Source organism: Photobacterium sp. GB-50, assembly GCF_003026755.1.
In the GTDB taxonomy this organism is placed as follows: Bacteria; Pseudomonadota; Gammaproteobacteria; order Enterobacterales; family Vibrionaceae; genus Photobacterium.
The window spans coordinates 1-57671 of record NZ_PYNX01000021.1; the positions used below are offsets into that span (position 1 = coordinate 1).

The window sequence follows — 57671 nt, forward strand, 5'->3', positions numbered from 1 at the left end:
ACTTTTAAATTGTGGTCAGTGAAGAGCTGAGTCTATATAGAGAAGGAATCTCCGACCCTCTGGTCCGCTATTTCCAAAAACAGGATGCTTACCAAGCTACGTCATTCACCGACTGTAAATAATGGTTATATTAAACCACTACTTTTAAAATAGTGGTCGGTGAAGAGGGATTCGAACCCCCGACCCTCTGGTCCCAAACCAGATGCGCTACCAAACTGCGCTATTCACCGACAAATTCAACAACGCTCTGCGTCGTCGAGGTCGCTTATAATACTCGCCAAATTGATTTTAGCAACCCCTATACGGTATTTTTTTTTGTAACGAATTTTTTTGCTCATCAAGCAACCAAATTTGTGCATTCTCGGTAACTTAAGTGCTCTCAAACGCACAAATAACCACAACAATGAAACAGCCTTTTTACTCCTGTTCTAGATCATAACAACAGGCAATACACATGGCTTAAATAACCACCATCATATCTAAATGTTAGGGCTATAATATGGACATTTGATTAGAGCGTTTATTTGGAAATAGTATAGGACTTGCTTCTATACTTGTTATTTTTTCATTTTCTTACCTTTCACCATCAACTAGGCAAGATTTTATTACACTTGTATAATCAATAGCATCGGTTACTTAAAGTGAAAGTCCTATGCCAGATAATAATGAATTAGACCTTTTTAAAGAAATGATGGCCGATGTTGCGCCAATCAAACAAGATACTGTGACCATTTCACAAAAATATCAGGTATCAGAGTCTCAACTAGCTCGTCGAATTGCAGCTCAAAGTCTCGCTGAAAGTGATTCTGAATACTTATCATTAGATAATGCCAAAATGGTAAAACCTGATGATATGATTGAATTTAAACGAGATGGTGTACAAGAAGCTGTATTTAGAAAAATGCGTCAAGGTAAGTACGATATTCACGGCCGTTTAGATCTTCATAAAAAGTCATTACAACAAGCCCGTGATGAAATATTAGCATTTCTAAAGCAATCACAACGTTTAGATATTCGCACCGTTATGATAGTTCATGGCAAAGGTGAGCGTGCTAATCCACCAGCATTAATGAAAAGCTATGTCACAACATGGCTAGAGCAAATATCTGATGTGCTTTGCTTTCACTCGGCGCAACGGCAACATGGTGGCACTGGTGCGCTATATGTCATGCTAAAGAAAAGTCCTGAGAAAAAAGCTGAAACACGTGAACGACATCTAAATCGTCGCAGTGAATAATTCAAAGACCATAAAGAGCGGTTTTGCCGCTCTTTTCTTTTAGACTTTACAATCATACTAGCCAGAGTACACGACAAGCCAGTCCAATAAGCACTACACCAGATAGACGATCAATCAATACAGCGCGGGATCTTAACGTTTGTAATACTCGAGGGTATGACAAGACACAAGCAACTAAGGTATACCATAATCCATCGACTAATAGTGGTGTCGCCACAATAACAATTTTACTTCCAGTTTCTGTACCCAACGCAACAAACTGACTAAATAGAGCCAAAAAATATAACGCTAATTTAGGGTTTAATAATGAGATCATTAAACCATCTCTTGCCGCATGAAGAAGGGAAGAAGGCTTTCCTGCTGCGAGTTTTTCTGCAACGCCGCCTTTAGAACGCAACGCATTAACGCCTAAATAGGCTAAGTAGCCAGCTCCTGCATAGCTAATCAGATTAAAGACTGTTGGTGATTGTTTTAAAACAACCGCAAGCCCTAATAATGTTAATAATGCGTATAAACCTACCCCACAAGCATGAGACCAAGCCGTTACTAAGCCATGTTTACGCCCACCGGTTAAGCTATGCTTAGCAACAACAGCAAGACTCGGTCCTGGTGACATCGCCCCTAAAATACAAATTAATAATAATGATAGCCAAATACTGATGGTCATGATGTTCTCCTTACATTGGTAGAAAAAATACCAAGTAAGCGTTATAAGAAGAAATCAAAAGAAATCATTACGGTCATGATAAAAAATCATTACCTTTCGGTGTCGTAAAAACACATCATTGTTCGTTAATGATTTATTGCCCCATTGAATACAAAGAGTTCTTCATTAACGTTAGCACATGCTCTCGCAACCATTGATGGGATAATTCGTTGTTATATTTAGGGTGCCATAGCAGCCAATACTGATTCAGCACACTTGGAAATGGTAATGGCTTATAAACAATATTATAGAAATCTTGCATCGTAACAGCTATATGTTCTGGAATAACAAGAAACATTTCTGTACGAGATACAATACTTAAAGCAGATCCGAAAAATGGCACTGTTGTTTGAATATGTCGCCGATAACCTAAAGTACGTAACTCCACATCAACGAAACTGTCTTTATCTCCACCACCGTTAACAGAAATATGATTGTAGGCAACAAAGTCTTGTACCGTTAAATCTAACTTTGTATTTGCTAATGGATGCGTTGTACTCATCACGCACACTGCACGATCAGATCCAATCTGTATCCCAGATAATCCGGTAGGTATCTTTGGTGCCATAGTCGAGACTAATTGAATATCAAGATCGGCTAATTGATCAGTATAACTTGGTGACCATAGCTGATAGCTCACATCAAGCAAAGGCGCGTGCAATGTTAATAACTCGACGATATCAGGAAAGATATATTGCGCGACATAATCAGAAGATGACAAGACTATTTTCCCGCGCCAGTGATGCGGCGAGAACTGTTCTGGTTCAAATACCAAATCGCAATCGGTAAGCAATGACGTAATTTTATCTTGTAGTGAAAGTGCGCGAGGGGTCGGTAATAACCGGTTTCCCTCACGCACAAACAAAGGATCAGAAAAAATTTCACGTAATTGTGTCAGTTGCCGACTTACTGCAGACTGCGTAATGTGTAAACGCTCAGCCGTACGTGTTACATGGCACTCATCCAATAAGACATGTAATGTTCGAAGTAAGTTTAAATTAGGTACTGACACACTCTTTGCTCTCTATCCTTGGTATTAGTCTTCCTTGCCAATCGGGGCAAATTTACCGCCAGTCAAACTAACTAAATCTTTTGCCGCAAGTTCTATTTCTAAGCCGCGACGACCTGCACTAACACAAATAGTATCAAACGTTTCTGCGCTGCTATCAACAAAGGTTGGCAGCCGTTTTTTTTGTCCTAACGGGCTAATACCCCCCACTATGTACCCTGTTACTTTTTCCGCAAGCTTTGGATCGGCCATTTCAGCCTTCTTACTGCCCGCAGCTTTAGCTGCTGCTTTTAAATCTAACATGCCAGATACAGGAACGACGGCAACCGCTAAATTTTTAGGATCGCCATTTAATGCAAATAATAAGGTTTTAAATACGCGATTAGGATCTAGCCCTAAGACTTCTGCCGCTTCATGACCAAAATTATTATTGGCTGGATCATGTTCATATTGATGCACTTGATACGAAATTTTTTGTTTCTTTGCTAATTGAATCGCTGGAGTCATTATTTTTCACTCTATTTTTCATTCAAACAGCTGTGGTTAATTCCCCCTATTGCTCAAAAGCAACTAAAGAAATTAAGAACATCTGTTTACCTGTAATGATTATATCGTGAGTTGACAGTTTTCGGCTATATCCATCAAAAGAAGGATTTTAAATACAAAAAAGCGCATCGAATAAAAATATAAGATGCGCTTTCGAGCAATTAATATTGCTTATTTATAAACAATTTCATCTTTCGGCGCGAATTTGTTTACATCAATGGGTGAATTCGTTTCCAAGTATTGCTTTAATACTTCCGCGTCAACAAACCCCGTATTTACATGACCTGCATGATCATTGATCTTCGGATAGCCGTCACCACCAGCTGCGTTGTAGCTTGGTACAGTGAAACGGTAAGTCTTTTTCAGATCTAACGGCTTACCAGCTAACTTAACATCACTTACTTTGCCATTTTCAACCGTCATTGAAATACCGTAGAACTGCGCATAAGCACCAGAATCTATCGGCTTAGTGGCAACAATGTTCAGATAATCTAAAACTTCTTTACCTGACATATCGGTGTACGTCACGATATTGCCAAAAGGTTGAACGGTGAGTACATCTTTATAAGTAATATCGCCGCCTTCAATTGAGTCACGAACACCACCAGAGTTCATTACAGCAAAGTCCGCTTTAGCACGTTGCATGTGTGACGCAGCAATAAGACGACCTAAGTTTGTTTGTTCAAATCGAACCACATTACGATCGCCTTCTAGCTTGCCATTCGACTTGGCAATCTTAACGTTTAACTGCTCTTGTCCATGCTCTTGGTAAGGCTTAAGGAAGTTATACACTTCTTGGTTTTTTACAATTTCATCTTGAATAAAGACACGCTTGCTTGAGCCATCATCTAGCTTAACTTTTTTCTTCAAGTTAACAGGGATCAAATCGTAACTAACCAGTGAAAGCTCACCGTTCTGAAATTCAAAGTCAGCACGACCTACATACTTACCCCACTCGTGGGCTTGGACAATCCATGTACCATTTTGCTGATCAGGTACACACTCGTCACCCGGTTTAAAATCTTTCTTCGCAACATTTGGGCCTTCCATACAGACAGGCTCTTGCGAGTGACCACCGACGATCATATCAAGATCACCATCATCTAAATAACGTGCAAGCGCAACATCACCCGGAGCATTAATACCACGATGACCATCTTCATAGTGACCCATATGCGTTGCCGCAATGATCACATCAGGCTTTTCTGTTTTTTCTAGCTCAGCAATCACTTTTTTGGCTTCTGATTTTGGATCGCGAAACTCTACATTGCCGATAAATTCAGGATTACCAATTTTAGCCGTATCTTCTGTCGTCAAACCAATGACGGCAATCTTGATACCCTGTTTTTCAAAAATTTGGTAAGGCTGAAATAAGCGCTCACCTGTTGTCTTATCGTAAATATTAGCCGACAACATTGGGAAATTCGCCCACTCTTCTTGCTTACGTAGTACATCTAATGGGTTATCAAATTCATGATTTCCTAATGCCATTGCATCATAGCCAAGCAGATTCATTCCTTTAAAATCAGGTTCTGCATCTTGTAGATCTGATTCAGGAACACCCGTGTTAATGTCACCGCCAGAAAGTAATAAGCTAGTACCACCTTGTTCTTCTACTTCTGCGCGGATTTCATCAATCAATGTCTTGCGGGCAGCCATACCGTACTCACCATTCTGGTTATGCCAGAAACGACCATGGTTATCGTTGGTATGAAGAATCGTGATTCTATAAGTTGTATCAGCATCCCATGCTGATGAGGCTTTTTCCGCTGTCGTTGCACAACCTGAAAGAACGGCAACGAGAGCGGCGCTTAATGCTGTTTTAGCAAATAGGCGTTGCTTCATGGTATCCACCTTAACTGTATTTTTAATGGCGACTTCAAACGAAGATAATATTCGTAAAACTGGAAAAATTAATTAGTCACATTTTCACCACAAAAAAATGTCGGTAAAAGTGAAACAATGTGACCAATATCGCCAGTGTAACGAAATAAATACGTATGAATTTTCCATTTTAAATTTTTGTTAACAGGATCACTTTTCGTCTTTTAAAACTCTTGTTTATGTCACACCCAAGCACAAAAAAGCCCAGTAAATACTGGGCTTTTTTCAAACAGTTATGCTCAACACTACTTTATAGTGATAGATATCACATTATACTTTCGCCAATTTTCGACTAGGGTGTTTCAACATAATCGCAACAATGGCAGAAAGAGCTAAGAAGAAACAGTAATAAGAGTGCGCAACAACATCTAATGGTGATAACTCAAAAACAGAACCAAGGAGTAACGCTTGCGCTCCGTATGGTAAAACACCTTGAATTACACACGAGAAAATATCGAGTAAACTCGCGGAACGACGTGGTGTAACCCCATTTTCATCAGCCAGTTCACGTGCAACACCGCCTGATACAATAATCGCAACAGTATTATTTGCCGTACATAAGTTAGTCAAGCTCACAAGACTAGCAATACCAAACTCACTCGCCCGTAAATTTTCAGATGACTGATGTTTTTTGCTAAATACATTAATCACACGACTGATACTTTGAGTTAAGAAAGCGAGTCCACCTTGTTGGCGCATTAATTCACTAATACCACCAATCAACATAGAGAGCAGGAAGATTTCCTGCATATTGCTAAAACCACCATAAATATCTTTGCCAAAACTGGTAAAACTATAATCAGCAGCAGATGTTAGACCGACACCACCAGCCAGTAAAATACCGACAGATAGAACAACAAACACATTAACCCCAGAGACTGCGAGCACCAAGATAGTGATATAAGGAATGACTTTTAACCACTCAATAGGTGCTGTTTCAGGCAATTGTGTAACCGAGCTATTAAACGCAAATAATAAAATAGCGGCAATTGCAGCAGGTAAGGCGATTTTAATGTTTTCACGGAATTTATCTTTCATCTGACAGCCTTGTGATCGCGTTGCTGCGATTGTGGTATCAGAAATAATTGAAAGATTATCACCAAACATTGCCCCACTAAGAACCACACCAGCAGTTAATGCGACATCCATACCAGACGCATGCGCAATGCCTAATGCGACGGGGGCTACTGCAGCAATTGTCCCCATCGATGTTCCCATTGCGGTGGCAATAAAAGCAGAGATCACAAAGATACCGGGTAAGATCATGCTTGCTGGAATAAGTGATAAGCCAAGGTTAACCGTTGCATCCACCCCACCCGACGCTTTAGCAACAGAAGCAAAAGCACCAGCCAATAGGTAAATCATACACATTGCAATAATATCGCTATGACCCACACCACGGATAAATTGCTCTATCGCTTTATTTAGTTTTTCTTTACTTAGTAAAATCGCAACAACAACAGCAGGCAAAGCTGCGACAGGTGAAGGTAATTGATAAAAAGCAAAATCAACCCCTTGCATCGTAAGGTAAGTACCTACACCAATGAATAAAGCTAAAAAAATACCCAAGGGTAAGAGTGCTAATGCAGAAGGTGAAATGGTTTGATTTTTTTTATCTATATTTGGCATGGCGACGACTAAAGTTCTATTTATACATTCATTCCAAGACTAAAGGGATGCGCTCACAGTGTCAACATCTAGACGTCTAAACATCCAAAAGATATGTAACTAAATTACATATTCAGTCAAGTTCAGTTTATTTCTTGTGTTTTATGACAAGAAAAACGCTTATTTTGTAGTAAAAGCACAAAAAATGGAACGGTCATCACTCAATTCAGTAACACTAATAACAATTCCATTATTTAAGGTGCATCAATGATAAACAACCGCTAAAATCTGCTAACATTTACTGGATTTTAGGGATATATAATGCAGTTAACATTAAAACAAAAACTTATTGTCGCGAGTTTATCGGCAGTTTTAGTGATGGCGACTGCACTCACTTGGCTCTCTGCTAATCAAATTGATACTCAAGCTAAACGTGATCTTTACGCTCGAGCAAGTAGCCTAACCGAGGCTGTTAGCAGCAGTGTGGGTGACTGGGTAAATATTCGTACCAATATTATTGACTCAGTAACAATTAACAATCCTGACATTGCTACGATCCCCTCTTTAAAGCAAGCCCGTTTAGCGGGTCAATTTGAAGATATTTACTTCGGCAGCACCGCAGGTATCGCCACTAGCTCTTTTGCTGAACGTGATTTATCTCAGGTAGATCCACGTACCCGTCCTTGGTACCAACAAGCACAAAAAGCGAATGAAACCATCATATCGTCACCGTATATGGACACCTTAACTAAAGCTAAAATGGTGACCATCGCCAAACCTGTTTATGATAATTCCACTTTTATCGGTGTTATCGGCGCTGATATATTGATCACCCAATTAATCGACGACATCGTCAATTTGAATGTTGGTCAAAATGCATTTGCTATGTTGATCAATAAAAAAGACGCCACATTTATCGCTCACCCCGATCAGCAGCTATTGCTACAACCTATTTCACGTTATAGCAACGCGCTTTCTATTAATTATATTGAGCAGCAAATTCATAATAATGCACTGACTAACCTGACCATTAACGATCAGCCTAAACTACTTTATTTTGCTAACATCCCTCATACTGACTGGATATTAGCACTCAACATGGATAAAAAAACCGAGGAAGCCAGCCATAAAGCATTGCTTTATAAGCTCCTTCTTACCGCTGCGGTTATTGCACTGTTAGTCATTACTACAGTGGCATGGTTAGTTAACTTCTTGTTCCGCGATTTAGATCGCGTATCAAACGCGCTGGCAGAAATCGCCAGTGGTGAAGGCGATCTAACTCAACGTATTGAGCCAAAGAGCAATGATGAAGTGGGCCAACTCGCCAATAACTTCAACCAGTTTGTTGGCAACATGCATCAAATGGTGGCACGTTTAAACCATGTATCTCAATCTCTCAGTCAACAGTCACATTTAACGGCAACCCAAGCAGAAGAACGTAGTACCCGTATCCAGCATCAACAAGATGAAATCAATATGGTCGCAACTGCTATTAACGAAATGGCAGCGGCAACCAAAGAAATTGCCTCTAACGCTGAGAATACAGCACGAACAGCAGAAGAAACTGTGATGGCATCTAATCATGGTGCTACTCAGGTCAATCAAAGCCAACAATCTATTTCTAGTTTGGCGCAAGAAGTTGAAACGGCAACGACAGTGATTAGCGATCTTAATAGTCATGCCCAAAGTATCAATACGATTCTTTCAACTATCCAAGGCATTGCAGAGCAAACTAACTTGCTGGCATTAAACGCCGCGATTGAAGCTGCACGTGCTGGCGAACAAGGTCGTGGATTTGCGGTTGTTGCAGATGAAGTACGAGTATTAAGTCAACGTACCCATGCCTCGACCCAAGAAATTCAGCAAATGATTGAAACGCTACAACAAACCACAGGGCAAGCGGTTGGGATAATGGAAGATAGTCGTCACCTATCTGAAACCAGTGTTGATGATGCAAGCTCTGCTTCTGCTAGTTTGGCGCAAATTACCAATGCTGTTAATAACATCAATGATATGGCAACCCAAATAGCCTCTGCTGCCGAAGAGCAATCATCAGTGACATCAGAGATCACGCGCAATACCGAAGGGATCCGTGATGTTTCAAACGAGTTGGCTGTTGAAGCTAATGAAGCCGCAAAACAAGCCGCTGAATTATCAGAGCTCTCTTATGAACTGCAGCAAGAAATCAACCGCTTTAAATTATAAAGCCTGATACTGCTAAATAAACAAAAAGGCTTGCGTATAACGCAAGCCTTTATTTTAGAAACCAATTTAAACCAGCTATCAAGTAAATGTTTACACTAAGCTAAAAATAATCGCCGCGACTGCTAAACATCCCATCAATAAAATAAACCAAGTACTGATTTTACCTCGGTACATTTTCAGACTTTCAATTCGATATACCGCAAGCATTGGCATAATAAAAAGTATCATCGCAATCACAGGGCCTGATAACGCTTCCATCATCCCTAAAATACTTGGGTTCATAACAGCAGCAAACCAAATAGAGAAGAACATGATCACTACCCCAACCTTGTCGATGGTTTTTAATGGCAGTGATGTTTGTTTCGCTACAATGCCATTGAAGCTTTCACGTGCGCCCATAAAGTGCCCTAAAAACGATGACGTAATTGCAATAAAAGCAATTAAAGGGCCTAGCAACATAATAAAGTGACTGTCTTTAACGTTCGCTAAATAAGATAACACTGACACGTTATCCATTTTTGCATGCTGTAACTGCTCAGGGGATAAACTTAGCACGCAAGAGAACACAAAGAACAAAACAAAAGTAATCAACATCATTGAGGTACGCTTTAAGATTGTTTCTGATTTTCGATGTGCATGATCGCCATACTGACGACGTTGAGCATTCACAAAGCCAGAAACGACAGGCGTATAACTAAAAGCAAAAACAACAACTGGTATTGATAACCATAACGATGAGCTAAATTCAGTAATACTTTGAGAGAAGTTAAGATTAGGTACATGCCAGCTTGGGATCAGGTAAATAGAAATGCCCGCCAGAATAAATGCCAGTGGGTAGACAATCACTTCAAACGCTTTAAGCATCGCTTTTTCACCCGCAAGCATCACAGTGATCATCAAGAAGACTAATCCGCCTGATAACAACACCCGTGACGGCGCTTGCCAACCTAATTGATGGACAATAAAACTATCAACGGTATTGGTTAGGCCGACACCATAAATGAGTAAAATCGGAAAGATAGAAAGAAAATACAGGGCTGAAATTAAGCGTCCGTAACGGGAACCAAAATGCTCTTCAACTACATCGGTAAAATCAGCGTCAGAAGATGATGATGATAAAACAAAACGCGCTAATCCACGATGAGCCCAAAATGTCATAGGTCCTGCTAATAATGCCATTATAACCAGTGACCAGAATCCACCTGAGCCAATATTGATAGGTAAAAATAAAATACCTGCCCCGACCGATGTGCCAAACAAACTTAACATCCAACGGGTGTCATGCTGTGTCCACTTAGAAGGATGTGCTGTGCTCTCTTTTTCGGGGTGCGCTTGGATTGTTGTTAATGACACAAGTAACTCTCTAACCAAATAAAATCGGCTATAAGTATGAAACTACAATCTTTAAGTTTCAAAACAAGTGAGACACATATCACACTGGATACCTAATACCCAATAAGCATGAGAACTGCAACGCTAACAAATAACGATATATAACTTCACATATCACTCAAGTAATAAGAATTAAATATCGTCTTTGTGGATTTATTAAATTTTCATATATTGAGCATTTATCAAACAAAATAATCATTCAGTTCGTTATCGGCAATAAAAAAGCCCAGTGATTTATACTCACTGGGCTTTAAAATCTAAATGAAAGACTTAGTTCACTTCAATTGGAGCAAAGCTCTTAATCAAATCATCAAGCTGTTTAATTTGTGCTAAAAACGGTTCTAGCTTATCGAGTGGGAATGCTGATGGACCATCACAAAGCGCGAGATCTGGCGTTGGGTGTGCTTCCATAAATAGGCCCGCAATACCCGTTGCAATACCAGAGCGAGCTAGATCAACGGTTTGCTCACGACGACCACCAGAAGCCGCACCTAGTGGATCACGACACTGCAGCGCATGTGTCACATCAAAGATGATTGGGCTACCCTTTGATGCTTTTTTCATTACATCAAAACCAAGCATATCAACCACTAAGTTATCGTAACCGTGCAATACACCACGCTCACATAAGATCACATTGTGATTATCACACTCAGCGAATTTCTCAACAATGTTACCGACTTGACCAGGGCTCATGAACTGTGGTTTTTTCACATTAATCACAGCGCCTGTTTTTGCCATTGCTTCAACAAGATCAGTTTGACGAGCCAGAAACGCTGGAAGCTGAATCACATCAACCACATCAGCAACAGGTTGTGCCTGCTCTTTCTCGTGAATATCAGTGATAATTTTCACACCAAACGTATCTTTTAGCTCTTGAAAGATTTTTAAACCTTCTTCCATACCAGGACCACGGTATGAATGAACAGATGAACGGTTAGCTTTATCAAAAGAAGCTTTAAATACGTAAGGAATACCTAATTTCTCAGTGACCTTCACGTAGTGCTCACACATTTGCATCGCTAAGTCGCGAGACTCAAGCACATTCATGCCACCAAATAAAACAAATGGCTTATCATTTGCAACATCAATATCGCCAATGCGAACAGTTTTTTGTTCCATCATATTTGTTGTTCTCTTCTAGTGTAGAATCAGAGGCTCATCAAAGAGCGTCTCTACTTGAGTTTTAAGTAAATCAGCGGCTGGATCTTCTGGGCATTGCTCAATAAAGTATGAGTAATCCATCGCTGCAGCGTGATTACAATCAAGCTGTTGATAAATATAGCCTCGGTCACGGATCTCATGGGGATCGCCTGGGCTAAATACCAGCGCAAGATCACTACAACGTAAAGCATCCGTAAAATGCTCTTCACGAAGAAGTGCACTTTTCATAACCGTTAACCAACGCGTTAAAATTTCATGATTCTGCTGTGTTTTAAGGTATTCAGGTTTAAGTTCAGTAAATGGACCACGGTGACCAATCAACCAGCTACGTAATATATGCGTGCTAACAAATTCACCATCAAAGGGGTTAATATACTGAACATCGCTTTCAGACCATGTCGCTTTTAATAGAAACTGGGTCGGAAAGCCTACGCTTTCAATCGGCAGATCAAGGTGCTGAGATAAATAAAGAAATAAAGCACCAAGGCTGACAGGGATCCCCTTTCGACGCTCCAGTACTTTATCTAAGAATGCATTATCTGACGAAAAGTATTGTTGGTGATCGCCTTGAAAGCCCCATTCACGATAAAAAAGGCGTAACAGCCCCTCTAACCGTAAACGAGGATTAACTTCTTCCATTAATGTTTGCTCAGCTTCCTGCGCTAATTGAGATAACTTTAACTCCACCCACTGGGTTGGAAATTCAGGCACGATGTCCTTCATCATATCAATAGCACCATAAACTAATGGCCGCGAATTTAATTCGTCTTCATTAAACAGCATCATGATCTAACCTAACTTAACCTAAAATTGGCGTTTTCGTTACCGCCAATTGCGCAGCCAGAAATACCCAGCCCAATGCGCCTAAAAAGGCAAATGTCTTAAAGACTTTATTTTTACCCATATGCAGTGTGACATAACCAAGGGCGATGTAAGCGAGTACACAAGTTAACTTTTCAGTTAACCAACTATTACCAGCCGTAAAAGGCATAAATCCTGTAATGAAAATTAATGCCACACCACTTGCTAAAAGCACAGTGTCAACAATATGGGGAGTGATCTTGAAAAACTTTTTATTTAAAAGTGATGAGTTTGCCATCATCATGATGTAGCGAGTCACAAACAGTAAAACACTGAGTGCGATTGCCACTAAATGAAGATGTTTCATTGCCATATACATAATTATAATTCTCCTTGCCAGCAGCCCATCGTGACACGATCGAGCCCTGCATAGTCTTGACTGGTAGATACTTGTTGATAACCCAACTGTTCTAAAATAGTTCTTACAGCCGAACCTTGTTCGAAGCCATGCTCCATTAACAACCAACCACCTACTGTTAAGTGTTTGCGTCCTTGCGCGCTAATAATACGGATATCAGCTAAGCCATTATCATCAGCAACTAATGCACTCTTTGGTTCAAAGCGAACATCGCCTTGAACTAAATGGGGATCGGCGTGATCAATGTAAGGCGGATTACTCACAATTAGCTCAAACACATCATTGTCTTGTAATGGTGAATACCAACTTCCCGCTAAAAATCGGGTATTTAATATTGATAAACGTTGGCTATTTTCATGCGCAAGCTCAGCCGCTTCTTGACGTAAGTCAATGCCTGTAACCTGAAGACTTGGACACTCAGAAGCAATCGCCAGTGCAATCGCACCGGTTCCGGTTCCTAAATCCAATACTTTGGTAGTAGCGCTGGTGATTTTATCTAATGCAAGTTCAACCAAACGCTCAGTATCAGGACGTGGGATCAAGGTTGAAGGTGAGACTTTTAATGGCAGTGACCAAAATTCACGCTCACCAACAATATATGCGATAGGCTCACCATTTCGGCGGCGTGCAAGTAACTGCTGAAAAAAATTATATTGCTCATCATCTAGTTGCTTTTCAGGCCACGTTAATAAATAACTGCGTGGCTTATCAAGCGCATGACATAGCAAAACAACGCTATCAAGTTGCGGACTCTCAGAGCCCGCACTTGCTAGTTGTTCAGTGGTTTGCTTTAGCAAATATTCAATGCTTTGAGGCATTAGTTTTGCTCAGACATCGCAGCTAACTGATCCGCCTGGTATTCAGTAAATACCGGTTGGATCAATGCATCTAAATCACCTTCCATCACTTCATTTAAGCGGTAAAGTGTCAGTGTAATACGGTGATCAGAAACACGACCTTGTGGGTAGTTGTAAGTACGAATACGATCAGAACGATCACCTGAACCTAGTAGGTTACGACGTGTGCTCGCTTCTTCAGCATGACGTTTCTCTTCTTCTGCTTTGATAATACGAGCAGCAAGTACCGACATCGCTTTTGCTTTGTTTTTATGCTGTGAGCGCTCATCCTGACACTCAACAACAATACCTGTTGGTAAGTGAGTAATACGGATTGCAGAGTCGGTGGTGTTAACGTGTTGACCACCCGCACCTGATGAACGGAAGGTATCAATACGTAAATCGCCAGCATTGATTTCTGGAATTTCCGCTTCTGGAATTTCAGGTAATACCGCAACAGTACAAGCTGAAGTATGTACACGACCTTGAGATTCTGTTGCAGGAACACGCTGAACGCGGTGACCGCCTGACTCAAATTTCAAAATACCGTAAGCACCATCGCCGTTCACTTTTGCGATCATCTCTTTGTAACCGCCTTGTTCTGAGCGGTTTTCATTGATGATCTCGATACGCCAGCCACGACGTTCGGCATATTTGCTGTACATACGGAAAAGATCACCCGCAAAGATACCCGCTTCATCACCACCCGCACCTGCGCGGATTTCGACAAAACAGTTACGATCATCGTTAGGATCTTTAGGAATCAATAGCACCTGAAGTTCATCAGCTAAGCGTTCAATTTCAGCTTTGGCTTCTTTGATCTCTTCTTGTGCCATTTCACGCATTTCTGCATCGTCTTCCTGCGCCATTTCTTCAGCAGCCACTAAATCTTCTTTTGCTTGTTGGTAAGCTTGAAAACACTTAGTCACTTCTTCTAGCTGAGAATATTCTTTTGATAACGCACGAAAGCGGTTTTGATCCGCAAGAACACTTGGATCACCGAGGAGATGTTGAACTTCTTCGTAACGTTCAACAAGAGTTTCTAATTTAACTAAAATTGATTGCTTCATAATCTTCTAATAGTGCTGAGCGAAAGCCAAAGGCGATCAACTACTAATCGTTATAGGAATCCAGACCGAGTGCTTCACGAATCACAGCTAATTTTTCAGATTCGCCATTTTTTGCGACCTGCTGCATAGCCTTGGTTGGTGCATGGATAAGCTTATTGGTAAGTTTGTTACTGAGCTCTGCTAACGCCTTTTCAGGCTCGGTACCATTAGCAATGGCTTGGAGACTACGCTGTAGTAGCTCCTGTTTAATTTGTTCGGCAAATTGACGATAATCTCGAATACTATCAACTGCTTCAAGTGAGCGTAACCACTGCATAAACACAGCGCTTTCTTCACTTATAATGGCTTCAGCTTGAATCGCTGCGACCTTACGCTGCTCACGGTTCTTCTCTACAATCGAGTGAAGATCATCAACAGAATATAAGTAAGCATCGTTCAATTCGCCAACTTGTTGTTCTATATCTCTAGGCACAGCAATATCCACCAACAGCATAGGCTGATGACGACGTTGTTTTAATGCCATTTCAACCATCCCTTTACCAACAATCGGCAATGGGCTTGCGGTTGAACTAATAACAATATCAGCGCGATGGAGGTGATCAGGAATTTCTTCAAGACTGATCACTTCAGCACCAAACTCTTGTGCAATACCTTCTGCTCTCTCACGCGTACGGTTAGCAACAATCAAACTATTACAACCTTGTTCAACGACATGGCGAGAAACAAGTTCAATTGTTTCGCCTGCACCAACAAGTAAAATAGTAGCACCCGATAAAGACTCAAAAATTTGTCGCGCTAAAGAACACGCCGCATAAGCTACAGAGACAGCATTGCCGCCAATGTCAGTTTCAGTACGTACGCGTTTCGCTACTGTAAAGGTTTTTTGAAACAGCTTTTCTAAGGTGCCACCTACTGCTTCGTTGTCTTTTGATTCCGAATAAGACTGCTTCACCTGTCCTAGGATTTGCGGCTCGCCCAATACTAACGAATCAAGGCCACAAGCAACACGCATTAAATGACGTGCTGCCGCTTGCTCTTCATGAAAGTACAGGCTTGGCATCAGTTCTTCGGCTGTGATCTGATGAAATTTGGTCAACCAGTCAATGATCACACCCGGCCCTGACTGTGAAATCTCACAGTAAACTTCAGTACGGTTACATGTAGATACTATAACCCCACTTAATACCTCAGGGTGGTTTTTCAGCTGCTGCAACGCCAAAGATAGCTTTTCAGGAGAAAAAGCTACTTTTTCGCGTAAATCAACAGAAGCTGTTTTATGGTTGATTCCTAATGCAAGCAAGGTCATGGAGACGGTGTACCCACTTCGCCAGTGAAAAAATCTAAGGAGGGGATTTTACTTGATGCCCTGACTTAATAAAAGGTAGCTGACGTAATCAATCAATAATGACTGCATTTTTATTGCTTTATTTGCCTAATTTACCCCTTATTTTTGCTTAATATTTGGCTTTAATTAAAATAATCGTTATTGTTTTTGCTCATTCTTATTACGAGCTTTCATCATGAGATTACGTAATTTAGCCTTTATTGCTATTACATTTTCCTTATTATCTGGCTGTGCGCAAACGCCCAAAAGCACCGCAAAAGTCGATTGGGAAATCCATCAAGCCCAATTAAAACACCTCACCGATTATCAAGCGAAAGGTGTGTTTGGCTATTTAAGCCCTGAGCAACGCATATCTCTCACCTTTAACTGGAAAAATCATGCTGATAAATACCAGTTAATCTTAACAAAAATGTACAAAACCGTCCTTAATCTCAATGCAGAGCCGGGTAACGTCACACTCATCGATCCTGATGGTAAAACCTATCATGGCACTGATGCTGCGCAATTAGTGAAGCAATTAACAGGAATCGAATTACCCCTATCACAAATGCGCGATTGGCTAATTGGTTTACCGACGGCTGCTGATACTTATCAGCTAAACAAAAATGATCAAGTCGCTTATCTCGCCAAAGAGATTGATGGTCAAGTATGGGAAATGCACTACAACACGTATAATGATCAGAGCCCTGCCTTACCCACACAAATGGTACTAAACCAAGGCAAACTCAAAATTAAAATAAAAATCTCTAACTGGTTAGCAAATTAAACAGCAAAGCATTTTCGATTACTCAAAATAGACGAGCATTGCATGAGTCAATACATCCCTTTTGGTGTCGCGAGCCAATGGCCAGCGCCAGCAAAACTGAATTTATTTTTATACATTACAGGCCAACGTCCAAATGGCTACCATGATTTACAGACGCTGTTTCAGTTTGTCGATTATGGCGATACTTTAACCATCACGCCACGTCGTGATAACCAAATTAATTTAACGCCTGCAATTGAAGGAGTTAAAACCGAAGATAACCTGATTTATCGCGCTGCAAATGCACTTCGTCAAGCCTCACATTGTGACTTAGGAGCCGATATTCATATTGATAAGATCCTTCCTATGGGAGGTGGTCTTGGTGGTGGCTCTTCTAATGCAGCCACAGCATTAGTCGCCCTCAATCATCTTTGGCAAACCCAGCTATCGGTTGATGAATTAGCAGATATTGGTCTTAAATTAGGTGCTGATGTCCCTGTTTTTGTCCGTGGTACTAGCGCATTTGCCGAAGGTATTGGTGAAAAACTGCAACCGGCAGAACCGCAAGAAAAATGGTTTTTAATCGCAAAGCCTGATATTAGCATTGCAACTGTCGATATTTTCACCCATCCAGAACTTCCGCGTAATACTAAAAAACGTAGCCTAGATGCACTGTTACGTGGAGTTTACGAAAACGATTGCGAGAAAATTGTAAGAAGTCTTAATCCCGAGGTTGATCAGGCGCTTTCGTGGCTGTTAGAATACGCGCCATCAAGATTGACCGGCACTGGAGCTTGTGTATTTTCGGAGTTTAATACGCAGGAAGAAGCCAACGCAATTTTGAAAATTTTACCTGACTGGCTCCACGGATTTGTCGCAAAAGGTGTCAACACGTCTCCTCTTATGACAACCTTAGCCGCACATTCTACGGATTGTCAGTAATTACAACTTGGACGCAACCTGAGGTTTACACCGTGCCTGATATGAAGCTGTTTGCTGGTAACGCAACACCAGAACTAGCCCAACGCATCGCTGATCGTCTTTATATTTCATTGGGAGATGCAACGGTTAACCGTTTCTCCGATGGTGAAGTATGTGTACAAATTAATGAAAACGTACGTGGTAGCGACGTATTCATTATCCAATCAACTTGTGCACCAACGAACGACAACCTAATGGAACTGGTTGTTATGATCGATGCACTACGCCGCGCTTCAGCTGGCCGTATTACAGCAGTAATTCCATACTTTGGTTATGCTCGCCAAGATCGCCGCGTTCGCTCTGCTCGTGTACCAATCACTGCAAAAGTAGTTGCTGATTTCCTTTCTAATGTGGGTGTTGACCGTGTTCTTACTGTTGACCTACACGCTGAGCAAATCCAAGGCTTCTTCGATGTTCCTGTAGATAACGTATTTGGTAGCCCAGTTCTTCTAGAAGACATGCTAGCCAAAGATCTTCAAGATCCTGTTGTGGTATCACCAGACATCGGTGGTGTTGTCCGTGCTCGTGCTATTGCAAAACTACTTGATGACACAGATATCGCTATCATCGATAAGCGTCGTCCACGTGCAAACGTATCTCAAGTCATGCACCTAATCGGTGACGTTGAAGGTCGTGACTGTATCATCGTTGATGACATGATCGATACAGGCGGTACCCTATGTAAAGCAGCAGAAGCGCTAAAAGAGCGTGGTGCAAAACGTGTATTTGCATACGCTACTCACCCAGTATTTTCAGGTAGTGCACTAGAGAATATCCGTGAATCTGTTATCGATGAAATTATCGTTACAGACTCAATTACGCTAACAAAAGAAATTGAAGCGACGGGTAAAGTATCAGTATTAACACTGTCAGGTATGCTAGCTGAAGCTATTCGTCGCATTAGCAACGAAGAATCAATTTCAGCAATGTTTGAGCACTAATTTGCTCACTCGGTTAGGTTGCCTTAATTTAACCGAATAAGATATTTAACGCCTCGCAATAGCGAGGCGTTTTCTTTTGTCTAGCCAGCAAAAACAGTGACTACGAAGAGCCATATCAATTTTAGTTAATTTAATATAATATATGGCGCGTTTTGAGCCCAACACCCAGTAACTCATTGTCACTATAATTTCAGGTGCCACCCGCTAAGTTACTGGTAAATGACAAGAGAGATAAACGTGAGTAATAATATTCGTTTGCTTGTTGGCCTCGCTAACCCGGGTCAAGAGTACGCCAACACCCGCCATAATGCCGGTGCATGGGTCGTTGAAGAATTAGCGCGCGTCCACAATGTAACCCTTCGCCCTGATCCCAAGTATTTTGGTTTAACAGGAAGAATTACAGCCAATGGACAAGATCTTCGCCTATTGATCCCATCGACTTTTATGAATCTGTCAGGAAAGTCGGTTGCTGCGTTAGCTAACTTCTTCCAAATCAAACCCGAAGAAATTTTAGTTGCTCACGATGAATTAGATTTACCACCCGGTGTTGCGAAATTTAAAAAAGGTGGTGGTCATGGCGGACATAATGGTCTTCGCGATATCATTAGTAAAATGGGCAACAATAAAGATTTCTATCGTCTGAGGATCGCTATCGGTCATCCAGGCGATAAAAACAAAGTCGCAGGCTACGTACTTGGAAAAGCACCTGCTAAAGAGCAAGAATTGATTGATGCTGCAGTAGATGAATCTGTTCGCTGCATTGATATCTTACTTAAAGACGGCTTAACAAAGGCGCAAAATCGCCTACATACATTCAAAGCAGAATAGCCACACATTTTCGCGTACTATTTTGCCGCTATAGATACAGTCATTCGTACTATAGTTGAGTTGTTACACAGAATAATCACCAAAAGGGTTTTAAACCATGGGTTTTAAATGCGGTATCGTAGGTCTACCAAACGTTGGTAAGTCAACTCTATTCAACGCCTTAACAAAAGCAGGCATTGAAGCAGCAAACTTCCCGTTCTGTACTATTGAACCAAACACAGGTGTAGTACCTGTTCCTGATCCACGTATGGATGCATTGGCAGTATTCGTAAATCCAGAACGAATTATGCCAACGACGATGGAGTTTGTTGATATCGCGGGTCTTGTTGCTGGTGCATCTAAAGGTGAAGGTCTAGGTAATAAATTCCTAGCTAACATCCGTGAAACAGATGCTATTGGCCACGTTGTTCGTTGTTTCGAAAACGATAATATTGTCCACGTTGCTGGCCGTATCGATCCGTTAGAAGACATGGATATCATCAACCTTGAGCTTGCGATGGCAGACTTAGATACGTGTGAACGCGCAATCCAGCGTTTAGCTAAACGCGCAAAAGGCGGTGATAACGATGCTAAGTTTGAAATCAAAGTACTAGAGAAGATGCTTCCTCACCTAACTGAAGGTGGCATGCTACGTGCACTTGAGCTGACAAAAGAAGAAAAAGCAGCGATCGATTACCTACACTTCTTAACGCTTAAGCCAACCATGTACATCGCTAATGTTAATGAAGACGGTTTTGAAAATAACCCATTCCTTGACAAAGTTATTGCACGTGCAACTGAAGAAAATGCGGTTGTTGTTCCAGTATGTGCGGCAATGGAATCAGAGATCGCTGAACTGGATGATGAAGATCGTGAAGAGTTCCTTGCCGATATGGGTATCGAAGAACCAGGTCTTAACCGTGTTATCCGTTCAGGTTATCAGCTATTGTCTCTTCAGACTTACTTTACAGCTGGTGTTAAAGAAGTGCGAGCATGGACAATCCCTGTCGGTGCAACAGCACCAAAAGCAGCGGGTGTTATCCACACGGACTTCGAAAAAGGCTTTATTCGTGCAGAAGTTATTGGCTATGACGATTACATCAATTTCGGTGGTGAGTCAGGTGCTAAGGAAGCAGGTAAATGGCGTCTAGAAGGTAAAGAGTACATTGTTAAAGACGGTGATGTTGTTCATTTCCGTTTTAACGTGTAATTTGTAGCTTAGCCGCTAAGTTTACAAATTATATAAGCCAGCTTTATTAGCTGGCTTATTTTCATCTAAATATAAATTTCACTTATTTGTTAGCAATATAAATAACTTGATAGTGTTCACATTTTTTGAAGTTTTAAGCTGACAATCGTAATTTCAGTTTGTCATTCGCACACATCGCCCAAATATGCGCCGAACAAACGAATTTTGACGATATATTTAAAAAAACTATTGACGGTTTTCGCTGGTATGAGCATAATGCGCCCCGTTCCCGACACAGTGATTCGTTAAGAATCAGTGTTAAAAAACGGAAAATGGCTACGTAGCTCAGTTGGTTAGAGCACATCACTCATAATGATGGGGTCACAGGTTCGAATCCCGTCGTAGCCACCATTCAATTTTCACGTTAAAATTGAATATCGGTTCTAGAAACTGATAACATGCGGAAGTGGCGGAATTGGTAGACGCACCAGATTTAGGTTCTGGCGCCGCAAGGTGTGAGAGTTCAAGTCTCTCCTTCCGCACCATTCTCTCAATAGCGTTGAGAGATGCTTTTAAAAAGCACTAGTAGGTCTATCGCCAAGCGGTAAGGCAGCGGCTTTTGATGCCGCCATTCCCTGGTTCGAATCCAGGTAGACCTGCCATTATTTAAGAGTATTGATGAAATTCAGTATTCTATGTTGGCTACGTAGCTCAGTTGGTTAGAGCACATCACTCATAATGATGGGGTCACAGGTTCGAATCCCGTCGTAGCCACCATTTATTCTTTAAATCAGCTTTTTACCAATTACTGATTTAAATTATACAACTAGAGACAACAGTTACTTGTAACTGACAATATGCGGAAGTGGCGGAATTGGTAGACGCACCAGATTTAGGTTCTGGCGCCGCAAGGTGTGAGAGTTCAAGTCTCTCCTTCCGCACCATTATCTCTAGTTTGTGAAAGTCTTGTGTAAGCAAGCGCTGTAGGTCTATCGCCAAGCGGTAAGGCAGCGGCTTTTGATGCCGCCATTCCCTGGTTCGAATCCAGGTAGACCTGCCATTATTTAGATTAATTGTCTCGACGATTAATCATGCGGAAGTGGCGGAATTGGTAGACGCACCAGATTTAGGTTCTGGCGCCGCAAGGTGTGAGAGTTCAAGTCTCTCCTTCCGCACCATTATTCTTTAGATCAGTTTTTACCAATTACTGATTTAAATTATACAACTAGAGAAACAACAGTTATTTATAACTGACAATATGCGGAAGTGGCGGAATTGGTAGACGCACCAGATTTAGGTTCTGGCGCCGCAAGGTGTGAGAGTTCAAGTCTCTCCTTCCGCACCATTCTCTCTAGTTTGTGAAAGTCTTGTGTGAACAAGCGCTGTAGGTCTATCGCCAAGCGGTAAGGCAGCGGCTTTTGATGCCGCCATTCCCTGGTTCGAATCCAGGTAGACCTGCCATTATTTAAGAGTATTGATGAAATTCAGTATTCTGTGTTGGCTACGTAGCTCAGTTGGTTAGAGCACATCACTCATAATGATGGGGTCACAGGTTCGAATCCCGTCGTAGCCACCATTTATTCTTTAAATCAGCTTTTTACCAATTACTGATTTAAATTATACAACTAGAGAAACAACAGTTACTTGTAACTGACAATATGCGGAAGTGGCGGAATTGGTAGACGCACCAGATTTAGGTTCTGGCGCCGCAAGGTGTGAGAGTTCAAGTCTCTCCTTCCGCACCATTCTCTCTAGTTTGTGAAAAGTCTTGTGTAAGCAAGCGCTGTAGGTCTATCGCCAAGCGGTAAGGCAGCGGCTTTTGATGCCGCCATTCCCTGGTTCGAATCCAGGTAGACCTGCCATTATTTAAGAGTATTGATGAATATCAGTATTCTATGTTGGCTACGTAGCTCAGTTGGTTAGAGCACATCACTCATAATGATGGGGTCACAGGTTCGAATCCCGTCGTAGCCACCATTTATTCTTTAAATCAGATTTTTACCAATTACTGATTTGAAAAATACAACTAGAGACACAACAGTTATTCGTAACTGACAAAATGCGGAAGTGGCGGAATTGGTAGACGCACCAGATTTAGGTTCTGGCGCCGCAAGGTGTGAGAGTTCAAGTCTCTCCTTCCGCACCATTCTCTCTAGTTTATGAAAGTCTTGTGTAAACAAGTGCTGTAGGTCTATCGCCAAGCGGTAAGGCAGCGGCTTTTGATGCCGCCATTCCCTGGTTCGAATCCAGGTAGACCTGCCATTATTTAGATTGATTGTCTCGACGATTAATCATGCGGAAGTGGCGGAATTGGTAGACGCACCAGATTTAGGTTCTGGCGCCGCAAGGTGTGAGAGTTCAAGTCTCTCCTTCCGCACCATACACTAGAAACCCACTCTTTGAGTGGGTTTTCTTTTATCTAGCGATATATTATTAGATAAAGAAAAAGCCGATAGATCATGTCTCTCGGCTTTCTGCATTTCGTTATAAAAATAGCAAAATCTTTAACTAAAGACCCATAGCGTATTTCAATACTTGTTTTTTAATACCGCCAGCCTCATCAGCTAAACGAAGTCCTGCATTACGAATAAACTTTAATGGCGTGATGTTATTACTAAATGTCACATAGAAAAAATCCATCCCTGTTTGCATGACAAGGTTATCAGGACGACGACGACGTTGGTATTTATCAAGTACCGAACTTTCCGCCCAAAGCTCTCCTGCCGCTTCTATTTCTTGCAGTAAAACATCAACATCTTTAAAGCCAAGATTCACACCTTGGCCTGCTAATGGATTAATCGTATGAGCAGCATCACCTAATAACACGACATTTGGCTTGTAATAGGTTTGTGCGTGACGACGCGTTAATGGAAAAGAGCCATGATCAATTACACGGAACTCACCAAGCTCTTCAGGGAAAACAGCAGAGATCTCTTTATGCAACTGTTCGGAAGTCATGTGTGTTAGACGTCGAATACGCTCAGGGCTGTCATACCATACTAATGAACCTTGATGTCCTGGCAACGGTAAGAATGAGCGTGGACCTGCTGGTGTAAACTGTTGCCACGTAATATCTTGTTGCGGCAATGCTGTTTCTATATTAATGAGCATGCAGTGTTGACGGTAATCCCACGCAGTAATACCAATACCGGCTTGTTGGCGTACTTGAGAATTAGCACCATCGGCACCAATTAATAATCGACACTGTAGCTGTTGAGTATTTTCTAGCTCAACGATATAGCCATTTTCAATCGATATTGTTGAAACCATTTTTGATGGGCAATATAACGTCAAGTTCTCGATATTGTCGAATTGCTGCCAAAGCGCAAGTTGCAACAGGCGATTTTCAACAATATAGCCTAGTTGATCTAACCCCATGTCATCAGCATTAAAGCGTGTACGACATTCTGGATTTTCCCATGTTTCCAATCGTTTAAAAGGACACAAACGCATGTTGAGCACCTCATTCCATGCGCCTAACCGATCTAATAATGCAACGGAATGAGGAGAAATTGCGGAAACACGTAAATCCATCGGTTGTGTGTTTGCAAAAGGTCGAGGGGCAAAGCCTTCTAATACAGCAACATCTAAACCTAACTTCGCTAAGCCAAGCGCGGTTGCAGCCCCAACCATACCGCCACCCGCAACGATGACATCATACTGCTTCATTATTTACCTACCTATTACGTTCAGGCTCATTATTTGGTTATAATCCAATAAACCATCATAGTAACTCGAATTGTATAAAAAATTTTAATATATAAGGAATGTCACTAAGATAAACATTCTTTTATTGTGCAATCACTTTGATAATCAGGAAACAGTCTTACCATGCTAAAACGTTTTTTTACTAAATTTCTTTTATTTGTACTTTTGTTTCCTATATTTCTCGTGATTATTTTTAAGTTTATTAATCCACCATTTTGGGGATGGGAGATTAGCCGAACACTATTTCCACCTCAAGGTTACCCTGCGCACACTCAACATCAGTGGGTTAATTTAGATGAAATATCAAAAAATATGCAGTTAGCGGTGATTGCTTCAGAAGATCAAACCTTTCCTGAGCATCACGGCATTGACATACAAGCGACACTGTCAGTGTTAAGACACGAAGGTAAAAATGGGCCTGTACGTGGAGCCAGTACGATTAGCCAGCAAGCGGCTAAAAATATGTTTCTATTCCCAATTCACTCATATATTCGTAAAGGTATCGAATTATACTTCTCTTTATTGATGGAAATAGTTTGGGGAAAAGAACGTATTCTTGAAGTTTACCTAAATATTATTGAATTCGGTCCTGGTATTTATGGTGTAGAAGCAGCAAGTGAACACTTTTTCCATATACCTGCCAGCCAACTAAGTATCCAACAGGCTGCACAGCTTGCTGCGGTATTACCAAACCCATATAAGATAAAAGCATCACCAATGAGTAATTACGTCTATCAACGTACTCTATGGATCCGCCGTCAAATGCACCAACTTGGTATGGTAACGCTCGATAAAGTCTATAATGAACAATCACTTTTTAAATCATTCCATCTTTACCCATAGCTTGGAATAAACCCACAATTTATTCAGGGTGGTGATGTTCTGGTCAGAGCGAGTTTAAAGCAGTACAATACGCGGCTTGCTACAGGCGATGACTATCATGTCCCCTGTCAGCCCGTAATCTGAATGTAATGAAATCAACACTACGAGCGAAGAGTTAGAGATGGCGAAGAAACTGCTGATCAAAACCTGGGGCTGCCAGATGAACGAATACGATTCATCAAAAATGGCAGATCTTCTTAATGCAGCTAATGGCTTTGAGTTAACCGATATCCCAGAAGAAGCAGATGTTGTGCTACTTAACACCTGCTCGATCCGTGAGAAGGCACAAGAGAAAGTTTTCCATCAGCTAGGGCGTTGGAAAAAATTAAAAGATAATAAGCCAGATCTTGTGATCGGTGTCGGTGGTTGTGTAGCCACGCAAGAAGGTGACTCGATTCGTAAACGTGCACCGTATGTTGACGTAATCTTTGGTCCGCAAACACTGCACCGTTTGCCAGAGATGATTAAGCGTTCACAATCAAATGAAAAAACCGTTATGGATATCTCCTTCCCTGAAGTTGAGAAATTCGATAGCTTGCCTGAGCCTCGTGCTGAAGGCGCAACAGCATTTGTATCTATTATGGAAGGTTGTTCTAAATACTGTACTTACTGCGTAGTACCTTATACTCGCGGTGAAGAAGTGAGCCGTCCACTAGATGATGTACTGTTTGAAATTGCACAACTTGCAGAACAAGGCGTTCGTGAAGTCAATCTACTTGGACAAAACGTAAATGCTTATCGTGGTCCAATGCACGATGGAGAACTAGCAAGCTTTGCCGAGTTACTGCGTTTAGTCGCTGCGATTGATGGTATTGACCGTATTCGTTACACAACTAGTCATCCTATTGAATTTACTGATGACATTATTGATGTGTACAAAGATACACCAGAATTAGTGAACTACTTACACTTACCAGTACAAAGTGGTTCAGATCGTATTCTGACGATGATGAAACGCCCTCATACGGCAATAGAGTACAAATCTAAGATTCGTAAATTGCGTAAAGTTCGCCCAGATATCACAATGAGCTCAGACTTTATCGTCGCGTTCCCTGGTGAAACGGATCAAGATTTCGAAGATACGATGAAGTTAATTCGTGAAATCGACTTTGATATTAGTTACAGCTTTATCTTCTCTCCACGTCCAGGTACACCAGCAGCTGATTACCCTTGTGATTTGTCTGAAGAAGTGAAGAAAGAACGTTTATACGCACTACAGCAACAGCTAAACAGCCAAGCAATGCGACATGCGCGTCAAATGTTAGGTACAGAACAACGTATCCTTGTTGAAGGTCCTTCACGTAAAAACGTGATGGAACTGCGTGGCCGTACTGAAAACAACCGAATCGTAAACTTTGAAGGTTCTGCTGATTTAATTGGTCAATTCGTCGATGTGAAAATTGTTGATGTATTTACCAACTCCCTACGTGGCGAATTAGTACGTACTGAAGCAGAAATGGATCTACGTGTTGCAATGTCACCATCTGAAATGATGGCAAAAACACGTAAAGAAAATGAATTGGGTGTAGGCGTATTTACACCAGAGTAAACCGTTAGCTCTTGCTCTACATTGGTAGGCATGTACGTTTTACCTGAGTACGTCTCCTGCCCTGAACCTATGGCCGTCATCCTGGCGGCCTTAATGAGAGGCAAACCTTGAGCAAAATAATTACTGTAGAATTTCAACTAGAGCCGGCTGATAACCAACGTTTATCTAGTCTTTGTGGCCCTTTCGACGATAATATCAAACAATTAGAACGTCGATTAGGGGTTGAAATTAATCACCGTAGCAATAACTTTAGCGTAGTTGGAAAAAACTATTCCGTAGAGGCTGCGACAAATATCATCAAAGATCTCTACGTTGATACGGCGCCAGTTCGTAACGTTATTCCTGATATCGAACCAGATCAAATCCACCTTGCGATCAAAGAATCTGGCATATTAGAGCAAACAACAGAATCTTCTATCCCATACGGTAAAGAAATTCACATCAAAACCAAAAAAGGTGTAATTAAACCGCGTACCCCTAACCAAGCGCAATATATTGCCAATATGGTGACGCATGATATAACCTTTGGTATTGGTCCAGCTGGTACAGGTAAAACCTACCTTGCCGTTGCCGCTGCCGTTGATGCATTAGAACGTCAAGAGATCCGACGTATTCTATTAACACGTCCAGCAGTAGAAGCTGGGGAAAAGTTAGGTTTCCTTCCTGGCGATCTAAGCCAAAAAGTCGACCCTTACTTACGTCCTCTCTATGATGCGCTATTTGAAATGTTAGGTTTCGAGCGTGTAGAAAAATTAATTGAACGAAATGTGATTGAAGTTGCCCCATTAGCATATATGCGTGGACGTACCCTTAATGATGCATTTATTATTCTAGATGAAAGCCAAAACACTACAGTGGAGCAGATGAAAATGTTCCTTACTCGTATTGGTTTTAATTCTCGTGCCGTGATCACAGGTGATGTGACGCAAATTGACCTACCTCGTGGTGCACGTTCAGGGCTACGTCATGCTATTGAAGTATTGTCTGAAGTTGATGAGATCAGCTTTAATTTCTTCTTAGCCGATGATGTCGTTCGACATCCTGTGGTAGCACGTATTGTTCAAGCTTACGAAGTATGGGAAAGCGAAGACCAAAAACAACGTAAGCTTGCAGAGCAACGCCGTCGAGCAGAGCAGGAAGCAAAAGAAGCGGCATTAGTTGCCGTCGCTACTGCGGCAAAGATAGAATCAGAAAAGAGTAATTAATGGCTATTTACCTCGATTTACAACACGCCACTGAGAGCCTGGACGGGTTACCGACAGAAGCGGAGTTTCAACAGTGGTTAAATGCAGCCGTTATCCCTTTTCAAGCTGATGCAGAAGTCACGATCCGTTTAGTTGATGAAAAAGAGAGCCATGCACTAAATCTCGAGTACCGTGGTAAAGATCGTCCAACAAATGTGTTATCTTTCCCATTTGAAGCGCCTCCTGGCATGGAATTGGAACTGCTTGGCGATTTAATTATTTGTCGTCAAGTTGTAGAAAAAGAAGCCGTTGAACAAAATAAGCCCCTAAAAGCACACTGGGCACATATGGTTGTACATGGCAGTCTCCATCTGCTAGGTTATGATCATATTGAAGATGAAGAAGCTGAAGAAATGGAAAATTTGGAAACAGAGATCATGCAAAACATGGGATTTGTTGACCCTTATATTTCTGAGAAGCTGTAATCATTTATATCGCGATTCATCCAACGATGAATCGCATTTCCGTGGCATCGTCCACTTAGCTGACAAGCTATTTGCTGAAAGTAAATAATGAACGAAGATAACTCTCCAACATCTGAAGGTCCGAGTAGAAAGTCCTTCTTTGAACGTATTGGCCAACTATTTCAAGGTGATCCACAAAACCGTGAAGAATTGGTTGAAGTTTTTCGAGATTCAGAAGAAAACGATCTAATCGACCATGACACTCGCGATATGCTTGAGGGTGTTATGGAAATTTCTGAAATGCGTGTTCGTGACATCATGATCCCACGTTCGCAAATGATCACGATTGAACGTTCTCAGAAGTTAGAAGATCTGATTGATTTAATTGTTGAAGCCCAACACTCTCGTTACCCAGTTATCAGTGATGATAAAGACCACGTAGAAGGTATCTTACTTGCTAAAGATCTCCTGCGTTATCTGCTTCCTGATAGCGAGCCTTTTGATATGGATAAAGTGCTGCGTCCCGCCGTTGTGGTGCCGGAAAGTAAGCGCGTTGACCGACTATTAAAAGAGTTCCGTGAAGAACGTTACCACATGGCTATTGTGGTTGATGAGTTTGGTGGTGTTTCAGGCGTTATCACCATTGAAGATATTCTTGAACAAATCGTTGGCGAAATTGAAGATGAATTCGATGACGAGGAAGAGCAAGATGTCCGTCAGTTAAGTAAACATACTTTTGCGGTAAAAGCACTGACAACCATTGAAGATTTCAATGAACTATTCCAAACCTCATTCTGTGATGAAGAAGTCGATACTGTCGGCGGACTTGTGATGATGAACTTTGGTCACCTACCAACACGTGGTGAAGTTGTTGAAGTTAATGGTTACTCGTTTAAAGTGACTTCTGCCGATAACCGTCGTGTTATCCAGTTACAAGTAACGGTACCTGACGAAGCATTTCAACCGACTATTACTTCTTAAAGAATGACAAAAAAATCATTATTATCGTGGGGACAGCTGCTTGCAGCTGTACCTGCGGGTGCAATTGCAACACTTTCTTTTGCACCTTATAACTACTGGCTTCTCGCGCCATTATCTCTCATCGCTTTTTTCTTTTTACTCCAACATAAAACAGCCAAACGTTCAGCCCTAATCGGTTTTCTTTACGGTTTAGGTATGTTTGGTACTGGCATCAGCTGGGTACACGTGAGTATAGATAACTTTGGTGGTATGCCAAAGATTGCAAGTGTCTTCTTAATGACACTGCTGATCAGCTACTTAGCACTATACCCTGCGTTATATGGCTATCTCTACAATCGCTTTAATCGTACTCGCCCTTTCCACCAGCTACTGTTAACAGGCCCTGTGATCTGGTTAATTTTAGACTGGATACGTGGTTGGCTATTTACCGGCTTCCCATGGTTATGGATGGGTTACAGCCAAATTGATACTCCCTTGGCTGCTATTGCGCCAATCTTCGGCGTTGAGGGTATTACCCTTGCCTTAGTGCTTATTTCCGGTGCGATTGTTGCTGCGATAACCTACCGTAATTGGAAACCATTACTGATCCCTATTGTCATTATTGGTTTGTCTTTATGGGCAGGAAAAGCACAATGGGTGAAACCTGATCATAAACACAGCGTGTCTGTCGCTTTAATTCAAGGCAATATTCCTCAAGACCAAAAATGGCTACCGAGCCAACGTTGGCCAACCTTGATGAAATATATGGATCTCACCCGTGAAAACTGGGGATCCGACCTTATTATTTGGCCTGAAGCTGCAATCCCTGCACTCGAAGCACATATTCCTGTTTTTTTACAAGGCTTAGATAATGCAGCCCGTGCCCATAACAGTACAGTGATCACCGGTATTCTTGATCAAAAACCTGATGGTCAGTTCTTCAATAATATCTTAACTCTCGGTGTGGATGCTGATGGTCCGTATAACTACGACACAGCAACACGATACAGTAAGCATCACTTACTCCCATTTGGTGAGTTTGTGCCGTTTGGCAATTTATTGCGCCCTATTGCACCGTTGTTTAACTTGCCAATGTCATCATTTAGCCGTGGTGCTTATATACAACCGAATATTCAAGCCCATGGCTATTCAATAGCACCTGCATTATGTTATGAAGTGGCATTTAGTGAGCAAATGCGTGAGAACATAACCAAGCACACGGAAATGCTACTAACGCTTTCTAATGACGCATGGTTTGGTCACTCTATTGGTCCTTTCCAACATATGGAAATAGCCCAAATGCGCGCATTAGAATTGGGGAAACCACTCTTACGTGCAACTAATACAGGTATTACAGCGGTCGTTGATTATAAGGGGATGATCACTAAAAAATTACCTCAGTTTGTCACTGGAGTACTAAAAGCAACGGTGATCCCAACGATAGGTATGACACCTTATACTACCATGGGTAGTTGGCCTTTATATTTCTATAGCTTCTGGGCTTTCGCGTTATCTTGGATCCTTATCCGCCGTCAACGTGGACATTTCCGTGACACAAGGCAATTAGAAACAGAATAAGATACTCAAAAAGGTGAAGCTTTAAACTTCACCTTTTTTTTCAGCTCATGGTATGTTGAGTTGAATAACAAAATAAATATAGAAAGAACACTTAATAATGAGAACCTATGATTCGTAAGGCTTCCCTTGGTACTTACGCAACCCACAAGGATCGGATAATGAAAGCGATACATAAACTATTTGTAACCTTATGTGCCTGTGCCGTAATGCTGAGTTCAACGTCTGTGTTTGCACAAGATAGCGATACAAAAATCGCATTAGATCATTTTTACCAATCACCGCAAACACAACCTTTCTTTAACTCAGCCTATGGCTATGCGGTTTTTCCATCTGTCGGTAAAGGTGGCTTCTGGGTTGGTGGTGCTTATGGTAAGGGCGTTGTCTTTAAAGCGAATAAAGCCACTGGATTTGCAAAACTATTTCAAGTTTCTATTGGCTTACAATTCGGGGGGCAAGCTTACAGCGAGATTCTGTTTTTCCAAGACAAACGTGCTTATGACAATTTCGTCAGCGGCAGCTTTGAGCTAGATGCCCAAGCATCAGCAGTAGCCATAGATGAAGGCGCATCTGCAAAAGCGGGAACCGCGGGTGCCGGTGCTGGCTCTAATGGTAACTATGCAACAAAAAGTTACATCAATGGCGTAGCCATTTTCACCAAAACGAAAGGCGGTGCCATGGTTGAAGCATCACTGGCTGGACAAAAGTTCACTTTCGAGCCGATGACAGAAGCAACGCGAAAAGTAAAAGGTTACGATAACGATGTTCCCCAAGGGCTTCAGCAGCCAGCAAAACAGAAACAGCAAAAACCAGCAGCAACGTTAACTCAACCCCAAGATGATTCTGCTGTTGTGGTTGATACTATCGAGCGCCCTGACGATTTTTAACGCCTAAGCGTCATGACTTATTCTAAAATAAAAAACGCAGCCTATTCGCTGCGTTTTTATTTTTTACATTAATCCCCTATACATACGAAGATTAAGGCTCTAAAGGCTGACGATTAAACTCTACGCAACCGCACTTAATGCATGGCTCAATACGAGTCACATGCGTAATGGTTTGTTGATGACCACATTTTTCACAAACTAAATGTCCAAGTCCAACCAGCTCACCTGCGCGATACACTCCTTTATGTTTAATATCATCCATCACCTCAATCCACTCTAATTGTGTTTTGTCTGTGATCTCAGCAAGGTGTCGCCATACTGTTTCACTTACTAACTTATAGAATGGACTTTCTTTAAACGGTTCAGGGCTATTTTTCACTTCATCACTGAATGTTTTTAAATCACTTTTTAAATATGCTTCGATCAGTGCAAGTTCATCTTTGGTCATATCGCTGGCGGCTTTACCATACAGTTCAGTCGTCTCAATAAACTTCTTAAGCTCGTGTGGGCTATTCTTTAATGTCTCTGTTACTTTTTCTAATAGTGCTTCGTAATGTGCTTTTTGCTGAGTCATGATGTTTCTCCTTAGCCTATATTGACTAAAAGCGTGCTGAAATACCGCCAAATAGAAGATTAAAGGTACCGAATTGCCTTCAGCTATTGTTGACACCTTTACCTTTGGTTATTCTATGTCGATTAATTTTAATGTGTTTATATTAAACTCACAAAATCCCGGATGTCATCGATGCAAGAACAATATCGTCCACAGGACATTGAACAAAAAGTTCAAGAACATTGGGACAACAAAAAAACATTTGTTGTTAGTGAAGACCCTAATAAAGAAAAATTCTATTGTCTGTCCATGTTCCCGTACCCTAGTGGTCGACTGCACATGGGTCACGTGCGTAACTACACTATCGGTGATGTTATCTCTCGCTACCAGCGCTTACAAGGTAAAAATGTAATGCAGCCAATCGGCTGGGATGCATTTGGTCTACCTGCTGAAAATGCGGCAGTAAAAAATAAGACAGCCCCTGCACCATGGACTTACGAAAACATTGAGTACATGAAAAACCAGCTTAAGCTATTAGGCTTTGGTTATGATTGGAACCGTGAATTCGCAACGTGTACGCCAGAGTACTACCGTTGGGAACAAGAGTTTTTCACTAAGCTTTACAATAAAGGCCTAGTTTATAAGAAGACTTCATCTGTTAACTGGTGTCCTAACGACCAAACTGTACTTGCTAACGAGCAGGTTGAAGATGGTTGTTGTTGGCGTTGTGATACACCTGTTGAGCAAAAAGAGATCCCACAATGGTTCATTAAGATCACTGAGTACGCGCAAGAGCTACTTGACGATCTTGACAACCTTGATGGCTGGCCTGAAATGGTTAAAACCATGCAGCGCAACTGGATTGGTCGCTCTGAAGGTGTTGAACTAACATTTAACGTTAAAGGTCAAGACGATCTAGAAGTTTATACTACCCGTCCTGATACCCTTATGGGGGTTACATTTGTCAGCATTGCTGCAGGCCACCCGCTTGCTGCAAAAGCGGCTGAAAATAACCCTGCGCTTGCCGATTTCATTCACGAATGCCGCAATAACAAAGTTGCAGAAGCCGATCTTGCAACGATGGAAAAGAAAGGCATGGATACAGGCTTAACAGCTATCCACCCACTAGATGGTCGTGAAGTACCAGTTTACGTTGCAAACTTTGTACTGATGGATTACGGCACAGGTGCGGTAATGGCAGTACCTGCGCATGATCAGCGTGACTTTGAATTTGCAACAAAATACAACATCGACATCATGGCGGTTATCAAGCCTGAAGATGGTAGCGATGCTGACATTTCTGAGGCGGCATACACAGAAAAAGGTGTACTGTTTAATTCAGGTGAATTCGATGGCCTTAACTTCCAACAAGCGTTCGATGCAATTGCAACGAAACTTGAAGCTGAAGGCAAAGGTAAAAAGACAGTTAACTTCCGTCTACGTGACTGGGGCGTTTCTCGTCAACGTTACTGGGGTGCGCCAATCCCAATGGTCACAACTGAAGATGGCGAAGTTCACCCAGTACCTGCAGATCAACTACCCGTGATCTTGCCTGAAGATGTGGTAATGGATGGCGTAACGAGTCCAATCAAAGCGGATAAAGAGTGGGCAAAAACTACCTTTAACGGTGAACCAGCACTTCGTGAAACAGATACATTCGATACTTTCATGGAATCGTCTTGGTACTACGCGCGTTACTGTTCGCCACAAGCTGACGATATTCTAGATCCAGAAAAAGCGAACTACTGGCTACCTGTTGATCAATACATCGGTGGTATTGAACACGCATGTATGCACCTACTGTACTCTCGCTTCTTCCACAAATTGCTACGTGATGCAGGCTACGTAACGTCTGACGAGCCATTCAAACAATTACTATGTCAAGGCATGGTACTGGCTGACGCATTCTTCTATACCACAGAGAAAGGCGGTAAAGAGTGGGTTGCACCAACAGATGTAACTGTTGAACGTGACGGTAAAGGTCGTATCACGTCTGCTGTTGACTCTCAAGGTCACAACGTTGAACACTCAGGCATGATCAAAATGTCTAAGTCTAAGAACAACGGTATCGACCCTCAAGAAATGGTAGATAAGTACGGTGCTGATACCGTTCGTCTATTCATGATGTTTGCATCACCTGCCGACATGACACTTGAATGGCAAGAATCAGGCGTTGAAGGCGCTAACCGTTTCCTTAAGCGTGTTTGGAAACTCGTACGTGAACATACAGCGAAAGGCGCAGCTGAAGCAGTTGATACAGCAGCACTAACTGCAGATCAAAAAGCACTTCGTCGTGATATTCACAAAACCATTGCAAAAGTAAGTGATGATATTGGTCGTCGTCAGACATTCAACACTGCAATTGCTGCTATCATGGAGCTGATGAATAAGCTGGCTAAAGCCTCTCAAGAATCAGTTCAAGATCGCGCAATTCTTGATGAAGCACTAAAAGCAATTGTTACTATGCTTTACCCTATCACGCCACATATCTGTTTCGAAATGTGGGCGGCACTGGGCGAAACTGATATTGATAATGCGCTATGGCCACAAGCTGACGAAAAAGCATTAGTTGAAGATGAGAAGCTGATCATTGTTCAAGTTAACGGTAAGCTTCGTGCTAAGTTAACAGTTGCAGCAGATACAACAAAAGAACAAGTTGAAGAATTTGGTCTAAACGATGAGAACGTCATTAAGTTCACTGATGGTTTAACGATCCGTAAAGTCATTTACGTACCGGGTAAACTGCTTAACATTGTTGCTAGCTAATTAGGTTATTTTCTCTGTTAGTGCATCTAGCAGAGCGAGTAACCTTAAGATCCCCGCTTCTGCGGGGATCTTTATAATAACCGTTCAATTTTATTTTGCGCCTAGCGCACCTTCTTTTACTTCAAGGAGCTGACTTTCGTGAAAAGTTTTTTCTCGGCCAACAGCCTAACTCGACTACTTATCATTACTCTTCTCGCGCTAACAACAGCTTCTTGTGGCTTCCACCTTCGCGGTAATTACATGCTTCCTGACGGTATTGCTAAACTATCATTAACCAGTTTTGACCCTTACGGTCAGCTAACCCGTATGGTTAGATACCAATTTAAACTCCATGGTATTAGCGAAGTTGCACCTGCGAAAAATGTGCCGAACCTAAATATAAACAGTGAGTCTCAAGGTGAGCGCACTTTATCGATTTATCAAAACAACGGTAAAGCGGAATACGATTTAACCTTAACGGTTAATTACTCAGTCACTATCCCTAATCAAGGTCAGCAAACGTATACCACCAAAGTGACTCGTACGTTCCTTGATAACCCATTAACAGCATTAGCGAAGTCTGTTGAGCAAGATGAATTGGTTAACGTTATGCGTGAACAAGCCGCGCAACAAATTATGCGTAAATTAGCGCGTCTAACCGCCGTATTTAATAAGATTGAAGAAGATAAATTAGACTCTCAATTAAAAGAAATTCTTAACGAAGAAGATAAAAAAGAATCTTCAGATGAGACAGGTAAAACGATTATTACAACGTTACCTGCTAAGCAGTCAAATACAGTTATTGAGCATGATAGTCATAACGCGCAATGAGAGTTTATCCTGAACAACTGACGCAGCAACTCAATAAGGGCCTGCGTCAGGCTTACCTTTTATTTGGTAATGAGCCACTACTTAAACAAGAATGTGGTGACAATATTAAGCAACTTGCTCAACAGCAAGGCTTTCTTGAGCGCCACCGTTTTACCATTGATAACCAGTTAGATTGGAATCAAGTTCTCGATTGCTGCCAAGCCATGAGCTTATTCTCAGCCCAGCAAATCATTGAATTAGAATTTCCAGAAACAGGGCTTAATGCTAACCAAGCAAAAGCCTTGTTAGAGATTGTTGCACACTTAAACCCTGACATTCTTTTATTACTGACAGGCCCTTATTTAAATAAGAAGCAAGAAGCGACAAAGTGGTTTAAAGCACTTGATAGCTTAGGCTTATATGTGCCATGTAATACCCCCGACGCTAAACAAATGCCGCGCTTTATTCAAACCCGCTGTCGAATGCTCGGTTTAAAGCCAGATCATGAATCGGTACAAATGCTAGCGCAATGGCATGAAGGTAATTTACTGGCGTTAGCACAAAGCTTACATAAGCTGGTTTTACTTTATCCTGATGGTGAACTAACCATTATTCGCCTACAAGAAGCATTAAGTCGCCATAATCACTATACCCCTTTCCAATTGGTTGATGCGGTATTAGCAGGACAGGCAAAACGCAGCCAACGCGTGCTTCGTCAATTGCAAGGTGAGGGAGTTGAAGCCACGATCTTATTACGTACCTTGCAACGAGAGTTAACCCAGCTCTATAAGATGCAAGAGATGGGGAAAAAAGGGACACCACTTAATATCATTTTTGAGCAATTTAGAGTGTGGCAAAACCGCCGTGAAATTTATATTGGTGCACTTCATCGCTTACCGTTGTCGCGTTTAGTAAAGATCATTCGGCAATTAACTCAACTTGAAATCCAGGTTAAAACTGATTACGACACCACACCATGGCCAGCCCTTAGTGCCCTGTGTGCTGAAATCTGCGGCTTAGAAACTCACTTACAACACACATAATTCTATATAAATACGGTCTTCAGTCATTGTTGACCGTTTTTTTTATAAAACTAACCTTAAGCGGTCGAAAAATCACCGTCTGAACCATGTCCTTTTATCGCTGTCAGATAAGAGCGTGGTATACTTCCGATCTTATTACGGTCGCAACCTTTTTACCTATCCTAGCCAGTAGTAAAATAGATCATAACGACTAAACATTTATTAAACGCTTATTGAGGGAATCCCTTTGCAAGTTCAAGAACTACACGATTTCATTGTTGATAAAATTGACGACATTAAAGCACAAGACATCGTAACAATTGATGTTCGTGGTAAATCAAGCATCACAGATGTAATGGTTATCTGTACTGGTACTTCAAACCGTCACGTGAGCTCTATTGCTGATCACGTAAACAAAGAATCAAAGTTAATTGACTTCCCTCCATTTGGTATTAGTGGCGAAGAAGAAGGCCAATGGGTGATTGTTGATATGGGTAACGTAATGCTACATATCATGCAAGAAGATGCTCGCCAAGTATACCAACTGGAGAAGCTTTGGAGCTAAGTGAGTCATGAAGCTTCAATTAATTGCTGTTGGCACAAAAATGCCTAAATGGGTTGAGGAAGGCTATAAAGAATATAGCCGCCGTTTCCCTAAAGATATGCCTCTGGAATTGATTGAGATCCCAGCAGGTAAGCGCGGAAAAAATGCAGACATTGCTCGTATCCTTCAAAAAGAAGGTGAAGCGATGTTAGCTGCCGTTGCTAAGGGTAACCGAATTGTTACTCTAGATATTCCTGGCAAACGCTGGGATACCGAGCAACTAGCAGGTCAGCTAGAAGCTTGGAAACTTGATGGTCGCGACGTCTCAATTTTAATTGGCGGACCTGAAGGCCTTTCACCAGCCTGTAAAGCAGCTGCAGAGCAAAGCTGGTCACTATCACCATTAACACTTCCGCACCCGTTAGTGCGTGTCGTTATGGCAGAAAGTTTATACCGTGCATGGAGCATCACGGCTAACCATCCGTACCACAGGGAATAACCATCGATGAGACAAAAGCGAACCCAGATCCGCGACCATCGCGCTGAGTCGGCGCTGTTTTTCCGCCGAGCTCTTGTCTCATTTATTGGAATTATCATTCTGGTCAGTGTCTTATTGTTCAATCTCTTTAATATTCAGGTTGAACAACACCAAGACTATAAGACCCGTTCTAATGACAATCGAATCAAAATTGTTCCTGTCGCACCTAATCGCGGTCTTATTTATGACCGCAACGGTGTGCTTCTGGCTGAAAATCGACCGATCTATAACCTTGAAGTCACTATAGAGAAAGTACCAGACATGGAACAAACCTATGAGGATTTAAAATCAGTATTAGGTCTAACCGATGAAAACATTGAGCAATTTAAAAAAGAGCGTCGCCGTACTCGCCGTTTTAAATCAGTGCCGATCCTTGAGGGATTAAACGAACAGCAAGTTGCTTTGTTTGCCGTTAACCAACATAAATTCCCAGGCGTTGAAGTTAAAGCCTATTTAAAACGTTACTATCCATATGGTGATTCGCTCACGCACGTCTTAGGTTATGTCGCGAAAATTAACGATCGTGACCTTAAAAAACTCGATAAAGCGGAAAAACTCAGTAACTACAAAGCCACACGCGATATCGGTAAATTGGGTATCGAACGTTATTACGAAGATCTACTACATGGAACTTCAGGCTACCAAGAAGTCGAAGTTAACAGCCGTGGACGTATTATTCGTACCCTTAAGTACGTGCCTCCTATCCCTGGCAAAGATATTGCGTTAAATATTGATCTTCAGCTTCAGCTTTATGTACAAGAACTACTGACTGAACGTAAGATCGATCCTAAAACGGGTGAAGAGATCATTAAACACAAGCGTGGCTCTGTCGTAGTGTTAGATCCAAAAGACGATGCTATTCTCGCCATGGTTTCTAGCCCAAGTTACGATCCCAATTTATTTGTTCGTGGGATTTCCAGTAAAAAATATCGCGAATTATTAAATAATCCTGATCGCCCATTAGTTAACCGTGTCACGCTTGGCATTTATCCACCAGCATCGACGGTAAAACCGTTAATTGCAGTCGCTGCATTAACAGAAGGTGTGATCACGCCAAAAACCACCCGTAACGATCCCGGTTGGTGGCAGATCCCTAACACGACTAGCCGTAAATTCCGTGACTGGCTACGTTGGGGACATGGACGCGTCAACATTTATAAAGCCATTGAAGAGTCAGTAGATACTTACTTTTACCAAGTCGCCTACGATATGGGGATCGATAGACTTTCAACCTGGATGAATAAATTTGGTTATGGCGTCTATACCGGTATCGATATTCACGAAGAAAGTAAGGCCAACATGCCAACACGTGAGTGGAAACAAGCACGCCATAAACGTCCTTGGTATCAAGGGGACACCATTCCTGTCGGAATTGGGCAAGGCTATTGGACAGCAACACCATTACAAATAGCAAAAGCGACATCTGTACTGGTCAATAACGGTGTAGTTCATCGCCCTCATCTTCTAAAAGATGTTATTGACGAAGAAACAGTTAAACCAGCTGAATTTAAAGATTTCCCACCGATAACAGGCGTGACACCTGAAACATGGGAGATTGCTCGTGAAGGTATGCATCGTGTGCTTTATGGCAATCGTGGTACAGCACGTAAAGCATTTTATGATACGCCATATGAAGCGGGCGGAAAGTCAGGCTCAGCACAGGTATTCGGTTTGGCTGAAAACCAAAAATATAATGCTGATGAACTTGAAGAGCGTCTACGTGACCATGCGTTATTTACTGCATTTGCGCCATTTGATAAACCTGAAGTCGTCGTTGCTATGGTATTAGAAAATGCCGGTGGTGGCTCGAGTAATGGTGGGCCAATTGCACGTCAAATTTTTGATCATATGTTAATTAAACCAATCGCTGACAGCGATCTTAAATCAAAGCCTGAACTCACTGCAACACAACCAACAGAGGTACAATAATGAGTATTATGGCGGCAACCGGTACCAAGCGAACGTTAACTGATCGCTTACATATCGATATGCCACTATTACTAGGGATCCTTGCCTTAATGGGATTTGCCCTTATCATCATGTGGAGCGCAAGCGGACAAAACATTGCTATGATGGAACGCCAGGCAATGCGCATGCTGATGTCACTAGGGATCATGGTTTTACTCGCGCAAATTGCACCACGCCATTACGAAGCATGGGCACCTTACCTCTTTGGTATTGGCTTACTGCTGTTATTCAGTGTATTAGCTTTTGGTGAAGTATCAAAAGGTGCTCAACGTTGGTTAAATTTAGGTTTTGTTCGCTTTCAGCCATCAGAACTATTAAAACTCGCTGTACCTTTGATGGTGGCAAGATTCATTGGTAATCGTCCCTTACCGCCATCGATGCGTAATATCTTTGTTGCCTTAGTATTAATCTTCACACCGACCATCTTAATTGCTAAACAACCCGACCTTGGAACCTCCATTTTGGTGGCTGCATCAGGTATCTTTGTTCTGTTTCTGTCAGGAATGAGCTGGAGACTGATTATCGGGGCGTTAGTATTACTCGGTGCGTTTATTCCTGTGTTATGGTTCTTCCTTATGCACGACTACCAGCGAACACGAGTGTTGACTTTGTTTAATCCAGAGTCTGATCCGCTTGGTGCAGGATATCATATTATCCAATCCAAAATCGCGATTGGCTCTGGTGGAATAAGCGGTAAGGGTTGGCTCCATGGTACTCAATCACAGCTTGAATTTGTTCCAGAGCGACATACCGACTTCATTTTTGCTGTAATTGCAGAGGAATGGGGATTAACCGGTGTGATTGGTTTACTAACAATGTACCTGTTCATATTAGGACGAGGTTTATGGTTAGCCAGCCAAGCACAAACTGCATTTGGGCGTATGATGGCTGGTAGTATTGTATTAAGTTTCTTTGTTTATGTTTTTGTAAATATCGGCATGGTAAGTGGCATTCTGCCTGTGGTGGGTGTTCCACTTCCTTTGGTGAGCTACGGCGGCACATCCATGATGACCCTACTAGCTGGCTTCGGTATTTTGATGTCTATCCACACTCACAGAAAAATGTTGTCTAAGGCGACCTAAATGCGTTCACTTTTTTTATTGTTCTTTGTTCTACTTGCAGGATGTAGCTCCGCGCCAGATAAACCTCAACAGGCAGAGACAAAAGCAGATCAAGCCACACCCGGTTTACTGTTTAAACCCAATACTCCAACCAATGATGATCCCAACGCGGGCCGTTATTCATTAAAAGATGACCGTGCACCAAAGGTTGTACCTGATTTTAGTAAAGTGCCGCCAGTGGTACCGCATTATGAACCTTATAGCCGTGGTGGTAATAAAGACTACACATTACGTGGTAAACGCTACCATATTATAAAAAACACCAAAGGTTACACCGAGACAGGCTACGCTTCTTGGTACGGTGAAAAGTTCCACGGACACAAAACCTCTAATGGTGAAACGTACAATATGTTTGCTATGACAGCGGCACATAAAACCTTACCGCTTCCGAGTTTTGTACGCGTAACCAATACCCTTAATGGTAAATCGACCATCGTTCGAGTGAACGACCGTGGTCCATTCCATGACGGTCGTATCATCGATTTAAGCATGGCAGCTGCCGCAAAAATTGGCGTCATTAGTCTTGGCACAGCCCCAGTTAAGATAGAAGTGATAAATGTACCCAAGCCGACAAATAAAAGTACGATGAAGAACTCTCCAATTCCTCATCACTATTTTGTCCAATTGGCGGCGGTAAATAGCTTAGCAAAAGCCGAAGAGATGAAAAAAGAGCTAAAGCGTAACTTCAATACCGATATTGATATCGAAAAAATTGAGAGTCGTGCGGTATATCGTGTGCGCTTAGGCCCCTATATGGATCACCGAGATGCTGAAATACAACTTAGTAAAGTAAAATCTCATCACTATCCAAAAGCATTTATAACCACTGTTAATAGATAATGGGAACCTAATCAACATTTAGGACTCATAACATCGGCTTGTATGTTTACTCGTTTAACGTAATGAACATACAAGCTTTATTTTGTTCACAACAATGAGGTAATCACCAATCTTTGCGCACATTACGTCCGCTTAATGTCAATAATTGGGATTCTCCCCCCATTCAACTGATAGGTAAGGCGTTATCTGCTATAGTGAACGTCATTTCTTGTCTTAGATAAACTAAAGTTATAATAATCATGAAGAAAACAGCTGCGCTTTTCCGTTCTGTCGCCATCTCAGCCACTTTGCTGGCTTCAGCTACTGTTGCTGCATCACCAGCAGTCGTACCTGAAGCTCCACAAATTGCGGCAAAAGGCTATATCCTCGTCGACTATAACTCAGGTAAAATCCTTGCCGGTCATAATGAATATGAAAAATTAGCGCCTGCTAGTTTGACAAAAATGATGACCAGTTACGTTATCGGTCAAGAAATTAAAAACGGTAACATCTCACCAGATGACACTGTTGTTATCAGTAAAAATGCATGGGCGAAAAATTTCCCAGGCTCATCTAAAATGTTCCTTGAGGTCGGTAAAAGCGTAAAAGTTTCTGACTTAAACCGCGGTATTATCGTAGATTCTGGTAACGATGCCTGTGTCGCAATGGCTGAGCACGTTGCTGGCTCTCAAGAGTCTTTTGTTGATTTAATGAATGGCTGGGCTAAAAATCTTGGCATGAAATCAACACACTTTGCAAATGTTCATGGCCTAGATCGCCCCGATCTATACACAACACCTTACGATCTTTCAATTCTAGCGCGCTCACTCATCCGTGACTTGCCTAATGAATTTAAAATCTACTCAGAAAAATCATTTACTTACAACGGCATCACCCAATACAACCGTAATGGTCTACTTTGGGATAAGAGCATGCACGTTGACGGTCTAAAAACAGGCCATACAGATAACGCAGGTTACAGCCTCGTAAGTACTGCCACAGAAGGCAATATGCGCCTGATCTCTGTTGTGATGGGCACTGCAAGTAAAAACGCTCGCCTTGCTGAGAGCAAAAAGCTACTGAACTTTGGTTTCCGTTTCTACGAAACACTTTCACCAAACAAAAAAGATCAAACCATTGAAACTGAAAAAGTTTGGATGGGTGACACTGATACAGTAAACCTAGGTGTGGCTGAAAACACCTACGTAACATTACCTCGTAGCCAAGCTAAAGATCTGAAAGCTAGCTTTGTGCTAACTAAAGAGCTAAAGGCGCCAATCACCAAAGGTGAAGTTGTCGGTAAATTAACTTACCGTGTTGGCGATCAAGACGTTGCTGAATACCCTCTTGTGGCATTAAACGATGTAAAAGAAGGTAGCCTATTTAGCCGTATGGTCGACTACGTAATGATGCTAGTACAAAGTTGGTTTAAGTAATTTAAACCATCGACTTCATCAACGACTAAGGGGCAACTTCGGTTGCCTCTTTGTTTTCATTACTGAATACAAACATTACCTCCTATATTCCCTATCCTCTTCATCCTTCCCTTGTTTTACAATCACTGACACATTAAGATGCCTGCAATACACTACTATTAACCATAATAGTAATGATGAAAGACACATTGAAAGCGAACTTTGGAGTTCTATATGCAAGAACAAGAGCAACCAAAACTAAAAGATCTACTGGAATTCCCTTGTATCTTTACTTTTAAAGTAATGGGCGAAAACAAGCCAGAATTGCCAGATCGTGTGGTTGAAGTTATTCAGAGTATTATCCCTGGTGATTACACTCCAACAACAAAACCAAGTAGCAAAGGAACATACACTGCAGTTTCTGTTGCTGTAAACGCGACCAATGTTGAACAAATTGAAACCTTATACAAAGAGTTAGGTTCAATTGATATTGTTCGTGTAGTGTTATAAGCACTATTTTTCAGGCGGTTATAATACCGCCTGTCTTCTATTCTCTTTACCTTTCTTATAATCCTCATTTATTATCCATAACTCCTTCATCAGTCGTTAACATTACATCCACAACAAGTTTAGGTATAATGCCTCGACCTAGCCTTCTTTATGATTGGCATCTTAATTATTATCTGGGTAGTACATTGCAAACAGCTCTTATTATTAAAAACCTTGGCCGTTGCGATTACCAAGCGACGTACGATGCCATGCATGAGTTCACCAATAATCGAACTGAAGACTCCGCAGATGAAATCTGGCTGGTTGAACATTCACCTGTTTTCACTCAAGGACAGGCAGGCAAAGTCGAACACTTGCTCAACACAGGCGATATCCCTGTTGTTCAAAGTGACCGTGGCGGTCAAGTAACCTATCATGGTCCTGGACAACAAGTGGCTTATATCTTGATCGACTTGCGCCGTAAAAAATTAGGTGTACGTGAATTAGTTACGCACATCGAAAATACAGTAATCAATACTTTATCCCGCTTTGGGATTAGCTCTAACGCTCGCCCTGATGCGCCTGGTGTGTATGTGAATAACCAAAAAATATGCTCATTAGGATTACGGATCAGACGTGGGTGCTCTTTTCACGGTCTGGCACTCAATATAAATATGGATCTGGCGCCTTTTCTTCGTATTAATCCTTGCGGTTATGCTGGAATGGAAATGACACAAACAGCGTCATTAAATGGCCCAACTGAACTGACGGAAGTTCAGCCTGTACTCGTTGAAGAATTAACTAAATTACTCGATTATCCGAAAATCGAGTGGATGACGGAAAGCAATCAACCATGAGTAAACCAATTAAAATTGAACAAGGCGTCAAATATCGCGATGCCGATAAAATGGCATTGATCCCAGTTCGTAACGTTGCGAATGAAGATGCGCCAAAAGAAGTATTACGTAAACCTGAATGGATGAAAATCAAGCTACCGTCTGATAGTAAGCGTATTCAGGAAATCAAATCTGCCCTACGTAAAAACAAACTTCACTCAGTTTGTGAAGAGGCTTCTTGCCCGAATTTAGCCGAATGTTTTAACCACGGTACAGCCACCTTTATGATCTTAGGTGCCATTTGTACCCGTCGTTGCCCATTCTGTGATGTTGCTCATGGTCGTCCTCTACCACCGAATGCTGAAGAGCCTGCGCATTTAGCACAGACAATCGCAGATATGAAGCTACGTTATGTGGTTGTCACCTCTGTTGACCGTGACGATCTACGTGATGGTGGCGCACAACATTTCGTTGACTGTATTACTGAGATTAGAGCCAAAAACCCAAGCATTCATATTGAAACATTAGTGCCTGATTTCCGTGGCCGTATGGACCGTGCACTAGAAATCTTCCGTGATACTGCACCTAATGTTTTTAACCACAACTTAGAAACTGCACCACGCCTGTACCGTAAAGCTCGCCCAGGTGCTAACTACCAGTGGTCACTAGATTTATTGAAAAAATTCAAAGAGCTTCATCCTGATGTACCGACTAAATCGGGTGTAATGATGGGCTTAGGTGAAACCAAAGAAGAAATCATTCAAGTATTAAAAGATCTTCGTGCTCATGGCGTTACCATGCTGACACTGGGTCAATATTTAGCACCAAGCCGTCACCACTTACCGGTTGAGCGTTATGTTCCGCCAGAAGAGTTTGATGAACTTAAAGCAATCGCTCTCGATCTTGGCTTTACGCACGCGGCATGTGGGCCATTTGTGCGATCGTCGTACCACGCCGATCTACAAGCACAAGGTGTAGAGATTAAATAATATCTCGACATTTTTGGCAGTAAGATAAAAATTAAATATAAAAAAACCGCTTTAACTAAAGCGGTTTTTTTTATGACAGAAATAACGAATTATTTCTGGAAACTTGCAGCAAAAGCGGGAGCCGCTGATTCTAAAATTTCACCGGTCACTGGCTTACCATCATTGTCAGTAATATTAATTGACGTACGATTACCAAGATCACCAACTAAAATACGGTACTTATCATCCGTTAATTTCATTGGTTTAGTCCCTAGTTTTTGCCAGAACTCATCATTAGGCTCACGGTACTTAACATCAATCAAACCTTGTGAACGGTTACGATCTTCAACAGTAAAGCCAAGTTTTTCTAACGCTTTCGGTAAACGTTCCCACATATCATTATAAGAGGCACGAGCAATAAGCACAGGGAAACCGCTGCGATCCATTCCCATTGAAATAGGGATATTTTTCAGCTGCTCAGCCGCTGCTAAACGTGCTTGCTCACGAATAGTCTCATCGTATTTCGACATCACCAAGTTAGTCATCAAAATGCTGTAACGACGTTTATTATTCGCCGTAACAGGCATCGTTTTACCATCTTCACGCCAATCCGTTAAGATAATGCGGTAACTATTCGTCGCTGGTGATTTCTCAATACTATAGCGACTGCTCACTTCATGATCTTCATCTTCATTTGTCCAGCTTACCCAATCAGTATCAATACGATCAGCGCTTTGCTTTGCAATTCCAATGTTATTTTTACTGATCAAATTTTGGGTAACTTGCCATAGTTTGGTTAAATCAGAAGTTCGAGGAAGTTGAACTGTTACACCATCTTGGTCCACGTTAGAGCGCATACCAGGGATCAGATTAAGAACCTGTTGCGGTGGGCGAATATCAACGCTAGCACCAACATCACCAGAAAATGCCTTACTCGGAATCGCGTAACTGGCATTACTAAAAGGCATAGCCCCTGACGGCAACGTCCATGATTCTAAGGGGTGAGTATCAAGATAGTTAAAATCTTGATTAGCTTGACGACGAGCCTCTGGCCCACCGGAACAAGCAGACAAACTGGTTACCACGAATGCAGCTAGTGCTAGTCGATATTTATAATTCATTTATGCTCCTGCGCTCCTACGCTTGTGCAACTTAAAGCACACCGGCATCCAAAAGAGCCTGTTTAACAACCGGTTGCTGTGACTCGCTTAATACAGTTAGCGGAAGTCGTAATTCACCATTATCAATCAAACCTAACTGATGAGCGGCCCATTTCACTGGAATAGGGTTAGCTTCAACAAACAGATGACTGTGTAATGGCATTAAACGCTGATTAATTTCTCGTGCAGCGTCAATTTGGCCACTTAATGCGAGTGTAAACATTTGAGCCATATCTGCAGCGGCAATATTTGCCGTAACAGAAATAACACCGTGACCACCTTCAGCGACAAAATCTACGGCTGTCGCGTCATCACCGCTTAATTGGATGAAATCTTCGCCACAAAGTTCCCGTGTTTTTTTCACACGAGATAAATCAGCTGTCGCATCTTTAATACCAATAATATTATCAATTTTAGCTAAACGTGCGACAGTTTCAGGTAATAAGTCTACCGCAGTTCGTCCTGGTACATTGTAAAGAATTTGCGGAATATCTGTTGCTTCAGCAATAGCTTTATAATGTTGGAATAAACCTTCTTGGGTTGGTTTATTATAGTACGGTGTCACACTTAAACATGCTGCTACACCCGTGCCAGAAAAAAGCTTGGTAATAGTGATGGCTTCATGCGTCGCATTTGCGCCTGTACCTGCAATAACAGGAACTCGTCCATCAACATATTCCAATGTTTTTAAAACAACCTTGATATGCTCATCAACGGTAAGTGTTGCAGACTCTCCCGTGGTACCCACGGCAATAATCGCATTTGTTCCTGCGTTAATATGATAATCCACCAGCGTTTTCAAACCGACGTAATCTACTTCGCCTGCTGAATCTAGTGGAGTTAATAGCGCAACCATGCTTCCTTTAAACATGTCCATCCCCCTCTTCTTATATATCCAAACGGCTTTCTCACCATTACCTTATGGGGCTGTATGCTAAAACCGTTAGGGTATAACTTTGTCATGGTACTTTTGAGTGACTATAAACTCAAGCAAAGGCTGATTGAAAACAGTGAACTAACAGGCTTTATCATCTTCTTTCATCACAATTTTGTACTTTGAAACTCAAATATCAATAAACCCAATCATGTTTCTCTTTTTTTGCTTAAAAATCAGTCAAATTTGATCTCAACAGCAATGACTATTGTCATTAAATTTGCCATCGTATCAATAGCAGTCTGTGCTAACATGTTTAAATTATAATTTTACAATGAAGACCAATATGGAACACTACCTTGTCATCACTGCTGTAGGTACTGATCGCCCAGGTATCTCTGATGAAATCACCCACCTTGTGACTCAATGTGGCTGTAATATCGTAGATAGCCGCATAGCCCTGTTTGGTTCTGAGTTTACCTTGATCATGCTGTTATCAGGTAATAACAATGCAATATCTCGAATTGAATCGACCTTGCCATTAAAAGGGCAAGAGCATGATCTTATTACTGTTATAAAACGTACGAGTAAACACCAACAACGTTTTTTCCCTTATACCGCTGATTTCCATGTCGAAGCTAATGATAGTCCAGGTTTAATTAAGCAATTTACTCACTTTATGGCGAGCCGACACATCGATATTTCGACGCTTAGTGCCAATACCGTTGAAAGCCAAACTGTGGAAACAATGAATAAACTTATTTTGCAAATTAGCACAAATTTACCTGAAGACTGTAATCTGATGACGCTGCAAGAGGAATTTGAAACCTTGTGCCATAGCTTATCAGCAAAAGGGTCTGTGAATTTTATTAGTCATAAAAATTAACGAAAGCAAAAATAATAAGACTTTCATTATCAGCCTCATGTTCGTTCAACATGCAATGCATCGAGATACGATAACTAAAAGGATATTATACTTATGAATACGCTCACAGCAGGCATGCCTGCACCTGATTTTACTTTAATGAATCAAGATAACGAGCCTGTTAGTCTCAGTGATTTTAAAGGTAAGAAAGTACTTGCTTACTTTTACCCTAAAGCAATGACCCCTGGTTGTACGGTACAGGCATGTGGACTGCGTGACAGCAAAGCCGAGCTTGATGAAAAAAATGTAGTCGTACTGGGTATTAGTATTGATGCGGTAAAACGTCTACCAAAATTTATCGAACGCGATAACCTAAACTTCACCCTTTTATCTGATGAAGATCATGCCGTCGCTGATCAGTTCGGTGTTTGGGGACTGAAGAAATTTATGGGCAAAGAATATGACGGCTTACACCGCATCAGCTTTTTAATTGATGAAAACGGTATGATTGAGCACGTATTTAATAAGTTTAAAACAAAAGATCACCACCAAGTGGTACTTGATTATTTAAATCAATGATCGCTTAGGTTTTAATTAGATATAAAAAAGGCCGTTTTCACGGCCTTTTTACTACACTTTTTCTGACACATCGGAGGATGATAAATTATTATCGCTCGCAGGTAATGCTCCCCACACGGCTTTAACTAATGTCGCTAATGGGATAGCAAAAAATACTCCCCAAAATCCCCATAAACCGCCAAAAAACAACACAGCAACAATAATTGCGACAGGGTGTAGATTTACCGCTTCAGAAAATAGAATAGGTACTAATACATTGCCATCTAACATTTGAATAATACCATATGCCAGTAATAGCCACCAAAAATCTGACGTCCATCCCCACTGGAATAATCCAACCATAGCAACAGGAACCGTTACAGCAGCCGCGCCAATGTAAGGTATTAGAACAGAAAGCCCGACTAATACACCTAATAGTACGGCGTAGCGTAAATCCATAACTTCAAAAGTGATATAACTTGCAATGCCAACAATAATAATTTCAGTGACTTTACCGCGAATATAATTAGAGATCTGCTGATTCATCTCGCTGCCAACTTTGCTGGCTAAACGACGATTTTGAGGCAAAATGTTTAATAACGTGCGCAACATTTCGTCTTTATCTTTAAGTAAAAAGAAAACAAGCAATGGCACTAAGATCAGATATACCCCGATTGTTGCTAAACTGACTAATGATGCCAGTGAGCCTTTTACAACACTTTCGCCCAGTCCTAATACCTTCTCACGCAGTGTATTCATGAAATCAACCACTTGAGCCGGTTGAACAAAATCAGGGTAGCGTTCCGGTAAGCTAGATACATAGATTTGAAGATCGTTAAACATCTTCGGCACATCAGCACTTAAATTGGTAATTTGATGCCAAATCGTCGGCACTAAACCAAATAAAGCAAGCACCATTAACCCTGCAAAGACCAATAGTACGATAGCGACTGAAAGGGTTCTTGGCATCCCTAGTTTATGTAACCTTGCTACTGGCCACTCTAATAAATAAGCCAAAACAATGGCGACTAATAACGGCGTAATTAAACTGCCAAAAAAGTAAATAGTAAGAAAGCCGCCGAGAAGAATAACAACAAGGCTTACAGCGTGGGGGTCTGAAAATCGACGCTGATACCAGCGATTTAGCATGCGTAACATGTTGATTTCTATCCTTTTTCCACCATTATGATTAGTTGGGCATTATCATCAACTAAAATATCGGTAACATATCCATTATTATGCAAGAAACGAGGGATATCACTTCTTGCGCCGCTGTCTGAAATTCGTATTTCTAACCCTTGATAGGGAAGAAGTGTTGCGCATTTAGCTAACAATAAAGCCAGCGGACAACGTTCGGCCATTAGATCAAGTGATATAATTTCCATTTCATTTAAGTGACAGGTATTTTGTATTGCCGTATTGTAACCTCAGCACATATAAGATGCGAGATATCGAAAGGACATGAATCACATTAACGAACCTCTAAAGTATTTCGGTGTCCTAACTTATAGATATTAAAGATAACTCAACAAGGAGGTTGTATCATTCCCATGTTTCGATTTACCAAAGCACCGACCTATCTTTTGCTTTCTGCGCTTTTTAGTAGCAGTATTCCAGCTATTGCTAGTGATGATAATCGCTTACCTGAAATGGGAACGACAGCCTCTTCTACATTAACGATTGATAAAGAACGTGAATATGGCGATGCATATATGCGCATGCTAAGCGCCAGCCAGCCTGTTATTAACGACCCTTTACTCTCAAATTATGTTCAAGCTTTGGGCCATAAACTTATTGCCAGTGCGGAAGATGTCCGAACACCATTCCATTTCTTTTTGATCCAAAACCCTGAAATTAATGCTTTTGCTTTTTTTGGCGGCTATGTTGCGATCCACTCTGGGTTATTTCTTCATGCCGAAACAGAAAGTGAGCTCGCCTCTGTTATGGCGCATGAAATTGCCCATGTCACCCAAAGACACCTTGCGCGAAGAATGGAAGCAGAGGCCAGAAATTCGCCTATCACGATGGCTGCACTGATTGGCTCACTGTTATTAACAATCGCAGCTCCTGAAGCAGGTTTAGCCGCCATTCATGCCACCACGGCCGTGGGAATTCAAGGACAAATTAACTTTACGCGCAGTAATGAAAAAGAAGCCGACCGTATTGGTATAACAACCCTCGCCAAAGCGGGGTTTGATGCCTATGCGATGCCACGTTTTTTTGGTCGTTTAGCCGATCAATATCGTTATACTTCAAAATTGCCCGCAATGTTGTTAACGCACCCATTACCCGAATCACGGGTCACAGATAGTCGTATGCGCGCAAGAAAATATCCGCTTGTAAATTTACCCCCCTCTGAAGATTATTTACTCGCTCGTTCACGTATTGTCGCCCGTAATGCTGGTTTGAGCGATACTTCTGCGCTCAACTGGCTTAACCGTGAGTTAAAAAAAGCACCACCCAATCGCCGCAAAGAGCTCAATTACGGTAAGGCACTGATTTATTTAGATAATGATAAATACGAATTAGCGCATCAAATACTTGACCCATTATTGGCTGGCGAACCCAATAATTTATTTTTTATTGATGCTGCAACCGATCTCGATCTCAATCAAAAACAATTTGATCGTGCGATCACCCGCTTAAACAATGCGCTTAAAATGAGTCCTGACAGTAATGTATTGCGCTTAAACTTAGCCAATATTTACCTTGAATCGGGACAATATCAAAAGAGTATTCAAATTTTGAATCGTTACTCTTACGATCACCCTAATGATATTAATGGGTGGACATTATTAGCACACAACTACGCCAAAATAGGTGATCGTAGCTCAGAGCTTGCTGCCCTTGGGGAGCTATTAGCTTTGCGTGCTCAATGGGATAAAGCCATTCATAATTATACTCAAGCCGCACAAATGGCAAAGCTCGGCTCCATGGAGCAAGCACGTTATGATGCACGCATTGATCAACTTCGCTTTCAACGTCAAAAATTCAAAGCATTACAATAATGTATTGATTTATTATAGTTCATCGACAATAAATCAATCGTAATAAAATACACTAGCTAATACAGTCATCAGTTAGGAGACGACATGTCAGTCACTATTTATCATAATCCTCGTTGCTCTAAAAGCCGTGAAACACTGGCGCTATTAGAAGAAAAAGGGATCACACCGACTATCATTAAATACCTAGAACAAACACCAAGCGTCGCGGAACTAGAAACGTTATACCGCCAACTGGGCTTGGACTCTGTGCGTAAAATGATGCGTACCAAAGAAGCGGATTATAAAACACTGGGACTCGGTAATAATGACGTATCTGATGAGGCACTCTTCATTGCAATGAGTACTCATCCAAAACTAATCGAACGTCCAATTGTAGTAAGTGGTGAAAAAGCGGCATTGGGTCGCCCACCAGAGCAAGTGTTGGATATTTTATAATGCATAAAATCTTAGTTCTTTATTACAGCCGTCATGGTAATACACGTCAGTTAGCACGACATATTGGTCGCGGTATTGAGCAAGTAGCCGGTTGTGAAGCAGTGCTAAGAACGGTTGCTGAAATCGACACAAATGATCTTCAGCAATCGCCCCTTGATCCAATCGTCAATCATGACGATCTGAAACAATGCATTGGTTTAGCAATGGGAAGCCCTGTTCGGTTTGGTAATATGGCTGCGCCATTAAAACACTTTATTGATAGTACTAGCCAAGAATGGTTATCAGGTACATTAATCGATAAACCAGCCTGTGTCTTTACCTCATCATCCTCTATGCATGGCGGTCAAGAAACAACGTTACAATCGATGATGTTACCGTTACTGCATCACGGCATGCTAATTGTTGGGATCCCTTATTCCGAACCCACTTTGCATACCACGCAACATGGAGGTACTCCCTATGGGGCTTCACATCTCAACATTGGTACTAATAAGCAGCTCCATAGTGATGAAATTGAACTTGCACAAGCTCTCGGTAAACGGCTTGCACTAACCGCGATGCAACTTCAGCGTTAACTCATATGGCAAACGAAAAGGGATATTCGATGCCTCCGATGCAACCGCAAACACAATATATTCACCGCTTTGCCGTCTGCGCGAATTTAACTCTTATGCTATGGGTCGCGTTATGGCAAACGATCCTCTCTCCCCACCCACATCTTAATAGCTGGGTAATGGCTGTTGTTTGGATCATTCCTTTACTATTGCCATTACGTGGGATGTTAGCTGCAAAACCTTATACTTACGCATGGTCTAACTTCATTTTAATGTTTTATTTCCTGCATGCTCTAACGCTACTCACTATTGATGAAGGAGAACGCGGGTTAGCAGGCATAGAGCTACTACTCGTAACCATAGCCTTTCTCAGTAACATACTTTTTGCACGCGTAAGAGCAAAAGAACTCGGCATAAAACTCCAGCGTCTATCGCAAGTGGAGCGACAAGAACGCGAACGTTTTGAACCACCTGAAGATTGAACCAATCGCTCGTTCTCTAATAATGAGATATTAAAAAGCCCTCATCGTGAGGGCTTAATTATTGTTATTAACACCAGATTTTAGTTATGCCATATATACATGTCATCAGGTGCAACATAGTTTTCAGGTTGAGTTTGCGACTGTGATTGTGTCGCTGTGACATCCAACGTATTAGGATCTTGGTTCACATCAGTATTTGGCATTGTCGTTGCGTTAGTATTAGTAACAGTAGAATCATCGGCGCTAATACGACTTTCATGGCTCAATTCGCGCTTAAACTCAGCATCAGATGCTGATAAGTTCATACGGAAAATCACCTTATCACCTTTAATATTTACCGCATTAGCACTACTTACTGTCGTCATCTGATTAAGCATACGTTCAAGCGTAAAAAAGTCTTCTGTTGAATTAACATTCTCCACTTCAATATTAACGCTGCCTGACGCGACACTACCTAATTCGATAGCATATTTCTGTGCTAAGTGGTTTGTCACTTGATTCATCATATCACGGCTAGCTTGTGCCAATGTACCGCTCGCTTTGCCGGTAATAGGTTGAGTATCGGCTGCAATCGTACTAGGCTGTTGAGCATACAGTTGCCATGTTAATTCAACCTTATCTGCGTCTTGTTGGTGAGCTTTTACTAACAATAAACCACCCGCATTATAACGTTGACTTGCGCTAGTGATGGTGTCGATAAAACTCCCCCAAAGATCGGATACGTGTACTGCCGTAACATCGTTAAAATCACCCACTGGGAAAGTAACGGGTAGACCACGATCATTTGCGGCTTGTTTGGTATCAGCGACGAGTGCATTGGTTGATTGATCCCATAAAATATCTCGGCTATTACCGTTATCATCAACCATCCAAACGAGAATATTAGGACGCTGAGCACTCCAAAAATTCGCTTTAGCTTGTGTTAATAGCTGCTTAATTTGTACCTTATCAAAGGTTAAATCTAGCGTCTTCTGTCCATTATATTGGCCATAACCAAACTGGCTGACGTAATTTGAACTGTTCGCTATCGCCTGAGCCACAACACTATTTTGGGTAATGTTCGGATTACCAGTCACTTTAACTAATACTTGCTTAAAGCCTTGCTCTCTTGCTGCTTGATCGGGGGTTTGACCATCAGTAGGCATCACTACTTGAGCCTGATATAAATCACTGACAGTAGCCGCTTTAATAGGTAAAGCCAGTAGAGCTAAAAATAACAACGCAAATCGCAACATATCGCACTCGTAATTTACAAAAATAAGTCGTCAAAAGATAAAAAGATAATCAAAAAGACCTAAAGACTCATTGATATTCAGTATAGCCACATAGTCTAAAATTAATTAGCTATACAATATGTACTTTTTCCTGAACCAACACAATACAACAGGCAAGAAACAAACCATTTGCTGAAAAATATTCTCTAGTGAGAAATAGTAGCGTTTACAAAATTAACATTGTGGCGGGGAATGGTATCGCCACTATTGTCGCATCTCTTAATTGCCGATCCAACAAATACGACTGAGTCAGAAGTCACGAGAGGGGTAATGTTAACGAAACCCTTTTATCCTGTGATCATCACATGAGCGACGATAACAGCATTGGTATTAGCGTTTGTCGGTAAATTAAGAGCCGTATTGCAATACGATTCTAGCACCTGTAATGAGCGCTATTGTTGCAGTTGTACTTAACCTAATTTCCCCCAAAGACTTGAGCGAGAATAATGTGGTAGACAATGCTCAAATCGAAGATAGCGAGCACTTATAATTACTTACCTTAATATTTAGCACTTTTCAGAAATAAAAAACCGGACGTCATGTCCGGTTTTATTTTAATCTTGGCTACTAAGTTACTTAGTACCGAAGATTTTATCACCAGCATCACCTAAACCAGGAACGATATAACCTTTATCGTTTAGCTTCTCATCAATTGCAGCTGTGTATAGCTCAACATCTGGGTGTGCTTTTTCTAATGCAGCAATACCTTCAGGTGCTGCTACTAATACTAGTACTTTAAATTGCGTACAACCGTGCTCTTTTAACAAATCCAGTGTTGCAATCATAGAGCCACCCGTTGCTAGCATTGGATCAACAACAAGCGCAATACGCTCATCAATGTTTGATGCTAGCTTGTTGAAGTATGGAACAGGCTCAAGCGTTTCTTCATCACGGTAAATACCAACAACGCTGATACGTGCACTTGGCATATGCTCAAGTACGCCATCCATCATGCCAAGACCAGCACGCAGAATAGGCACTACCGTTACTTTTTTACCTTTGATCTGGTCAATTTCTACTGGACCATTCCAACCTTCAATCGTAACTTTTTCTGTCTCGAAGTCTGAAGTCGCTTCATATGTCAGTAGGCTACCAACTTCAGTTGCTAACTCACGGAAACGCTTAGTGCTGATGTCACCTTCGCGCATAAGACCAATCTTATGTTTAACCAGTGGGTGTTTTACCTCAACGACTTTCATCTCTGACTCCTGAGCAATTAAAAAATAAAATCGCATTATTATATACTAAGCCAAACGATTTCAGATAGTAGTAAACGTTTAACTGTTTACTTAATATCCAGCTAAAAAAATTGACGCAAACGTTTTCCTTTAGACGGTGACTGCTGTTATCATGTATTCGCTTTTTTTACTTTAATACGTTGAGGGATCATCTGTGAGCGACAAAAACTCTTCTCTTAGTTACAAAGATGCTGGTGTTGATATCGATGCCGGTAATGCATTAGTAGACCGTATTAAAGGGGTGGTAAAACGTACTCATCGCCCAGAAGTTATGGGGGGAATTGGTGGTTTTGGTGCACTTTGTTCACTACCAACCAAATATAAAGAGCCCGTTTTAGTTTCAGGCACGGATGGTGTAGGAACTAAACTTCGCTTGGCTATGGATTTAAACCAACACGATTCAATCGGTATCGATCTGGTTGCTATGTGTGTGAACGATCTTATTGTTCAAGGTGCTGAACCTCTGTTCTTCCTTGATTACTACGCAACCGGTAAGTTAGATATTGATACAGCAGCAAGTGTTGTAACAGGTATTGGCGAAGGCTGTATCCAATCAGGTTGTGCTCTAATTGGTGGTGAAACTGCTGAAATGCCGGGTATGTACCACGGTGAAGATTATGACGTGGCAGGTTTCTGCGTTGGTGTTGTTGAAAAAGCAGATATCATCGATGGCTCAAAAGTGACGGCTGGTGATGCACTTATCGCTGTCGGTTCAAGCGGCCCACACTCAAACGGTTACTCATTAGTACGTAAAATCATTGACGTTTCCAATGCCGATTTGAATCAAGAATTAGAAGGTAAAACACTTTCTGAACATCTATTAACACCAACTAAAATTTACGTTAAATCAACGCTAAAAATGATGGAAAGCTGTGACGTACATGCTATTTCACACATTACAGGTGGTGGTTTCTGGGAAAATATCCCACGTGTACTTCCTAAAGGCACAAAAGCGGTTGTAAATGGCGCAAGCTGGCAATGGCCTGCCATCTTCAACTGGCTACAAACTGCAGGTAATGTCGAAACTTACGAAATGTACCGTACGTTTAACTGTGGTGTTGGCCTTGTCATTGCCCTTCCACAAGATCAAGCACAACAAGCCATTGATATCCTAAACGCTGAAGGCGAAAACGCATGGCTACTAGGTGAAATTGCAAACGCTGCTGATAACGAAGAGCAAGTCGAGATCAAATAACTCTCAACAGTGCTGACTCGTAATAAAAAGAATGAGGACGCTATGTCCTCATTCTGCTATCTACATACCGATAACCTTTCAATAAATGGTAGTACCAAATATGAAAA

The 57671-nt window shown here is 41.6% G+C and carries 54 protein-coding genes, 17 tRNA genes and 1 pseudogene (1 of these 72 running past the window's edge); 51 read left to right on the forward strand and 21 right to left on the reverse strand.

The annotated features are described in order from the left end of the window. Positions 1 to 153 precede the first annotated feature (153 nt). Positions 154 to 230 (reverse strand) — tRNA-Pro (locus C9J41_RS18400). Between the two features lie 422 nt (positions 231 to 652). Between C9J41_RS18400 and smrA the strand changes: the two genes are divergently transcribed. Beyond that, entirely contained in the window at positions 653 to 1237 is a 585-nt protein-coding gene (smrA, locus tag C9J41_RS18405; protein ID WP_105060798.1) for a DNA endonuclease SmrA, read from the forward strand. Positions 1238 to 1289: 52 nt separating this feature from the next. Here the strand turns inward: smrA and C9J41_RS18410 are convergent, their stop codons facing one another. The 5 genes from C9J41_RS18410 to C9J41_RS18430 all read right to left on the reverse strand — a co-directional run bounded on the left by C9J41_RS18410 (position 1290) and on the right by C9J41_RS18430 (position 7011). Further along, positions 1290 to 1904: a LysE family translocator gene (locus tag C9J41_RS18410; RefSeq protein ID WP_107205393.1), complete on the reverse strand. Its 615-nt coding sequence runs from the start codon at positions 1902 to 1904 to the stop codon at positions 1290 to 1292. Positions 1905 to 2037: 133 nt separating this feature from the next. Next, the gene (locus C9J41_RS18415) at positions 2038 to 2955 is read right to left on the reverse strand and encodes a LysR family transcriptional regulator (protein WP_107205392.1); all 918 of its coding nucleotides are present in this window, start codon (positions 2953 to 2955) and stop codon (positions 2038 to 2040) included. A 24-nt stretch (positions 2956 to 2979) separates the two neighbouring features. Continuing rightward, entirely contained in the window at positions 2980 to 3459 is a 480-nt protein-coding gene (ybaK, locus tag C9J41_RS18420; RefSeq protein ID WP_107259270.1) for a Cys-tRNA(Pro) deacylase, read from the reverse strand. Positions 3460 to 3669: 210 nt separating this feature from the next. Beyond that, the gene (gene ushA / locus C9J41_RS18425) at positions 3670 to 5343 is read right to left on the reverse strand and encodes a bifunctional UDP-sugar hydrolase/5'-nucleotidase UshA (RefSeq protein ID WP_107259268.1); all 1674 of its coding nucleotides are present in this window, start codon (positions 5341 to 5343) and stop codon (positions 3670 to 3672) included. A gap of 309 nt (positions 5344 to 5652) precedes the next feature. Then, positions 5653 to 7011, reverse strand: coding sequence for a Na+/H+ antiporter NhaC family protein (locus C9J41_RS18430; RefSeq protein ID WP_107205390.1), 1359 nt, complete (start codon positions 7009 to 7011; stop codon positions 5653 to 5655). A gap of 300 nt (positions 7012 to 7311) precedes the next feature. Between C9J41_RS18430 and C9J41_RS18435 the strand changes: the two genes are divergently transcribed. Further along, a complete protein-coding gene (locus C9J41_RS18435) occupies positions 7312 to 9195 on the forward strand; it encodes a methyl-accepting chemotaxis protein (RefSeq protein WP_107205389.1) in 1884 nt (627 codons plus the stop codon). 90 nt (positions 9196 to 9285) lie between these two features. Here the strand turns inward: C9J41_RS18435 and C9J41_RS18440 are convergent, their stop codons facing one another. The 7 genes from C9J41_RS18440 to hemA all read right to left on the reverse strand — a co-directional run bounded on the left by C9J41_RS18440 (position 9286) and on the right by hemA (position 16182). After that, the gene (locus C9J41_RS18440) at positions 9286 to 10548 is read right to left on the reverse strand and encodes an HAAAP family serine/threonine permease (protein ID WP_107259266.1); all 1263 of its coding nucleotides are present in this window, start codon (positions 10546 to 10548) and stop codon (positions 9286 to 9288) included. Positions 10549 to 10857: 309 nt separating this feature from the next. Next, positions 10858 to 11712, reverse strand: a complete 855-nt coding sequence (gene kdsA, locus C9J41_RS18445; RefSeq protein ID WP_005369997.1) for a 3-deoxy-8-phosphooctulonate synthase — start codon at positions 11710 to 11712, stop codon at positions 10858 to 10860. Between the two features lie 15 nt (positions 11713 to 11727). After that, complete coding sequence (locus C9J41_RS18450) at positions 11728 to 12537, reverse strand: SirB1 family protein (protein WP_039872581.1); 810 nt, start codon at positions 12535 to 12537, stop codon at positions 11728 to 11730. A gap of 13 nt (positions 12538 to 12550) precedes the next feature. Further along, positions 12551 to 12931 carry a SirB2 family protein gene (locus C9J41_RS18455; protein WP_107205387.1) on the reverse strand — a complete coding sequence of 127 codons (381 nt, stop codon included), beginning with the start codon at positions 12929 to 12931 and terminating at the stop codon, positions 12551 to 12553. A 2-nt stretch (positions 12932 to 12933) separates the two neighbouring features. Then, on the reverse strand, positions 12934 to 13788 hold the full coding sequence (gene prmC, locus C9J41_RS18460; protein ID WP_107294881.1) for a peptide chain release factor N(5)-glutamine methyltransferase: 855 nt from the start codon (positions 13786 to 13788) through the stop codon (positions 12934 to 12936). Beyond that, a complete protein-coding gene (prfA, locus tag C9J41_RS18465) occupies positions 13788 to 14876 on the reverse strand; it encodes a peptide chain release factor 1 (protein ID WP_107205385.1) in 1089 nt (362 codons plus the stop codon). Before prfA ends, prmC begins: the two co-directional genes overlap by 1 nt. Before the next feature lie 43 nt (positions 14877 to 14919). Then, complete coding sequence (gene hemA / locus C9J41_RS18470) at positions 14920 to 16182, reverse strand: glutamyl-tRNA reductase (protein ID WP_107205384.1); 1263 nt, start codon at positions 16180 to 16182, stop codon at positions 14920 to 14922. A 214-nt stretch (positions 16183 to 16396) separates the two neighbouring features. Here hemA and lolB point away from each other — a divergent pair, with 214 nt between their 5' ends. The 21 genes from lolB (at position 16397) to C9J41_RS18575 (ending at position 23264) form a co-directional block, all read left to right on the forward strand. Then, positions 16397 to 16987, forward strand: a complete 591-nt coding sequence (lolB, locus tag C9J41_RS18475) for a lipoprotein insertase outer membrane protein LolB (RefSeq protein ID WP_107205383.1) — start codon at positions 16397 to 16399, stop codon at positions 16985 to 16987. A 42-nt stretch (positions 16988 to 17029) separates the two neighbouring features. Then, positions 17030 to 17908, forward strand: a complete 879-nt coding sequence (ispE, locus tag C9J41_RS18480) for a 4-(cytidine 5'-diphospho)-2-C-methyl-D-erythritol kinase (protein ID WP_107205382.1) — start codon at positions 17030 to 17032, stop codon at positions 17906 to 17908. A gap of 32 nt (positions 17909 to 17940) precedes the next feature. After that, positions 17941 to 18888, forward strand: coding sequence for a ribose-phosphate pyrophosphokinase (locus C9J41_RS18485; protein WP_005370023.1), 948 nt, complete (start codon positions 17941 to 17943; stop codon positions 18886 to 18888). Between the two features lie 237 nt (positions 18889 to 19125). After that, on the forward strand, positions 19126 to 19716 hold the full coding sequence (gene pth, locus C9J41_RS18490; protein WP_045153818.1) for an aminoacyl-tRNA hydrolase: 591 nt from the start codon (positions 19126 to 19128) through the stop codon (positions 19714 to 19716). A 97-nt stretch (positions 19717 to 19813) separates the two neighbouring features. Next, positions 19814 to 20905, forward strand: coding sequence for a redox-regulated ATPase YchF (ychF, locus tag C9J41_RS18495; RefSeq protein WP_107205381.1), 1092 nt, complete (start codon positions 19814 to 19816; stop codon positions 20903 to 20905). 313 nt (positions 20906 to 21218) lie between these two features. Next, positions 21219 to 21295 (forward strand) — tRNA-Met (locus tag C9J41_RS18500). Positions 21296 to 21344: 49 nt separating this feature from the next. Further along, positions 21345 to 21429 (forward strand) — tRNA-Leu (locus C9J41_RS18505). A gap of 42 nt (positions 21430 to 21471) precedes the next feature. After that, positions 21472 to 21546 (forward strand) — tRNA-Gln (locus tag C9J41_RS18510). A gap of 38 nt (positions 21547 to 21584) precedes the next feature. Further along, positions 21585 to 21661 (forward strand) — tRNA-Met (locus tag C9J41_RS18515). Positions 21662 to 21743: 82 nt separating this feature from the next. Further along, positions 21744 to 21828, forward strand: a tRNA-Leu gene (locus C9J41_RS18520). A gap of 41 nt (positions 21829 to 21869) precedes the next feature. Beyond that, positions 21870 to 21944 (forward strand) — tRNA-Gln (locus tag C9J41_RS18525). A 33-nt stretch (positions 21945 to 21977) separates the two neighbouring features. Beyond that, a tRNA-Leu gene (locus C9J41_RS18530) sits at positions 21978 to 22062 on the forward strand. 82 nt (positions 22063 to 22144) lie between these two features. Beyond that, positions 22145 to 22229: transfer RNA gene (locus C9J41_RS18535), tRNA-Leu, on the forward strand. Between the two features lie 41 nt (positions 22230 to 22270). Then, positions 22271 to 22345, forward strand: a tRNA-Gln gene (locus C9J41_RS18540). A gap of 38 nt (positions 22346 to 22383) precedes the next feature. Next, positions 22384 to 22460 (forward strand) — tRNA-Met (locus C9J41_RS18545). 84 nt (positions 22461 to 22544) lie between these two features. Then, a tRNA-Leu gene (locus C9J41_RS18550) sits at positions 22545 to 22629 on the forward strand. Positions 22630 to 22671: 42 nt separating this feature from the next. Beyond that, positions 22672 to 22746, forward strand: a tRNA-Gln gene (locus tag C9J41_RS18555). Between the two features lie 38 nt (positions 22747 to 22784). Next, positions 22785 to 22861 (forward strand) — tRNA-Met (locus tag C9J41_RS18560). An 84-nt stretch (positions 22862 to 22945) separates the two neighbouring features. Next, a tRNA-Leu gene (locus C9J41_RS18565) sits at positions 22946 to 23030 on the forward strand. Positions 23031 to 23071: 41 nt separating this feature from the next. Continuing rightward, positions 23072 to 23146 (forward strand) — tRNA-Gln (locus tag C9J41_RS18570). A 33-nt stretch (positions 23147 to 23179) separates the two neighbouring features. After that, a tRNA-Leu gene (locus C9J41_RS18575) sits at positions 23180 to 23264 on the forward strand. Between the two features lie 128 nt (positions 23265 to 23392). On the opposite strand, the gene C9J41_RS18580 is transcribed toward C9J41_RS18575, so the two are convergent. Further along, a complete protein-coding gene (locus C9J41_RS18580) occupies positions 23393 to 24553 on the reverse strand; it encodes a 2-octaprenyl-3-methyl-6-methoxy-1,4-benzoquinol hydroxylase (RefSeq protein WP_107294882.1) in 1161 nt (386 codons plus the stop codon). A 162-nt stretch (positions 24554 to 24715) separates the two neighbouring features. Here C9J41_RS18580 and mtgA point away from each other — a divergent pair, with 162 nt between their 5' ends. The 7 genes from mtgA (at position 24716) to C9J41_RS18615 (ending at position 32093) form a co-directional block, all read left to right on the forward strand. After that, positions 24716 to 25435: a monofunctional biosynthetic peptidoglycan transglycosylase gene (mtgA, locus tag C9J41_RS18585; RefSeq protein ID WP_107205379.1), complete on the forward strand. Its 720-nt coding sequence runs from the start codon at positions 24716 to 24718 to the stop codon at positions 25433 to 25435. A gap of 160 nt (positions 25436 to 25595) precedes the next feature. Next, the gene (gene miaB, locus C9J41_RS18590; RefSeq protein ID WP_107247683.1) at positions 25596 to 27023 is read left to right on the forward strand and encodes a tRNA (N6-isopentenyl adenosine(37)-C2)-methylthiotransferase MiaB; all 1428 of its coding nucleotides are present in this window, start codon (positions 25596 to 25598) and stop codon (positions 27021 to 27023) included. A 107-nt stretch (positions 27024 to 27130) separates the two neighbouring features. Beyond that, the gene (locus tag C9J41_RS18595) at positions 27131 to 28228 is read left to right on the forward strand and encodes a PhoH family protein (RefSeq protein WP_107205377.1); all 1098 of its coding nucleotides are present in this window, start codon (positions 27131 to 27133) and stop codon (positions 28226 to 28228) included. Beyond that, positions 28228 to 28692 (forward strand): rRNA maturation RNase YbeY, encoded by a 465-nt coding sequence (gene ybeY, locus C9J41_RS18600; RefSeq protein WP_107205376.1) that lies wholly within the window; start codon positions 28228 to 28230, stop codon positions 28690 to 28692. The genes C9J41_RS18595 and ybeY overlap by 1 nt, the downstream gene beginning before the upstream one ends. Before the next feature lie 87 nt (positions 28693 to 28779). After that, positions 28780 to 29652, forward strand: coding sequence for a CNNM family magnesium/cobalt transport protein CorC (corC, locus tag C9J41_RS18605; protein ID WP_107205375.1), 873 nt, complete (start codon positions 28780 to 28782; stop codon positions 29650 to 29652). Positions 29653 to 29655: 3 nt separating this feature from the next. Further along, positions 29656 to 31209: an apolipoprotein N-acyltransferase gene (gene lnt, locus C9J41_RS18610; RefSeq protein ID WP_107291343.1), complete on the forward strand. Its 1554-nt coding sequence runs from the start codon at positions 29656 to 29658 to the stop codon at positions 31207 to 31209. Between the two features lie 158 nt (positions 31210 to 31367). Further along, entirely contained in the window at positions 31368 to 32093 is a 726-nt protein-coding gene (locus tag C9J41_RS18615) for a YSC84-related protein (protein ID WP_107205373.1), read from the forward strand. Positions 32094 to 32184: 91 nt separating this feature from the next. Here the strand turns inward: C9J41_RS18615 and C9J41_RS18620 are convergent, their stop codons facing one another. Next, positions 32185 to 32667 carry a zinc ribbon-containing protein gene (locus C9J41_RS18620; protein ID WP_107205372.1) on the reverse strand — a complete coding sequence of 161 codons (483 nt, stop codon included), beginning with the start codon at positions 32665 to 32667 and terminating at the stop codon, positions 32185 to 32187. A gap of 171 nt (positions 32668 to 32838) precedes the next feature. Here C9J41_RS18620 and leuS point away from each other — a divergent pair, with 171 nt between their 5' ends. From leuS to lipA, 12 genes are all read left to right on the forward strand, one after another. After that, on the forward strand, positions 32839 to 35412 hold the full coding sequence (gene leuS / locus C9J41_RS18625; protein WP_107294883.1) for a leucine--tRNA ligase: 2574 nt from the start codon (positions 32839 to 32841) through the stop codon (positions 35410 to 35412). Between the two features lie 138 nt (positions 35413 to 35550). Beyond that, positions 35551 to 36222 carry an LPS assembly lipoprotein LptE gene (lptE, locus tag C9J41_RS18630; protein ID WP_105060815.1) on the forward strand — a complete coding sequence of 224 codons (672 nt, stop codon included), beginning with the start codon at positions 35551 to 35553 and terminating at the stop codon, positions 36220 to 36222. Next, entirely contained in the window at positions 36219 to 37244 is a 1026-nt protein-coding gene (gene holA / locus C9J41_RS18635) for a DNA polymerase III subunit delta (protein WP_107205369.1), read from the forward strand. The genes lptE and holA overlap by 4 nt, the downstream gene beginning before the upstream one ends. A 226-nt stretch (positions 37245 to 37470) precedes the next feature. Next, positions 37471 to 37788, forward strand: coding sequence for a ribosome silencing factor (gene rsfS, locus C9J41_RS18640; protein WP_005363382.1), 318 nt, complete (start codon positions 37471 to 37473; stop codon positions 37786 to 37788). Between the two features lie 7 nt (positions 37789 to 37795). After that, a complete protein-coding gene (gene rlmH, locus C9J41_RS18645) occupies positions 37796 to 38266 on the forward strand; it encodes a 23S rRNA (pseudouridine(1915)-N(3))-methyltransferase RlmH (RefSeq protein ID WP_107294884.1) in 471 nt (156 codons plus the stop codon). Between the two features lie 6 nt (positions 38267 to 38272). Next, positions 38273 to 40234 (forward strand): penicillin-binding protein 2, encoded by a 1962-nt coding sequence (mrdA, locus tag C9J41_RS18650; protein ID WP_107294885.1) that lies wholly within the window; start codon positions 38273 to 38275, stop codon positions 40232 to 40234. Next, positions 40234 to 41355, forward strand: coding sequence for a peptidoglycan glycosyltransferase MrdB (mrdB, locus tag C9J41_RS18655; protein ID WP_105060818.1), 1122 nt, complete (start codon positions 40234 to 40236; stop codon positions 41353 to 41355). The genes mrdA and mrdB overlap by 1 nt, the downstream gene beginning before the upstream one ends. Next, positions 41356 to 42234, forward strand: a complete 879-nt coding sequence (locus tag C9J41_RS18660) for a septal ring lytic transglycosylase RlpA family protein (protein WP_107205367.1) — start codon at positions 41356 to 41358, stop codon at positions 42232 to 42234. Positions 42235 to 42473: 239 nt separating this feature from the next. Next, positions 42474 to 43649, forward strand: a complete 1176-nt coding sequence (locus tag C9J41_RS18665) for a serine hydrolase (RefSeq protein WP_107205366.1) — start codon at positions 42474 to 42476, stop codon at positions 43647 to 43649. A gap of 213 nt (positions 43650 to 43862) precedes the next feature. Then, complete coding sequence (gene ybeD, locus C9J41_RS18670; protein ID WP_105060821.1) at positions 43863 to 44138, forward strand: DUF493 family protein YbeD; 276 nt, start codon at positions 43863 to 43865, stop codon at positions 44136 to 44138. Positions 44139 to 44323: 185 nt separating this feature from the next. Next, complete coding sequence (lipB, locus tag C9J41_RS18675) at positions 44324 to 44974, forward strand: lipoyl(octanoyl) transferase LipB (protein WP_107205365.1); 651 nt, start codon at positions 44324 to 44326, stop codon at positions 44972 to 44974. Next, the gene (gene lipA / locus C9J41_RS18680) at positions 44971 to 45942 is read left to right on the forward strand and encodes a lipoyl synthase (RefSeq protein ID WP_107205364.1); all 972 of its coding nucleotides are present in this window, start codon (positions 44971 to 44973) and stop codon (positions 45940 to 45942) included. The genes lipB and lipA overlap by 4 nt, the downstream gene beginning before the upstream one ends. Positions 45943 to 46031: 89 nt before the next feature. Here the strand turns inward: lipA and bamC are convergent, their stop codons facing one another. After that, on the reverse strand, positions 46032 to 47042 hold the full coding sequence (bamC, locus tag C9J41_RS18685; protein WP_107294886.1) for an outer membrane protein assembly factor BamC: 1011 nt from the start codon (positions 47040 to 47042) through the stop codon (positions 46032 to 46034). Between the two features lie 31 nt (positions 47043 to 47073). Next, entirely contained in the window at positions 47074 to 47952 is an 879-nt protein-coding gene (gene dapA, locus C9J41_RS18690; protein WP_107205917.1) for a 4-hydroxy-tetrahydrodipicolinate synthase, read from the reverse strand. Between the two features lie 349 nt (positions 47953 to 48301). Here dapA and C9J41_RS18695 point away from each other — a divergent pair, with 349 nt between their 5' ends. Both C9J41_RS18695 and bcp read left to right on the forward strand, forming a co-directional pair. Next, complete coding sequence (locus tag C9J41_RS18695) at positions 48302 to 48841, forward strand: glycine cleavage system protein R (RefSeq protein WP_107205362.1); 540 nt, start codon at positions 48302 to 48304, stop codon at positions 48839 to 48841. Positions 48842 to 48934: 93 nt separating this feature from the next. Continuing rightward, positions 48935 to 49399 (forward strand): thioredoxin-dependent thiol peroxidase, encoded by a 465-nt coding sequence (bcp, locus tag C9J41_RS18700; protein ID WP_107261813.1) that lies wholly within the window; start codon positions 48935 to 48937, stop codon positions 49397 to 49399. Positions 49400 to 49450: 51 nt separating this feature from the next. Here bcp and C9J41_RS18705 read toward each other — a convergent pair whose 3' ends face one another. Together C9J41_RS18705 and C9J41_RS18710 are read right to left on the reverse strand one after the other, a co-directional pair. After that, positions 49451 to 50536 carry an AI-2E family transporter gene (locus C9J41_RS18705; RefSeq protein ID WP_107205360.1) on the reverse strand — a complete coding sequence of 362 codons (1086 nt, stop codon included), beginning with the start codon at positions 50534 to 50536 and terminating at the stop codon, positions 49451 to 49453. 8 nt (positions 50537 to 50544) lie between these two features. Further along, positions 50545 to 50763, reverse strand: coding sequence for a sulfurtransferase TusA family protein (locus tag C9J41_RS18710; protein WP_107294887.1), 219 nt, complete (start codon positions 50761 to 50763; stop codon positions 50545 to 50547). A 165-nt stretch (positions 50764 to 50928) separates the two neighbouring features. Between C9J41_RS18710 and C9J41_RS18715 the strand changes: the two genes are divergently transcribed. The 4 genes from C9J41_RS18715 to C9J41_RS18730 all read left to right on the forward strand — a co-directional run bounded on the left by C9J41_RS18715 (position 50929) and on the right by C9J41_RS18730 (position 53857). Continuing rightward, on the forward strand, positions 50929 to 52386 hold the full coding sequence (locus C9J41_RS18715; RefSeq protein WP_107294888.1) for a M48 family metalloprotease: 1458 nt from the start codon (positions 50929 to 50931) through the stop codon (positions 52384 to 52386). 84 nt (positions 52387 to 52470) lie between these two features. Further along, positions 52471 to 52821 (forward strand): arsenate reductase (glutaredoxin), encoded by a 351-nt coding sequence (gene arsC / locus C9J41_RS18720; protein ID WP_107205357.1) that lies wholly within the window; start codon positions 52471 to 52473, stop codon positions 52819 to 52821. Next, the gene (gene wrbA / locus C9J41_RS18725) at positions 52821 to 53396 is read left to right on the forward strand and encodes an NAD(P)H:quinone oxidoreductase (RefSeq protein ID WP_107205356.1); all 576 of its coding nucleotides are present in this window, start codon (positions 52821 to 52823) and stop codon (positions 53394 to 53396) included. The genes arsC and wrbA overlap by 1 nt, the downstream gene beginning before the upstream one ends. A 29-nt stretch (positions 53397 to 53425) precedes the next feature. After that, entirely contained in the window at positions 53426 to 53857 is a 432-nt protein-coding gene (locus tag C9J41_RS18730) for a DUF2069 domain-containing protein (protein WP_107294889.1), read from the forward strand. Positions 53858 to 53937: 80 nt separating this feature from the next. On the opposite strand, the gene C9J41_RS18735 is transcribed toward C9J41_RS18730, so the two are convergent. After that, positions 53938 to 55092, reverse strand: coding sequence for a DUF2066 domain-containing protein (locus tag C9J41_RS18735; protein WP_107247692.1), 1155 nt, complete (start codon positions 55090 to 55092; stop codon positions 53938 to 53940). A gap of 221 nt (positions 55093 to 55313) precedes the next feature. Between C9J41_RS18735 and C9J41_RS22085 the strand changes: the two are divergent. Next, positions 55314 to 55621: pseudogene (locus C9J41_RS22085) on the forward strand (solute carrier family 23 protein); the annotation flags it as partial. Between the two features lie 82 nt (positions 55622 to 55703). Here C9J41_RS22085 and upp read toward each other — a convergent pair. Then, a complete protein-coding gene (upp, locus tag C9J41_RS18745; protein WP_045129097.1) occupies positions 55704 to 56330 on the reverse strand; it encodes a uracil phosphoribosyltransferase in 627 nt (208 codons plus the stop codon). 193 nt (positions 56331 to 56523) lie between these two features. On the opposite strand from upp, the gene purM reads away from it, so the two are divergent. Together purM and purN are read left to right on the forward strand one after the other, a co-directional pair. Further along, positions 56524 to 57564 carry a phosphoribosylformylglycinamidine cyclo-ligase gene (gene purM, locus C9J41_RS18750; RefSeq protein ID WP_107205353.1) on the forward strand — a complete coding sequence of 347 codons (1041 nt, stop codon included), beginning with the start codon at positions 56524 to 56526 and terminating at the stop codon, positions 57562 to 57564. Positions 57565 to 57664: 100 nt separating this feature from the next. Next, positions 57665 to 57671: the beginning of a phosphoribosylglycinamide formyltransferase gene (purN, locus tag C9J41_RS18755; protein WP_107205352.1), read on the forward strand. It continues 638 nt past the right edge of the window; the window shows 7 of its 645 coding nt (coding positions 1-7); it begins with the start codon at positions 57665 to 57667; its stop codon lies beyond the right edge, outside the window.

Coding starts and splice junctions, on each gene's coding strand:
- mrdA (WP_107294885.1), top strand. CDS start 38,273: ATGAGACAAAAGCGAACCCAGATCCGCGACCATCGCGCTGAGTCGGCG.
- mtgA (WP_107205379.1), top strand. CDS start 24,716: ATGCTAAAACGTTTTTTTACTAAATTTCTTTTATTTGTACTTTTGTTT.
- C9J41_RS18435 (WP_107205389.1), top strand. CDS start 7,312: ATGCAGTTAACATTAAAACAAAAACTTATTGTCGCGAGTTTATCGGCA.
- lnt (WP_107291343.1), top strand. CDS start 29,656: ATGACAAAAAAATCATTATTATCGTGGGGACAGCTGCTTGCAGCTGTA.
- ispE (WP_107205382.1), top strand. CDS start 17,030: ATGAGTCAATACATCCCTTTTGGTGTCGCGAGCCAATGGCCAGCGCCA.
- dapA (WP_107205917.1), bottom strand. CDS start 47,952: ATGTTTAAAGGAAGCATGGTTGCGCTATTAACTCCACTAGATTCAGCA.
- ychF (WP_107205381.1), top strand. CDS start 19,814: ATGGGTTTTAAATGCGGTATCGTAGGTCTACCAAACGTTGGTAAGTCA.
- C9J41_RS18410 (WP_107205393.1), bottom strand. CDS start 1,904: ATGACCATCAGTATTTGGCTATCATTATTATTAATTTGTATTTTAGGG.
- ybaK (WP_107259270.1), bottom strand. CDS start 3,459: ATGACTCCAGCGATTCAATTAGCAAAGAAACAAAAAATTTCGTATCAA.
- leuS (WP_107294883.1), top strand. CDS start 32,839: ATGCAAGAACAATATCGTCCACAGGACATTGAACAAAAAGTTCAAGAA.
- hemA (WP_107205384.1), bottom strand. CDS start 16,182: ATGACCTTGCTTGCATTAGGAATCAACCATAAAACAGCTTCTGTTGAT.
- C9J41_RS18730 (WP_107294889.1), top strand. CDS start 53,426: ATGCCTCCGATGCAACCGCAAACACAATATATTCACCGCTTTGCCGTC.
- C9J41_RS18705 (WP_107205360.1), bottom strand. CDS start 50,536: ATGTTACGCATGCTAAATCGCTGGTATCAGCGTCGATTTTCAGACCCC.
- C9J41_RS18665 (WP_107205366.1), top strand. CDS start 42,474: ATGAAGAAAACAGCTGCGCTTTTCCGTTCTGTCGCCATCTCAGCCACT.
- rlmH (WP_107294884.1), top strand. CDS start 37,796: ATGAAGCTTCAATTAATTGCTGTTGGCACAAAAATGCCTAAATGGGTT.
- C9J41_RS18580 (WP_107294882.1), bottom strand. CDS start 24,553: ATGAAGCAGTATGATGTCATCGTTGCGGGTGGCGGTATGGTTGGGGCT.
- smrA (WP_105060798.1), top strand. CDS start 653: ATGCCAGATAATAATGAATTAGACCTTTTTAAAGAAATGATGGCCGAT.
- C9J41_RS18660 (WP_107205367.1), top strand. CDS start 41,356: ATGCGTTCACTTTTTTTATTGTTCTTTGTTCTACTTGCAGGATGTAGC.
- kdsA (WP_005369997.1), bottom strand. CDS start 11,712: ATGATGGAACAAAAAACTGTTCGCATTGGCGATATTGATGTTGCAAAT.
- C9J41_RS18710 (WP_107294887.1), bottom strand. CDS start 50,763: ATGGAAATTATATCACTTGATCTAATGGCCGAACGTTGTCCGCTGGCT.
- C9J41_RS18455 (WP_107205387.1), bottom strand. CDS start 12,931: ATGTATATGGCAATGAAACATCTTCATTTAGTGGCAATCGCACTCAGT.
- lolB (WP_107205383.1), top strand. CDS start 16,397: ATGAGATTACGTAATTTAGCCTTTATTGCTATTACATTTTCCTTATTA.
- prfA (WP_107205385.1), bottom strand. CDS start 14,876: ATGAAGCAATCAATTTTAGTTAAATTAGAAACTCTTGTTGAACGTTAC.
- bcp (WP_107261813.1), top strand. CDS start 48,935: ATGAATACGCTCACAGCAGGCATGCCTGCACCTGATTTTACTTTAATG.
- C9J41_RS18695 (WP_107205362.1), top strand. CDS start 48,302: ATGGAACACTACCTTGTCATCACTGCTGTAGGTACTGATCGCCCAGGT.
- ushA (WP_107259268.1), bottom strand. CDS start 5,343: ATGAAGCAACGCCTATTTGCTAAAACAGCATTAAGCGCCGCTCTCGTT.
- upp (WP_045129097.1), bottom strand. CDS start 56,330: ATGAAAGTCGTTGAGGTAAAACACCCACTGGTTAAACATAAGATTGGT.
- C9J41_RS18620 (WP_107205372.1), bottom strand. CDS start 32,667: ATGACTCAGCAAAAAGCACATTACGAAGCACTATTAGAAAAAGTAACA.
- corC (WP_107205375.1), top strand. CDS start 28,780: ATGAACGAAGATAACTCTCCAACATCTGAAGGTCCGAGTAGAAAGTCC.
- arsC (WP_107205357.1), top strand. CDS start 52,471: ATGTCAGTCACTATTTATCATAATCCTCGTTGCTCTAAAAGCCGTGAA.
- holA (WP_107205369.1), top strand. CDS start 36,219: ATGAGAGTTTATCCTGAACAACTGACGCAGCAACTCAATAAGGGCCTG.
- C9J41_RS18715 (WP_107294888.1), top strand. CDS start 50,929: ATGTTTCGATTTACCAAAGCACCGACCTATCTTTTGCTTTCTGCGCTT.
- lipA (WP_107205364.1), top strand. CDS start 44,971: ATGAGTAAACCAATTAAAATTGAACAAGGCGTCAAATATCGCGATGCC.
- ybeD (WP_105060821.1), top strand. CDS start 43,863: ATGCAAGAACAAGAGCAACCAAAACTAAAAGATCTACTGGAATTCCCT.
- miaB (WP_107247683.1), top strand. CDS start 25,596: ATGGCGAAGAAACTGCTGATCAAAACCTGGGGCTGCCAGATGAACGAA.
- wrbA (WP_107205356.1), top strand. CDS start 52,821: ATGCATAAAATCTTAGTTCTTTATTACAGCCGTCATGGTAATACACGT.
- mrdB (WP_105060818.1), top strand. CDS start 40,234: ATGAGTATTATGGCGGCAACCGGTACCAAGCGAACGTTAACTGATCGC.
- C9J41_RS18615 (WP_107205373.1), top strand. CDS start 31,368: ATGAAAGCGATACATAAACTATTTGTAACCTTATGTGCCTGTGCCGTA.
- C9J41_RS18430 (WP_107205390.1), bottom strand. CDS start 7,011: ATGCCAAATATAGATAAAAAAAATCAAACCATTTCACCTTCTGCATTA.
- C9J41_RS18735 (WP_107247692.1), bottom strand. CDS start 55,092: ATGTTGCGATTTGCGTTGTTATTTTTAGCTCTACTGGCTTTACCTATT.
- prmC (WP_107294881.1), bottom strand. CDS start 13,788: ATGCCTCAAAGCATTGAATATTTGCTAAAGCAAACCACTGAACAACTA.
- bamC (WP_107294886.1), bottom strand. CDS start 47,042: ATGAATTATAAATATCGACTAGCACTAGCTGCATTCGTGGTAACCAGT.
- C9J41_RS18450 (WP_039872581.1), bottom strand. CDS start 12,537: ATGATGCTGTTTAATGAAGACGAATTAAATTCGCGGCCATTAGTTTAT.
- ybeY (WP_107205376.1), top strand. CDS start 28,228: ATGGCTATTTACCTCGATTTACAACACGCCACTGAGAGCCTGGACGGG.